Annotated in this window: 48 protein-coding genes and 1 tRNA gene (1 of these 49 running past the window's edge); 18 read left to right on the top strand and 31 right to left on the bottom strand. The window is 67.7% G+C overall.

Annotated features, from left to right (window positions below):
• Positions 1-884, bottom strand: partial view of a tryptophan--tRNA ligase gene (locus AC6CH2_RS20560; protein WP_498270838.1) — the 5' portion only. It extends 448 nt beyond the left edge of the window; 884 of the gene's 1,332 nt are visible here — the first part of the coding sequence; the start codon lies at positions 882-884; its stop codon lies off the left edge, out of view.
• A gap of 211 nt (positions 885-1,095) precedes the next feature.
• Between AC6CH2_RS20560 and AC6CH2_RS20555 the strand changes: the two genes are divergently transcribed.
• The gene (locus tag AC6CH2_RS20555; RefSeq protein WP_498270837.1) at positions 1,096-1,938 is read left to right on the top strand and encodes a hypothetical protein; all 843 of its coding nucleotides are present in this window, start codon (positions 1,096-1,098) and stop codon (positions 1,936-1,938) included.
• Positions 1,939-2,189: 251 nt separating this feature from the next.
• Here AC6CH2_RS20555 and AC6CH2_RS20550 read toward each other — a convergent pair whose 3' ends face one another.
• The 9 genes from AC6CH2_RS20550 to AC6CH2_RS20510 form a co-directional block, all read right to left on the bottom strand.
• Entirely contained in the window at positions 2,190-2,390 is a 201-nt protein-coding gene (locus AC6CH2_RS20550; RefSeq protein WP_435396962.1) for a CsbD family protein, read from the bottom strand.
• Positions 2,391-2,775: 385 nt separating this feature from the next.
• Positions 2,776-2,925 carry an entericidin A/B family lipoprotein gene (locus AC6CH2_RS20545; protein WP_498270836.1) on the bottom strand — a complete coding sequence of 50 codons (150 nt, stop codon included), beginning with the start codon at positions 2,923-2,925 and terminating at the stop codon, positions 2,776-2,778.
• 190 nt (positions 2,926-3,115) lie between these two features.
• Positions 3,116-4,039 (bottom strand): arginase, encoded by a 924-nt coding sequence (gene rocF / locus AC6CH2_RS20540; protein WP_435396964.1) that lies wholly within the window; start codon positions 4,037-4,039, stop codon positions 3,116-3,118.
• A gap of 493 nt (positions 4,040-4,532) precedes the next feature.
• Positions 4,533-4,608, bottom strand: a tRNA-Thr gene (locus AC6CH2_RS20535).
• A gap of 92 nt (positions 4,609-4,700) precedes the next feature.
• Positions 4,701-5,540 (bottom strand): SPOR domain-containing protein, encoded by an 840-nt coding sequence (locus AC6CH2_RS20530; RefSeq protein WP_498270835.1) that lies wholly within the window; start codon positions 5,538-5,540, stop codon positions 4,701-4,703.
• A gap of 22 nt (positions 5,541-5,562) precedes the next feature.
• On the bottom strand, positions 5,563-6,339 hold the full coding sequence (locus AC6CH2_RS20525) for a type III pantothenate kinase (protein WP_498270834.1): 777 nt from the start codon (positions 6,337-6,339) through the stop codon (positions 5,563-5,565).
• Positions 6,336-7,346, bottom strand: a complete 1,011-nt coding sequence (birA, locus tag AC6CH2_RS20520; RefSeq protein ID WP_498270833.1) for a bifunctional biotin--[acetyl-CoA-carboxylase] ligase/biotin operon repressor BirA — start codon at positions 7,344-7,346, stop codon at positions 6,336-6,338. Before birA ends, AC6CH2_RS20525 begins: the two co-directional genes overlap by 4 nt.
• The gene (gene plsY / locus AC6CH2_RS20515; RefSeq protein WP_498270832.1) at positions 7,346-8,026 is read right to left on the bottom strand and encodes a glycerol-3-phosphate 1-O-acyltransferase PlsY; all 681 of its coding nucleotides are present in this window, start codon (positions 8,024-8,026) and stop codon (positions 7,346-7,348) included. Before plsY ends, birA begins: the two co-directional genes overlap by 1 nt.
• Positions 8,027-8,207: 181 nt before the next feature.
• Positions 8,208-10,022 (bottom strand): DegV family protein, encoded by a 1,815-nt coding sequence (locus tag AC6CH2_RS20510; RefSeq protein ID WP_498270831.1) that lies wholly within the window; start codon positions 10,020-10,022, stop codon positions 8,208-8,210.
• Positions 10,023-10,172: 150 nt separating this feature from the next.
• On the opposite strand from AC6CH2_RS20510, the gene AC6CH2_RS20505 reads away from it, so the two are divergent.
• On the top strand, positions 10,173-10,454 hold the full coding sequence (locus AC6CH2_RS20505) for a hypothetical protein (protein WP_435394475.1): 282 nt from the start codon (positions 10,173-10,175) through the stop codon (positions 10,452-10,454).
• Between the two features lie 70 nt (positions 10,455-10,524).
• Positions 10,525-11,220, top strand: a complete 696-nt coding sequence (locus AC6CH2_RS20500) for a M90 family metallopeptidase (protein ID WP_498270830.1) — start codon at positions 10,525-10,527, stop codon at positions 11,218-11,220.
• A 1,772-nt stretch (positions 11,221-12,992) separates the two neighbouring features.
• Here the strand turns inward: AC6CH2_RS20500 and AC6CH2_RS20495 are convergent.
• The 5 genes from AC6CH2_RS20495 to dusA form a co-directional block, all read right to left on the bottom strand.
• A complete protein-coding gene (locus AC6CH2_RS20495; RefSeq protein WP_435394477.1) occupies positions 12,993-14,405 on the bottom strand; it encodes an ATP-binding protein in 1,413 nt (470 codons plus the stop codon).
• A gap of 73 nt (positions 14,406-14,478) precedes the next feature.
• Entirely contained in the window at positions 14,479-15,162 is a 684-nt protein-coding gene (locus tag AC6CH2_RS20490) for a response regulator transcription factor (protein ID WP_031372686.1), read from the bottom strand.
• 59 nt (positions 15,163-15,221) lie between these two features.
• Positions 15,222-15,566 (bottom strand): hypothetical protein, encoded by a 345-nt coding sequence (locus AC6CH2_RS20485; protein WP_435394536.1) that lies wholly within the window; start codon positions 15,564-15,566, stop codon positions 15,222-15,224.
• A 183-nt stretch (positions 15,567-15,749) separates the two neighbouring features.
• Entirely contained in the window at positions 15,750-16,691 is a 942-nt protein-coding gene (locus AC6CH2_RS20480; protein WP_498270829.1) for an arginine deiminase-related protein, read from the bottom strand.
• 55 nt (positions 16,692-16,746) lie between these two features.
• Positions 16,747-17,733, bottom strand: a complete 987-nt coding sequence (gene dusA, locus AC6CH2_RS20475; protein ID WP_498270828.1) for a tRNA dihydrouridine(20/20a) synthase DusA — start codon at positions 17,731-17,733, stop codon at positions 16,747-16,749.
• A 268-nt stretch (positions 17,734-18,001) separates the two neighbouring features.
• Here dusA and AC6CH2_RS20470 point away from each other — a divergent pair, with 268 nt between their 5' ends.
• The 12 genes from AC6CH2_RS20470 (at position 18,002) to AC6CH2_RS20415 (ending at position 31,036) form a co-directional block, all read left to right on the top strand.
• Positions 18,002-18,487, top strand: a complete 486-nt coding sequence (locus AC6CH2_RS20470; RefSeq protein WP_498270827.1) for a hypothetical protein — start codon at positions 18,002-18,004, stop codon at positions 18,485-18,487.
• Positions 18,488-18,542: 55 nt separating this feature from the next.
• Positions 18,543-18,896 (top strand): hypothetical protein, encoded by a 354-nt coding sequence (locus tag AC6CH2_RS20465; RefSeq protein WP_498270826.1) that lies wholly within the window; start codon positions 18,543-18,545, stop codon positions 18,894-18,896.
• A gap of 88 nt (positions 18,897-18,984) precedes the next feature.
• Positions 18,985-19,380 carry a hypothetical protein gene (locus tag AC6CH2_RS20460; protein ID WP_498270825.1) on the top strand — a complete coding sequence of 132 codons (396 nt, stop codon included), beginning with the start codon at positions 18,985-18,987 and terminating at the stop codon, positions 19,378-19,380.
• Positions 19,381-19,447: 67 nt separating this feature from the next.
• Complete coding sequence (locus tag AC6CH2_RS20455) at positions 19,448-19,783, top strand: hypothetical protein (protein WP_498270824.1); 336 nt, start codon at positions 19,448-19,450, stop codon at positions 19,781-19,783.
• An 85-nt stretch (positions 19,784-19,868) separates the two neighbouring features.
• Complete coding sequence (locus AC6CH2_RS20450) at positions 19,869-20,204, top strand: hypothetical protein (protein ID WP_498270823.1); 336 nt, start codon at positions 19,869-19,871, stop codon at positions 20,202-20,204.
• Positions 20,205-20,216: 12 nt separating this feature from the next.
• Entirely contained in the window at positions 20,217-24,191 is a 3,975-nt protein-coding gene (locus tag AC6CH2_RS20445) for a zeta toxin family protein (protein ID WP_498270822.1), read from the top strand.
• Positions 24,192-24,406: 215 nt separating this feature from the next.
• On the top strand, positions 24,407-25,180 hold the full coding sequence (locus AC6CH2_RS20440; protein ID WP_498270821.1) for a sterol desaturase family protein: 774 nt from the start codon (positions 24,407-24,409) through the stop codon (positions 25,178-25,180).
• Positions 25,177-26,142, top strand: a complete 966-nt coding sequence (locus AC6CH2_RS20435) for a fatty acid desaturase (RefSeq protein WP_498270820.1) — start codon at positions 25,177-25,179, stop codon at positions 26,140-26,142. The genes AC6CH2_RS20440 and AC6CH2_RS20435 overlap by 4 nt, the downstream gene beginning before the upstream one ends.
• Complete coding sequence (locus AC6CH2_RS20430; protein WP_498270819.1) at positions 26,142-28,040, top strand: iron-containing redox enzyme family protein; 1,899 nt, start codon at positions 26,142-26,144, stop codon at positions 28,038-28,040. Before AC6CH2_RS20435 ends, AC6CH2_RS20430 begins: the two co-directional genes overlap by 1 nt.
• Entirely contained in the window at positions 28,037-28,936 is a 900-nt protein-coding gene (locus AC6CH2_RS20425) for a DUF6999 family protein (protein ID WP_498270818.1), read from the top strand. Before AC6CH2_RS20430 ends, AC6CH2_RS20425 begins: the two co-directional genes overlap by 4 nt.
• A 299-nt stretch (positions 28,937-29,235) precedes the next feature.
• On the top strand, positions 29,236-30,441 hold the full coding sequence (locus tag AC6CH2_RS20420; RefSeq protein WP_498270817.1) for a polymorphic toxin type 44 domain-containing protein: 1,206 nt from the start codon (positions 29,236-29,238) through the stop codon (positions 30,439-30,441).
• Positions 30,442-30,577: 136 nt separating this feature from the next.
• On the top strand, positions 30,578-31,036 hold the full coding sequence (locus tag AC6CH2_RS20415) for a hypothetical protein (RefSeq protein WP_498270816.1): 459 nt from the start codon (positions 30,578-30,580) through the stop codon (positions 31,034-31,036).
• Positions 31,037-31,067: 31 nt separating this feature from the next.
• Here AC6CH2_RS20415 and rtcA read toward each other — a convergent pair whose 3' ends face one another.
• From rtcA to AC6CH2_RS20400, 3 genes are all read right to left on the bottom strand, one after another.
• The gene (rtcA, locus tag AC6CH2_RS20410) at positions 31,068-32,087 is read right to left on the bottom strand and encodes an RNA 3'-terminal phosphate cyclase (RefSeq protein WP_498270815.1); all 1,020 of its coding nucleotides are present in this window, start codon (positions 32,085-32,087) and stop codon (positions 31,068-31,070) included.
• A 115-nt stretch (positions 32,088-32,202) separates the two neighbouring features.
• Positions 32,203-33,429: an RtcB family protein gene (locus AC6CH2_RS20405; RefSeq protein ID WP_498270814.1), complete on the bottom strand. Its 1,227-nt coding sequence runs from the start codon at positions 33,427-33,429 to the stop codon at positions 32,203-32,205.
• Between the two features lie 839 nt (positions 33,430-34,268).
• A complete protein-coding gene (locus AC6CH2_RS20400; protein ID WP_498270813.1) occupies positions 34,269-35,819 on the bottom strand; it encodes a TROVE domain-containing protein in 1,551 nt (516 codons plus the stop codon).
• A 177-nt stretch (positions 35,820-35,996) separates the two neighbouring features.
• Between AC6CH2_RS20400 and rtcR the strand changes: the two genes are divergently transcribed.
• Positions 35,997-37,589: an RNA repair transcriptional activator RtcR gene (rtcR, locus tag AC6CH2_RS20395; RefSeq protein WP_498270812.1), complete on the top strand. Its 1,593-nt coding sequence runs from the start codon at positions 35,997-35,999 to the stop codon at positions 37,587-37,589.
• A 22-nt stretch (positions 37,590-37,611) separates the two neighbouring features.
• On the opposite strand, the gene AC6CH2_RS20390 is transcribed toward rtcR, so the two are convergent.
• The 3 genes from AC6CH2_RS20390 to AC6CH2_RS20380 all read right to left on the bottom strand — a co-directional run bounded on the left by AC6CH2_RS20390 (position 37,612) and on the right by AC6CH2_RS20380 (position 40,278).
• Positions 37,612-38,910 (bottom strand): YcaO-like family protein, encoded by a 1,299-nt coding sequence (locus AC6CH2_RS20390; RefSeq protein ID WP_498270811.1) that lies wholly within the window; start codon positions 38,908-38,910, stop codon positions 37,612-37,614.
• An 81-nt stretch (positions 38,911-38,991) separates the two neighbouring features.
• Complete coding sequence (locus AC6CH2_RS20385; RefSeq protein ID WP_435394495.1) at positions 38,992-39,171, bottom strand: hypothetical protein; 180 nt, start codon at positions 39,169-39,171, stop codon at positions 38,992-38,994.
• A 297-nt stretch (positions 39,172-39,468) separates the two neighbouring features.
• The gene (locus AC6CH2_RS20380) at positions 39,469-40,278 is read right to left on the bottom strand and encodes a penicillin-binding transpeptidase domain-containing protein (protein WP_435394496.1); all 810 of its coding nucleotides are present in this window, start codon (positions 40,276-40,278) and stop codon (positions 39,469-39,471) included.
• 222 nt (positions 40,279-40,500) lie between these two features.
• On the opposite strand from AC6CH2_RS20380, the gene AC6CH2_RS20375 reads away from it, so the two are divergent.
• Positions 40,501-42,330: an ABCB family ABC transporter ATP-binding protein/permease gene (locus tag AC6CH2_RS20375; RefSeq protein WP_498270810.1), complete on the top strand. Its 1,830-nt coding sequence runs from the start codon at positions 40,501-40,503 to the stop codon at positions 42,328-42,330.
• Between the two features lie 28 nt (positions 42,331-42,358).
• On the opposite strand, the gene AC6CH2_RS20370 is transcribed toward AC6CH2_RS20375, so the two are convergent.
• The 7 genes from AC6CH2_RS20370 to AC6CH2_RS20340 all read right to left on the bottom strand — a co-directional run bounded on the left by AC6CH2_RS20370 (position 42,359) and on the right by AC6CH2_RS20340 (position 47,526).
• Positions 42,359-42,889, bottom strand: coding sequence for a GNAT family N-acetyltransferase (locus AC6CH2_RS20370; RefSeq protein WP_498270809.1), 531 nt, complete (start codon positions 42,887-42,889; stop codon positions 42,359-42,361).
• A gap of 90 nt (positions 42,890-42,979) precedes the next feature.
• Positions 42,980-43,666, bottom strand: coding sequence for a hypothetical protein (locus AC6CH2_RS20365; RefSeq protein ID WP_498270808.1), 687 nt, complete (start codon positions 43,664-43,666; stop codon positions 42,980-42,982).
• 86 nt (positions 43,667-43,752) lie between these two features.
• The gene (locus AC6CH2_RS20360) at positions 43,753-44,256 is read right to left on the bottom strand and encodes a hypothetical protein (RefSeq protein WP_498270807.1); all 504 of its coding nucleotides are present in this window, start codon (positions 44,254-44,256) and stop codon (positions 43,753-43,755) included.
• Between the two features lie 160 nt (positions 44,257-44,416).
• Positions 44,417-44,866 (bottom strand): hypothetical protein, encoded by a 450-nt coding sequence (locus AC6CH2_RS20355; RefSeq protein ID WP_498270806.1) that lies wholly within the window; start codon positions 44,864-44,866, stop codon positions 44,417-44,419.
• A gap of 383 nt (positions 44,867-45,249) precedes the next feature.
• Positions 45,250-45,966, bottom strand: coding sequence for an HAD family hydrolase (locus tag AC6CH2_RS20350; RefSeq protein WP_498270805.1), 717 nt, complete (start codon positions 45,964-45,966; stop codon positions 45,250-45,252).
• Positions 45,967-46,443: 477 nt separating this feature from the next.
• The gene (locus AC6CH2_RS20345) at positions 46,444-46,905 is read right to left on the bottom strand and encodes a transposase (protein ID WP_498270804.1); all 462 of its coding nucleotides are present in this window, start codon (positions 46,903-46,905) and stop codon (positions 46,444-46,446) included.
• 384 nt (positions 46,906-47,289) lie between these two features.
• Positions 47,290-47,526, bottom strand: coding sequence for a hypothetical protein (locus AC6CH2_RS20340; protein ID WP_498270803.1), 237 nt, complete (start codon positions 47,524-47,526; stop codon positions 47,290-47,292).
• Between the two features lie 83 nt (positions 47,527-47,609).
• On the opposite strand from AC6CH2_RS20340, the gene AC6CH2_RS20335 reads away from it, so the two are divergent.
• Positions 47,610-47,921, top strand: coding sequence for a hypothetical protein (locus AC6CH2_RS20335; protein ID WP_498270802.1), 312 nt, complete (start codon positions 47,610-47,612; stop codon positions 47,919-47,921).
• 246 nt (positions 47,922-48,167) lie between these two features.
• Here the strand turns inward: AC6CH2_RS20335 and AC6CH2_RS20330 are convergent, their stop codons facing one another.
• From AC6CH2_RS20330 to AC6CH2_RS20320, 3 genes are all read right to left on the bottom strand, one after another.
• Positions 48,168-50,771, bottom strand: a complete 2,604-nt coding sequence (locus AC6CH2_RS20330) for a prealbumin-like fold domain-containing protein (RefSeq protein WP_498270801.1) — start codon at positions 50,769-50,771, stop codon at positions 48,168-48,170.
• 27 nt (positions 50,772-50,798) lie between these two features.
• Entirely contained in the window at positions 50,799-54,488 is a 3,690-nt protein-coding gene (locus AC6CH2_RS20325; protein WP_498270800.1) for a TonB-dependent receptor, read from the bottom strand.
• A 17-nt stretch (positions 54,489-54,505) separates the two neighbouring features.
• Positions 54,506-57,671, bottom strand: a 3,166-nt coding sequence (locus AC6CH2_RS20320; RefSeq protein WP_498270799.1) for a CLIPPER-2 domain-containing protein, incomplete at its 5' end; no start/stop codon positions are given.

Genomic DNA, 57,671 nt, shown 5'->3' with positions numbered 1-57,671 from the left:
GTCTCGTACTTCTCGCGCAACGGCGCGACCTCGCCGTCGATGCGTTCGAACAGGGCTTGCTTGGCCTCGCCCCAGCCGATGCCCTCGGCGAAGGCGCGGCGCATCGCCTGCGTTTCCTCGACGCTGGCGAAAGCCTGGTAGATCTGGAACAGGGCCGAGCCCTCGGTGTCCTTCGGTTCGCCCGGCGCGCGCGAGTCGGTGACGATCGAATAGATCAGTTTCTTCAGCGTGTCGCGCGGCGCGAACAAGGGAATGGTGTTGTCGTAGCTCTTGCTCATCTTGCGGCCGTCCAGGCCCGGCAAGGTCGCCACGCTTTCCTCGATCAATGCCTCGGGCAGGACGAAATGCTCGCCGTAGAGATGGTTGAAACGCTGGCCGACGTCGCGCGCCATCTCGATGTGCTGGATCTGGTCGCGGCCGACCGGCACCTGGTTGGCGTTGAACGCCAGGATGTCGGCCGACATCAGCACCGGGTACATGAAAAGGCCGGCGGTGATCGCGGCATCGTCGTCCTCGCCTTCGGCGCGGTTCTTGTCGACCGCGGCCTTGTAGGCGTGGGCGCGGTTGAGCATGCCCTTGCCGGCGACGCAGGTCAGAAACCAGGACAGTTCCGGAATCTCGACGATCTCGCTCTGGCGATAAAACCAGACCTTGGACGGATCGAGCCCGCAGGCCAGCCATGCCGCCGCGATCTCCAGGGTCGAGCGCTGCACGCGCTCGGGCTCCTGCACCTTGATCAAGGCGTGCAGGTCGGCGAGGAAATAGAAGCTTTCCACGTCCGGGGCCAGGCTCGCGGCGATCGCCGGGCGGATCGCGCCGACGTAGTTGCCGAGATGCGGGGTGCCGGAGGTGGTGATGCCGGTCAGGATGCGGGTCTGGGTCATTGCGGATCGTGGGTGGAACGTGGCCGGCCAGTGTACCCGCTGCCCGGCGGCCTCCGCCTCGTCCGCGGGGCCTCAAGCGCGCAGCAGGGGCGGGCATCCCGGGCCGGCGGCTGAGCGCCGGCTGAGCGCCGCGGCCGACCAGACCGGGCCGCCGCAACCCCGTTCCGGGAACAGGTGCGTTTGCATGCTCGACCACCCAGGAGACACCGCCATGTTCCGCACCTTCGCCCTGCTCGCCGGTGCCGTGTTGACCGCCACCGCCTGCACCCCGGCCTTCGGCCGCCCGTTGGTCGACCTCGCGGTGATCGACCGCGACAGCGGCGATTGGCTGCCGACCTATCCGCACCGCGGCCAGCAGTGGATCGCCGGCACGCCCGGACACCGCTATTCGGTGCGCCTGACCAATACCACCGGCCAACGAGTGCTGGTCGTATTGTCGGTCGACGGCGTCAATGCGGTCAGCGGCCAGACCGCCAGCCCCTCGCAGGCCGGCTACGTGCTCGATGCCTGGCAATCGACCGAGATCAACGGCTGGCGCAAATCGCTCGACGATGTCGCCCAGTTCGTCTTCACCGATCTGCCCGACAGTTACGCCGCGCGCACCGGACGCCCCGACAACGTCGGCGTGATCGGCGTGGCGGTGTTCGAGGAACGTCCGGTGTATCGCGAACCGCCGCGTCCGTATCCCTATCCCTACCCGGCGTCGCCGCCGTACGGCCGCGGCCAGGGCATGGCCGAGGCCGAGCGCCGCGCCTCCAACGGCGCGGCCGCGCCGGCCGCCAGTGCAGGCAAAGCGCGCGAAGCCGCCGCCGACAGTACCGCGGCGCAGTCCATCGGCACCGGTCATGGCGCGCGGGAGTGGTCGCCGGTCTCGCAGACCGACTTCGTCCGCGCGTCGCGTTCGCCGGCCCAGGTCATCCAGTTCCGCTACGACGATTACCGCAATCTGGTCGCACGCGGCATCGTGCCGCGCTATCGCGCGCCGTATCGCGATAACGAGCCGCGCGCGTTCCCGAACGGCTTCGTCGCCGACCCGCCGCCGCGCGGTTGGTGACGCGCGAGCCGTAAAAGACCCAGCGCCGCGATGCTGCGACCGCTCGGCCAGGCGATACGTGGCGCAACGAAAAACGGGCCGGACGAATCCGGCCCGCTTCCCCTTCTGTCCCCGAGCGCGTCTTGCGCGTTTTCTCGCGCGACGGCGGCACCCGGTTCAAGCTCGCTTCGTTCTAGCCTGTTTCGTTCACGCCTGCCTGGATCGTTGGAGAGCCGATCCGCGAGCGCATCAGGACAGCATCAGGGCTTCGCTCAGTTCAGCGTCTTGCCGAACTCCCTCACTTCCTTCTCGGCGCGGTCGCGTTCCCAACCGTAGCGTTCCTGCAACTTGCCTGCGAGGTATTCCGAATTGCCTTCGGCGACATCGAATACGTCGTCGGTCAGATCGCCCCACTTGGCCTGGGCCTTGCCCTTGATCTGGGTCCACTTGCCGGCAATGATGTCTTTGTTCATCGATGACACTCCTTCGTTGGGGGAAGTCGGATCCGGCGCGACGCGCATGCGGTGCAGTCATTCGGAAGTAGTCGTTCGAGATGACTGTCCAGCGCGTCGTTGGCTTGCCGTATCGCCGAGACAGTTTCGCAACGACGACGTTCCGGCCGGGTCACGATTGCGTTAGCTGCGGCTTGATTTCGGTGAACGCGCATGAATGCTTCATTGCGTTTTTGTGCGCGGGTTCGCGCTTCGGCCACAACTGTGCAGAACGGCGATCCAGCGCGATGATCGGCGCGCCGCGGGGATGCATGCGCCGCTCTGCCTTCGTAGGACAGCCAACGCCCAGACGCAGAAAAGGCCGGATCGCTCCGGCCTTTTCGCAGATTCGGCGGACCGTAACGGCTTAGTTGCCGTCGCGGACGTCTTCGGCCGTCTGCTCGACCTTTTCGCCGGCCTTCTGAACGTCCTTGCCGGCACCGGCCACGGTGTTGCAAGCGGTCAGGGTGCCCATCGAGAACAGGGCCAGCAGCAACAGGGCAGTCAAACGCTTCATAAGAACTCCTTGGTCGGTTACGGATACCAGATCGGGCCGCGCACGCTGTCGCGTCCTGTCCGCATGAAACGCGAGCCAATGTGAAGCCGGTGTGCAGCGCCGGCCCGGAGCCCACGGGGAACCGGCCATCGCGAGGCGAGTCCGCCGAGCCGCCGTCAGCGGCGATTCATCGCCGCGGCGGCGACCGCGCTCATTCGCGCATCAGGGTCGATTTTCCGAACAGGCTTTCGACCAGGTCGACCGCGAGCTTGGCGGTGCGATTGCGCTTGTCGAGGATCGGATTGAGTTCGACGATGTCGAGCGAGGCCAGCCGCCCGCTGTCGGCGATCATCTCCATGACCAATTGCGCTTCGCGATAATTGGGGCCGCCCGGCACGGTGGTGCCGACTCCCGGCGCGATGCTCGGGTCGAGGAAGTCGACGTCGAAACTGACGTGCAGATGGGTGTTCTCGTCGACGCCTTCGAGCGCCTCCTCCATGACCCGCCGCATGCCGATCTCGTCGATGTAGCGCATGTCGTAGACGTCGAGCCCGTGCTGCTGGATCAACTGCTTCTCGCCGCGGTCGACCGAACGGATGCCGATCTGGCGGATCTCGTCGGCGCGCATCGCCGGGGCCGAACCGCCGAGATGGGTCAAGGCTTCCGGGCCGAGCCCGCACAGGCACGACACCGGCATGCCGTGTATGTTGCCCGACGGGGTGACCTGGCTGGTGTTGAAGTCGGCATGCGCATCGAGCCACAGCACGCGCAGTTGCTTGCCGGTTTCGCGGCAATGCCGCGCGACCGCGGTGATCGAGCCCAGGCCGAGGCAGTGATCGCCGCCGAGCAGGATCGGCATGCGGCCTTCGCGCAATTCCGCGCCGACCGCGTCCATCACCAGGCGGTTCCAGGCCACCACTTCGGGCAGGTGGCGATAGCCCTCGACCGGCTTCTGCCAGGGATTGCGCGGGCCGTCGAGGTTGCCGCGATCGACCACGTCGACGCCGCGCGCGCTCAAGGCTTCGCCGAGACCGGCGATGCGCAGCGCTTCCGGTCCGAGGCGCGCGCCGCGATGACCGGCGCCGACGTCGGTCGGCGCGCCGAGCAAGGACACGGGAGGATAAGTACGACTCATGAGACTTCCTCTTCCCTGCGCCGGCATCGCGACGCACGAGGGATATCGATAGTGAACGCAGACGATGCCCGCGGCATCGCGCGATCGCCGCAACAGGGCCGCGCGTTGCGCTGCGGCCGCCGACGATGCCGGCATTCTAGCGCAGGGCGGACGCGGGGCCGTCGGCTCGGCGTATCGGTCGAGGGCTACTGCGCTGCAGCAGGGCTCGGGTGGGATGGAAGCAACTGCGGCTCGGCCTGCCTTGGCGTCGCAAGGTCATGGCGGGGATCGGCGGTTTGCCGCCGGCGTTCGCGCTTGACCTAGCGCCGGGACGGTTCTGGCGTTGGATGAGCTGAACCGACTGCGGTTCACCTGCCCTGGCAGCGCAAGATCAGGGCGGTGGATCGGTGATTCGCCGCGAGGCGTTCGTGGTTTGGACAAGCGCCGGAGTGGTTCGGGCCGTTGGATGGATTGGCCGGGCGGTTGCCTCGCCAACGCTTTACGTGGATTCACGTGGTGCCGCTTGTCCGAATCGAACGGACGACCGCTCGCTTACAAGGCGAGTGCTCTACCAACTGAGCTAAAGCGGCAAGGCGTGACGGCGTGCGGACCGGGATTGGAGCACCGATGCGGGCGACGGCAGGCGCATTCTACGCGCCCGCGCCGCCCACGGACAGCGCGCTCAGCCGAGGGCGCCGCAGGACACGCTGCGCCAGCGCTGGGCGCCGGCGGCGCGGCGCAGGGCATCGCCGTTCGAGGTGGTGGTGGCCGCGTCGATCCAGGTCGCCGACGCCGTCTCGCCGAGCGCTTCGACTCGCACCGGGAAACCCGCCTCGCTGAGCGAGGACGCACGCTTGCGCGCCGATTCCTCGCTGCGGAAACGGCCGAGGGCGATGCCGTTGGCGTCGGCGCCGGCGCCCATCACGAACAGATCGCTGAAACCGGCGGCGCGAATGCGCTGCGCGGTCGCCTGCGCCGCCTCCGCGCTCGCGGCCGGCGGCAGATACACGCGCCAACCGCGCGAAGGGTTCGAGCTGCCGGCCTGGGCGCGCGTCGCCAGCTTCTGCGCGAGCGGCTGCAACTTCGCCCGAGCCGCATCGGCGGCCGCGGCATCGGCGAACGGGCCGACGCTGAAGCACTGCGCTTTCGCCGCTTTCGCCGCTTCGGGCGCCGCCGTCGTGGCCGCGACCGCCTGGGGCGGCGCGGCCAGCGGGGTGCCGCTCGCGGCATCGAGCTTCGCCGCCGCGGCCGCGGTCTTGGCCGCTTCGCCCTGCTCGGCCTCGGCCTGGACTGTGTTCGCCGCCGCCGGCAACTTGCCGGCGCTGTCGACCAGGGCCGCGGTCGGCGCCGACGGCGCGGGCGCGACGGCGGCCGCCGTGGATTCGCCGGCCAACTGCAGGCGCGCGACGCCGAGCGGAAGTTTCTCCTCGGCTGCGGCGGGCGCGGCAGGGCGCGCGACCCACCAGGCGGCGACGCCGATGTTGAGCGCGATCAGCAGAACGATGAGGGCACGGACGAGCATGCGCGGATTCTATCGCCTGGGTTCAGCGGGATGTTTCGATGCCGGCCCAGATCGCGAGTCCTTGCAGGACCAGCGTCGGGGCCAGGGTCGGCGACGGCAGCGCGGCGGCCAGCGCATCGGCGCCGCCGCCATGCAGCAGCAACCGCGGCCGCTGACCGAGCGTGGCCGTCGCCGAGGCCAGGCTGCGTTCGATCAGGGCCAGGGCGGCGCCGTCGCAGCCGGAGGCCAGCGCGTCTTCGGTGTCGGCGGCGAAGTCCAGGGTCGCGCCGCCGTGCTCGGGCAATTGCGGCGCGCGCGCATGCAGCGCTTCGCGCATCAGCGTCGGCGACGGCGCGATCAGGCCGCCGCGATGCAGGCCGCCGGCGTCGAGCAGATCGATGGTCAGCGCGGTGCCGATCCCGCAGATCAGGGCCGCGCCCTCGCCTTGGGCGTGCGCGCCGAGCAGGGCCAGGAAACGGTCGGCGCCGAGCTTGCGCGGTTCGGCGTAGGCGATGCGCACGCGATCGGACGCGGCCGCGGCGAAGCCCTGCGGCGAACGGAAGCTCGCCTGGGTGCGCGCGATCGAGATCCGCCGGCAACGCGCGGCCAGGGCATCGAGCACGGCCAGGCGCAGGGCCGGATGCGCCACGCTGGCCAGGTAGGCCACCTCGATCCGCTCGGCCGGCAAGGCCTCGGCGAGTGCGGCGGCCACGTCTTCCTCGCGATGCGGCAAGGCTACGGCGGCACCGGGACGGCCGTCGGCGCCGAGCGGCGCGCACTTGAGCCGGGTGTTGCCGAGGTCGAACAGCCAGGCGCTCAACGCGAAGCTCCCTGCACGCGCCGCACGCTGACTTCGCCGGCGTGGAAACGGCGCTCCTCGCCGTCGTCCAGGCGCACCCGCAGGGCGCCGTCGTCGGCCAGGCCGAGGGCGATGCCCTGGTGGGTCGCGTCGGCGCCGTGCACGCTGATCGCCTGCCCGGCCAAGGCGTCGAATGCGGCGTAACGGTCGAGGAACGGCGCCAGCCCGGCTAGGTCGAATTCGTCCAGCGCCGGCAGCAGCCGTTCCAGCAGGGCCGCGGCGACCGCGTCCCGGGCCAGGCTGTGCGTGCCGCCGTGCGTGCCGGACAGCCCGGACAGGTCGATCCAGGGCTGGTCGATCGACCCCGCGGCCGCGGCCGGCATGCGCACGTTGAGCCCGAGCCCGATCACCGCGCGCGCCGGCCCGGCGTATTCGCCGCCGCCTTCGATCAGCAGGCCGCCGAGTTTGCGCAGGCCGTCGCCGTCCGGCACGACCAGGTCGTTCGGCCATTTCAGCCGCACCGCGGTGTAACCGAGGCCTTGCAGGGCCTCGACCGCGGCGATGCCGGCGACCAGGCTGAGCCCGCCGAGACGGGCGAGCCCGCCGCCGAACGAGCGCGACAGCGAGAGGTACAGATGCGCCGCCAGCGGCGAGGCCCAGACCCGGCCGCGGCGCCCGCGTCCGCCGGTCTGGCGTTCGGCCAGCAGCGCCGCGACGCCTTGCGCCGGGGTCGGCCGGCGCAGCAGCTCGCTGTTGGTCGAGTCGATGCTCCAGGCCACCTCGAGCGTGGCCAAGAGCGCACGGGTCGGCGCCGACAGCGCGGCGACGATCGCTTCGGCATCGAGCAGGTCGAGCGGTTGCGAAAGTGCGTATCCGCGCCCGGGCTTGGCTTCGATCGCTACGCCAGCTTCGCGCAAGGCCTCGATGCGCTTCCACACCGCCGCGCGGGTCTGCCCGGCGGCGCTGGCGAGCGCATCGCCGGTGGCGGGGCCTGCGATCAGATGCTGCAACAGCGCGCGGTCGTCCATCAGCTCCGGCGCCAACGGTGCAGCAGACGCGCGCCGGCGAAGCGCGATTCGGTGCCGGCACGCAGGCGCGCCAGATTGCCGCGATGGGTGAACACGATCAGCGCCGCGGCGGCGATCGCGAAGCATTGCCGCGGCAGCCCGGCCTCGCCGAGCCAGGCGAGCACCGGCAGGCATAGCACCGCGATCACCGTGGCCAGGCCGACATAGCCGCTGAGAATCAGCACCGCGGCCCAGGCCAGCAACAGCACCGGCAGCGCGAACGGCCACAGCACGGCCAGGCCGCCGACCAGGGTGGCCGCGCCCTTGCCGCCGCGGAAGCCGTGCCAGATCGGCCAGACATGGCCGAGCACCGCAGCGAACGCGGCGAGGTAACCGTGCGCGGTGACCGATAACTCGTTGCCGACCGGGGCATAGCGCAGCGCCAGCCAAGTCGCGAGCGCGCCCTTGCCGATGTCGAACAGGACCACGGCGAGCGCGAAGCGCAGGCCCTGGGTGCGGAAGGCATTGGTCCCGCCAGCGTTGCCGCTGCCCTGCTCGCGGATGTCGACACCGCGCAGGCGTCCCAGCAGCAGGCTGCCCGACAGCGAACCGATCGCGTACGCCGCCAGCAGTAGCGCCACCGACAGCGGCGCCACCGAGATGACGGCGGACAGGGGTGGCGTGAGGGCGGCGAACGGCATGGGCGAATTATGCGCGAGCCGATACGCGGGCCGATACGGAGCGAACGCGTGAGTCCCGCGATTTCGCCGCCCAAAAGCTGGGAGTGGCGCATGCGGCGACCGCCATTGCCCCTCCCTTGCCCCCTCGCCACGCCCCCTTAGCCACGCCCCCCTCAGCCGCGGCCTCCAGCCCCTGCCCGCTTCACGGCGCCGGCTGCACCGACACCAACAGCGCCCCACGCCCGGCATGCGCGCCCAGCGCCGGCCCGGTCTCCACCAGCCAGACCTGCTCCAGGTCGAGACGGCGGCGCAGCGCCTCGAGCAAGCGCTCGCCGTCGCCGAGCGCGTCGCAATGGCCGACGATCGCGCGCCAGCGCTGCCTTTTCGGCAACCGCCGCGCCAGATGGCGGGCAAAGGCTTCGGGCGCATGTTTCCTGGCGAACAGCCCGCCGCTGACGCCGAGCCGCCCCTCGGGCTTCATCCTGGCAACCGGGGTCAGGCCGGTGTATCGCACCACGGGCTCGGCCCAGGGCGGGATCCGGCCGCCGCGCACCGCGTGCGAGATGTCCCGCGCCATCGCCCAGGTCCGGGTCAGCGGGCGCAGCCGTTCCAGCTCGGCCACGATCGCCGCCAGCTCGGCTCCGTCGCCGGCCAGTTCGGCCGCGCGCCAGGCCAGCAGGGCCTGGCCGCCGGCGGCATTGAAACTGTCGAACACCTGCACCCGGCGCGGGTCGGCGCGCGCCGCGGCCTGCTCGCCCGACTGCAAGATGCCGGAGACCGCGCGCGACAGGCCCACGTACAAGACCTCGGCGCGGTGCCCCAGCAGGAATTCGAAGGCGCGGCGGAAATCGCCCGGCGGCGGTTGGCTGGTGCGCGGCAGCCCGGCGCTGCCCGCCATGCGCCGGTAGAACTCGTCCGTGGCCAGGCCGATTTTGTCGAGGTAGTCGCGTCCGTCGATCGACACCCGCACCGGCACCACCTGCAGGCCGTAACGTTCGGCCAGGAACTCGGGCAGATCGGCGGCGCTGTCGGTCACTACCGCTACTCGCTGCACCCGTTCGACGCTGCGCTGCTGTTGCAGCATGTCGTCGGCCTTCATCGCCTCGACCGCGCCGAACGCCGCGCAGGTATCGAACAATCGTTGCGGCGCGTCGACGTGCGCGTGCACGCGCATGCGCGCTTCGCCGCCGGCCAGGACCACCGAATCGGCGCCGATCGCTTCGAGCGCGGCGAGCAGCCGGGCGCGTTCGATGCCGCCGCCGTTCACCAGGCATTCGCTGCACCAGCGCCGCTGCGGATCGACCGCGTCGTGCACCGGCGCCTGCTCGTGGCCGGCGCAGGCTTCGTTGGCGGCGCTCACGCCCGCATGCACGCGCAAGGCGCGCGGGCCGCCGTCGACGAATTCGGCGATGCCTTCGAGCAGGTCGACGAAACCCTTCGCGCCGGCGTCGACCACCCCGGCCTTGTGCAGCAGCGCCATCTGCTGCGGCGTGCGCGCCAGGGCGCTGCGAGCCCGGACCAGCGCGGCGGCGAAGCCCGGGCGCGGGTCGCCGTCGCGGCTGGCCAGGGCGGCCTCGTCGAGAGCGTCGGCGAAAGCGTTGATGACGCTGAGGATGGTGCCTTCGACCGGATGCGCGAGCGCCGCCCGAGCATGGACCGCGCCGTGGCGGACCGCGGCGGCCAGGGTCGCGGCGTCGAGTTCGGGCCGGCTGCGCGCGTACGCGGCCAGCCCGTACAGGAACTGGGCCAGGATCGCCCCGGAATTGCCGCGCGCGCCGTCGATGGCGTCGTCGCCGATCTGCAGCAGCAGCTCGCCGATGTGGCGGCTGCGTCGGCTCAGCGCCCCGTTCAGCAGGCTGCCGAGGGTGTGGGCCAGGTTATTGCCGGTGTCGCCGTCGGCGACCGGGAACACGTTGATCCGGTTGAGCAGGTCGCGCCCGGCGATGACCCGGCGCGCGCCCGCGATCAAGGCCCGGCGCAGGGCCGGCGCAGTCAGCGGAGGACGGGCGGTCGCCATGGCGGCAGTCTGGGGCAAGCCGGCCCGGCCGCCTGCTGCGACGCAGCATCGATCTTGCGCGGCCGGAGCCGGCTCCGGGTCTCGGTTTCGCGCTATAGTCGGGAAATCGCTCGACGCCGGATTCCGGCCGGGCCGATCAAGGATTCCGCCATGCTACGGATCTGTCTGTGCCTGCTGTTCGCCCTCGCCAGTGCGACCTTGGCCGTCGCGGACGTTGGTGCGCGCGAGGTCAACAAGCTCAGCCCGAACGACGCCTGCCCCGAAAGCGGCGCCTCGCGCAAAGAAACGGCGGCCCGCCCGAGCGGCCGCGGCGCCGCGCCGGCGACCGCGCGCGACACCAAGGCCAAGCCGAGCGTGCACAGCGACGCCGAAGCCAACAACCGCCTGCAGTCGCCGCGCTGGCACAACTTCCTGCCGGGCATGTTCCGCTGATCCGCTGACGGCACCGCCTTTGTTCGACCTGTTGCGCCGCCTGCGGCGCCCGCCCCCGATCGATGACGCCTTGTGGCGCGACGCCGTCGCCGCCTTGCCGTGGGCGCGCGCGCTCGATCAGCAACGGCAGCAGCGCCTGCGCGAGCTGGCCGCTCGCTTCCTGCACGAAAAAACCATCAGCCCGATCGGCGAGCTCGAACTCGACCCGCACCAGCGCTGCCTGCTCGCCGCCCTGTGCTGCCTGCCGCTGCTCGAGTTCGGCCAGGAAGGCCTGCGCGGCTGGTCGCAGTTGATCGTCTATCCCGATGCGTTCCGGGTGAACCGCAGCCACACCGATGCGGCCGGCGTGCTGCACGAATGGCAGGACGAACTGATCGGCGAGTCCTGGGAAGCCGGCCCTCTGATCCTGTCCTGGGCCGACGTGCTGGCCGACTGCGAAGCGCCGCGCGCCGGCTTCTGCGTGGCCGCGCACGAAATGGCGCACAAACTCGACGTGCTCGACGACCTGCTCGACGGCACCCCGCCCCTGCCGCGCCCGTGGCAGCGCGAATGGGCGCGCGATTTCCAGCAGGCCTACGACGCCTTCGTCGCCGAAGTCGACGCCGGCCGCGACACCGCGATCGACTCCTACGCCGCCGAAGCCCCCGAAGAGTTCTTCGCGGTCGTCACCGAATACCACTTCAGCGACCCCGCCCTGCTGCGCCAGCAGATGCCCGCGGTGGCGGCGCATTTGCAGCGGTTCTACGGCGTGTCGCCGTTCGCTTGAGTAGCGCGGCGCGCGCTGTCCCAGGCCGCACGCAGTCGTGGCCGCACGCTGTCGTGGGCGCGGCAGCAGCGACCGATGCGGCGCGCTCGCCTGCAGGAGAGACGTGAGTCGCGACCACGGGACGCGCACAGACAACCAGGCCGTCGCCATTCGTCGAAGCAGCGAGTTTTCGCCAGAGTAGGAGCGGCGCAAGCCGCGACCGCCATGTCCCAATGTCGCATCGTCTTCGGGTGTGCCTCTGTAGGAGCGACGTGAGTCGCGACCGCGAACGCGCAGAGATGACGGGGCCGTCGACGTTCGGCGAGGCGGTGTGCTTGCGCCAGGGTAGGAGCGGCGCAAGCCGCGACCGTCATGTTTTCACCTCGCCTCGCCTGGGTATCTCTCCCTGTAGGAGCGACGTGAGTCGCGACCAAGGGACGCGCCGAGATAACAAGCCGTCGCCATTCGTCGAAGCGGCGTGCTCTCGCCAGGGTAGGAGCGGCGCAAGCCGCGACATCGCTGTGGCGGTCTTGCGGCGCACGCTTCAAAAGAGATCCGGATCAAGATCAAGATCAAGCCCAAAGCTTCCGCCACTAAAGCGGCGGGTTACTTTCTTTTGTCTAAAGCAACAAAAGAAAGGTAACCAAAGAAAAATGCTTTGTTTTGAATCACAAGCCCGCACGAGCGATGCCTCCGCGGTGATTTTTCATACGGGACATCCCTGTCCCGATGAAAAACGGCCCACATCCCTGCGGGCCGCCCTCCGGGTCTTCTGTTGTCTTCGCTAGTGCGATGCGGCGCACAGCGACGGCAAAATCTCAACAGCAACAGCAACAGCAGCGGGATAGCTCGGCGCTGCTCTTGGGTAGGAGCGGCGCAAGCCGCGACCACGGGACACGCAGTGCCAATGAGGCCGATGCCGGTTGTCGGGGCGATACATTTCGCGGGCAGGAGCGACGCAAGTCGCGACCGCGTTGCGATGGTCTCGCGGCATTGACTGTCTGCCTGGCTTTTCCGCTCTTCCGCTTTGCCGCTCAAAAGCAGACCCGAAGGGCGGCCCGCAGGGAGGCGGGCCGTGCGCAGGCAGGCCATGGATGGCCTGTCTGGAGCATCCCTGCGTCGGCATCGCTCGTGCGGGCCTTTGATCCAAAGAAAAGCACTTTTCTTTGGCTACCTTTCTTTTGTTGCTTTAGACAAAAGAAAGTAACCCGCCGCGTAGTGGCGGAAGTTATGGTTGATCTTGATCTGATCCAGATCACATCCGAATCTTTCTTGGATCGTGCGCCGCAAGTCCGTCGCAGCGATGTCGCGGCTTGCGCCGCTCCTACCCTAGCGAGAACACGCCGCTTCAACGAATGGCGACGGCCTTGTTATCTCGGCGCGTCCCTTGGTCGCGACTCACGTCGCTCCTACAGCCTCCCCAAAGACGACGCGAGGTTGCTGCATGGCGATCGCGGCTTGCGCCGCTCCTACCCTGGCGAGAACACGCCGCTTCAACGAATGGCGACGGCCTTGTTATCTCGGCGCGTCCCTTGGTCGCGACTCACGTCGCTCCTACAGCCCCCCAAAGACGACGCGAGATTGCTGCATGGCGATTGCGGCTTGCGCCGCTCCTACCCTGACGAAAGCACGCCGCTTCGCTCCATGACATCAGCCTTGCGGATGCTGCACGTCCAGCGGTCGCGACTTGCGTCGCTCCTACAGAGAGACCATTCAAGAAGACGCGGGACGCGGTACGCAGGACGCCGCTCGCGAGCGCAAGTGCAGCCGCGCCCCGAACCATCGCTACTACCTCACAACCCCGGCGGCAACTTCACCTCGAACCGCGTCCCGCCGAGCTCCTCGGACGGAATCACGTCGAGCGTGCCGCGATAACCGCGTACCAGGTCCTGCACGATCGCCAGGCCGATGCCGTGGCCGTGCACGCGTTCGTCGCCGCGCACGCCGCGCTGCAGGATCGAGGCGATCTTCTCCGGCGGAATGCCGGGGCCGTCGTCGTCCACCGCCAACAGCAAGCCAGGGCGGCGGTTGCCCGCGGTCTCGCCCGACTGCACGGTCAGCAGCACGCGCGAGTTCGCCCACTTGAAGGCGTTCTCGAGCAGGTTGCCGAGCAATTCCTGCAGGTCGCCCGGCTCGCCGTGGAATTGCGCGCCCTCGGCCACGTCGAACTCGCACAGGATGCCCTTGGACGAGTACACCTTCTCCAGGCCGCGCACGATCTCTTCGGCATGCGGCTCGATCGCGATCGGCGCGGCGAACAGTGCATGGCCGCCGGATGCGGCGCGCGACAGCTGGTAGGACACCAGGTCGTTCATGCGCCGCAGTTGCACGTCGACATCCTCGCGCAGGCCGGCGTCGATCGGCGCGCCGCCGTTCTGGTTGTCGTCCAGGCGCGCGCGCAGCACCGCGAGCGGCGTCTTCAGGCTGTGCGCCAGGTCGGCCAGGGTGTTGCGCTGGCGGTCGAGGTTTTCGCGTTCGCTCTCGATGAAGGCGTTGATGCTTTCGGTCAGCGGTTCCAGCTCGCGCGGGTGCCGCTCGCTCATGCGCGAGGCAAGGCCGCGCTGCACCCGCTTGAGTTCCTCGATCACCCGCTTCAGCGGGCGCAGGCTCCATTGCATGATCAGCGCCTGCAACAGCAGCAGGATCACGCCGGCGCCGCCGAGGTTGCGCCACAGCGACAACCGGAACACCGCGACCTGCTGGCGCAGCGCGCTGGTGTCTTCGAGGATGTAGATCGTGTACTGGAACTCGGACTTGGAGTCGCCGTCGACGCTCCAGATCAGGCCGCGCCCATAGCGATAGGCCTCGCCGGCCCGGCCGTTGATCTCGGTGATCGGCAACGGGCCTTCGAAGGTTTCCTCGGCGGGCTTGAGCATGCCGCCGTCGGGCAGCACCGGCCCCTGCGCCGACATCGAGTCCCAGTGCCCGTTGGGCAGGATCACTTCCGCGTACAGGCCGCTGCCGGGCCGGTCGAAGCGCGGGTCCGGCGGGTCGTAGGGCGGGATGATTTCGCCGCCGCGGCCGAAATCGGTGTCGGCGGCGTAGGCCAGCGCGTAGCTGGTCAGGCGCTGGCGCATGTTGCTTTCGGCGGTTTCCAGGAACGCACGGTCGAGCGCGTAACCGGCCAGGGCCAGGAAGGCCAGCAGGCCGAGGCTCGCGGCCAGCAACTGGCGCGCGCGCAGCGAGCGGGGCTGGCCCCAGCTCATGGCGTCGGACGGGCCGGACGGCCCGCATCAGTAGGAGACGCGGGCCGCATAGGGGTCCGGAAAGGCTCCTGGGTCAGTCGCCGCTGCGCGGAATGGCGAACCGGTAGCCGCGACCGCGCACGGTCTCGATCGGCTTCAGTGCGCCGTCCGGATCGAGCTTCTTGCGCAGGCGGCCGATGAAGACCTCCAGCACGTTCGAGTCGCGGTCGAAATCCTGCTGATAGATGTGCTCGGTCAAATCGGCCTTCGAGACCAGCTCGCCGGCATGCATCATCAGGTATTCCAGAACCTTGTACTCGTAGCTCGTCAGGTCGACGTTGCCGCCGTTGACGCTGACCGTCTGCGCGGCCAGATCGAGCATGACCGGCCCGCATTCCAGGGTCGGCTTGCTCCAGCCCGCAGCTCGGCGCACCAGCGCATTGAGACGCGCCAGCAGCTCCTCGACGTGGAACGGCTTGACCAGGTAGTCGTCGGCGCCCTGCTTCAGGCCCTCGACCTTGTCCTGCCAGCTCGACCGCGCGGTCAGGATCAGCACCGGGAACTTCTTGCCTTCGTCGCGCAGGGCCTTGATCAGCTCCATGCCCGACATCTTCGGCAGGCCCAGGTCGATGATGCCCAGGTCGAACGGCACCTCGCGGCCCATGTACAGGCCTTCCTCGCCGTCTTGCGCGGCATCGACCGCGAAGCCCTCGCGCTTGAGGCGCGCAGCCAGGGTCTCGCGCAGCGGCGCTTCGTCTTCGACCAGCAGAATTCGCATGGGCACTCCCTTGTATAAATGTCGGCCCGCCAGGATCGCCCGGGCCGTCGAAGCGAAGGTTAGTCGTTGTTATTGTCGTCGCGGCGTGTAGGGCGGTCGTCGTCGCGGCGGCCCCTCTGCTGCGGGTCGTCCATGTATATCCGGACTCGGCCGCTGGAATCGACGACCTTGACCCGGTTTACGTCACGGCCGTCGAAAGGGATGCGTTCGGCGCTCAGGACCTGGCCGCCGCCGCTCTCCCGCTCGACCCGGCGGATGGCGTCCGACAGGGAGCGATGGTCGTCGCGGCGGTCGTGCCCGCGGCCGCCGCGGCCGTCGTCGTGCTGCGCCAGGGCGTTGCCGGCCACGGCGCACGAGGCGACGAGCAGCAGCAACGACAGGACGCGGGTGGACCGGATGCTCATGACGATCTTAGGATGCCCCAGCGGAACAATGAATGTGCGAACTTGCGACGTGGGGGCATTTTCGGAACGGGGCAGTGAATCCGATCTGAACTTTTCCATTACATCCGGGCTGCCATTCAGGCCGGTCGGACCGCCATCACACGTGGGGCGGGCAAACCGACACCCCGCAGCTGAGAGTCGTTCCTAATAAATCTCGCCCACGCAGCAGCGCAGCGAGCCGCCCCCGGCCTCGATCGCGTCCAGCTCCACGGTCGCCAGCGCGAAGCCCGCCGCGGCCAGGCCGGCCCGGGTGGCTCCGTCCAGCGCCCGTCCCGCGGCGGCGCTCATCCAGACCCGGTCGGCCGACAGTGCGATCGAATTGGCCACGAAGGCAGCGTGTTCGGCCGCGGCCAGAATCAGCCCGTGCGGGGCATAGAAACCGGCAATGGCCGCCGCCAGCGCCGGCTCGGCGAAACCGGCCGGGCTGACCAGCGCGGCGCGGCCGGCCAGGACCGCCAGCACGACATTGGTGTGGTACTCGCCCGGGGCCAGGTCGAACAGCAGGGTCGCGCGCAGCCCCAGCGCCTCGTGCATGAGCCGTGCGCCGGCCTCGTCGCAGCGCTCGGACAGGCCGGCATAACCCAGGCCCCGGGCGCGATCGATCACCAGCGCCCCGGTAAGCTCGCAGGGATGCCCCTGCAGCGACAGATCGACCGCCTCGTAGCCCAGCACCTGGCCGAAGAAGGCGCGGATGTCGCCGCGGCCGGCCTCGCGCTGGCGCACCGGGTGGCGCATCCGCCCGACCAGATAGCGCGGTGCCCCATCCGGCGCCCGCGCCGCATCCGGGCGGCCGGTCGCGAACACGTTGTTCGGGAACAGCGCGTCCGGGGTGTCCGGATCGCCGGCGAAGCAGACCGTCGGCAGCACCGCCGACAGGGCCCGCTGCAGCTCGCGGTGCTGGGCGCTCGCGCGGCCGGGGTCGAAATCGCCGGCCTGCGCCATGTAGCGGTTGTCCCCGGCCGATTGCTCGGCGCGGGCGAAGCCGTCCGGCGCGACCAGGAAGGCGGCGCGGGCGGTGGCCGGGCCGAAATCCGGCGCCAGCGCACGGGCCTGGGCGAAAAAGGCGTCGGGATGGCGGGTGATCATGCGGCTCGCAGGCTGGCGGCGGTGATTTGGAAGGGTAGAGCCTGAAAACCGGACCTCAGGCGGCGTCGCGCGCGGCGAAGGATTCGGTCACCGCGAGGGCCTGCTCGATCAGCGACCAGTCGGCGCCGGGCTTATGCGCGCCCTCGCTGAGCACCTGGCGGAACGCGCGGCCGCCGCGCTCGCCATGGAACAGTCCGAGCATGTGCCGGGTGATGTGCTTGAGGAACACCCCGCGTTCGAGCTCGGCCTCGACATACGGCCGCAGCGAACGCAGCAACTCGGCGCGGCTGCGCAGCTCGCCGCCGAACCAGGCGGTGTCGATCCGATGCAGCACGTAAGGCTCGTGATAAGCCGCGCGGCCGAGCATCGAGCCGTCGGCGTGCTCGAGGTGCGAGGTCGCCTCCTCGGCCGTGGCGATGCCGCCGTTGACGACGACCTTGAGCTGCGGCCGCTCGCGCTTGAGCCGGTAGGCCCAGTCGTAGCGCAGCGGCGGCACCTCGCGGTTCTCCTTCGGCGACAGGCCCTTGAGCCAGGCGTTGCGCGCGTGCACGACGAACATCGTGCAACCGGCCGCGGCGACCTCGTCGATGAAAGCCAGGAACACCTCGAAACGATGATCGTCGTCGACCCCGAGCCGGCACTTCACCGTCACCGACACGTCGCAGGCCTCGATCATCGCCGCCACCGACGCGGCGACCAGGGTCGGCTCGCGCATCAGGCAAGCACCGAACCGCCCGGCCTGCACCCGGTCGGAGGGGCAACCGCAATTGAGATTGATCTCGTCGAACCCGCGCTCGGCGCCGATCCGCGCCGCCTGCGCCAACAATGCCGGCTCGCTGCCGCCGAGCTGCAAGGCCACCGGATGCTCGACCGGGTCCATCGCCAGCAGCCGCGCGCGGTCGCCGTGGATGACCGCGTTCGCATGCACCATCTCGGTATACAACCGCGCATGCGGCGCCAGGGTGCGGTGAAACACCCGGCAGTGGGAATCGGTCCAGTCCATCATGGGGGCGACGGACAGACGGATGGCCTGCGATTCCAAGATTTTTCCGCTTGCTTCGGTCACTGCTGAAACCCGCCTTGCCCTGTTGAGTCCCCGGATACCTGCCGAACTCAGGCCGAGATAAGGCGTAAGTGTAGCAATGGCGGGGGTTGAGCACCTGAAAGCGATACTCGGGGTTGCGTTAATTTGTTTCTGGCGGCAGTTGGCCCGTCGCGCGCCTTGCGGGAATATCGAAAAGCCGGGTAATTACCCGAGGCCGGTGTAGGAAAAGTCTGATGCCAACGCGGCACGTCCTGAGCGATACTCCATGTGGTATCACGAGCCGAGCGGCACCTGGCAGACCGCGTCGCAGGGATGGGCAATCAGAATGGCAGCGGATGAAGGGACGTTCGACTGGGTGCAGTTTCCGCAGGGGCGGGCGCGCTTTGCTGGTGGCGTCCGTGGGGCCGAACAGTCCGGCCACGACACCTTCGCCGTCGAGCTGGGCGGCATCGAATATTTCGACGAAATAAAAAACATCTGGCCGGACCGCGAGCACTTCAATCTCGAAGTCGTGTCGTTCGGCCACCATATGCCCGAGAACATCGGCATGCCGATGAATGCCACCAGCCCTTTCATCGCAAAGTTTACGTCCGATCAACTACGAGTGGTCCAGGCATTGACCCTGGGGCTTGTGGAAACATTTGCGAAGCGCATGCACAGGCCGGCCATCATGCACATGGAGGACGAAAGTCAGTTCCTGGGCGAGGTCACTTTTGCGAACGGCTGGGCTCTGACGGCTCCTGGGCATTAGGAGGCCGGGCCCGGGATATCCCTCGCCTAGCAGCCTTCTATCCAAGAGCATCGTTATGACCCGTCTTCCACCACCGCCCGTTCCAAAGACGCTGCAGGAAATGCTCAGGGACTATCCCGGGCACATCGCGCGACTGCAGGAAGTCCTGGATGGCGTCGTGTATGACGGGAGAGTGCTGCTTATGCCTTTTGATCAAGCGATTTGGGCACTCGAAGGCAGCTTGGAAAGCTTCATCCGTGAAGCAAAGGCAGACTTGGAAGCGGCACAAACCAATGGAGACGCCCGAGCCATAGAACTCGCAAAGGCCAAGGAGGATCTTATGTTTAGGGCCAGATCGAGCAACGGCGTAATGAAGGGCCCGCATGATCTATGGGACTGCTTCGAAAAGAACAAGGACGCCTTCCAATGAAGCGAAGAACAGCTCTTACAGGCGAAGAGCTCCCCGAGCACGTCGCCTGCGGGCCATCATGCCGCTCTTTGCCAGGAAGTGCACAGTCATGACGGACGACAACGCTTCCGCGCCAAACGGCCGCAACCTCCCGCGCCCACCGGTGCCGCAACGACTGCAGGAGATGCTCCAGGACTATCCGGGGCATATCGATCGATTGCAGGAAGTTCTGGACACTGTTGTTGACAAGCCGTCACCCCTGACACCGCCATTCGAAGTTGCCGTGTGGGTACTGGAAAGTCGACTGGAGGCATATTATCGCGAAGCCGAGACGGAACTCGAGGCTGCGCAGGCCAATGGAAATCCCGAATTGATTGCGCAGGCGAATAAGAAGCAGCTCTTGATGTCAAAGGCGTGCTGGAAGCACGTCTGGCTGACTGACGAAGCACTCCGGGATTATTTTCAACAGCATCAGAACGACATTTTCCGGCGAGGACAATCGTAATCCGACCCATCACCACAAGCCTGCAAACATGAGACACGCTTATCGTAGTTCAAATAAGGAATACCTAGTGGCCGACTTGTCACGCCCTCCCGTACCAAAGAAATTACAGGAGTTGCTTCATGACTATCCTGGTCATATCGAGCGTTTACAAAAACAACTCAATCTCGTGGCAGCGGAAGACAGACCCGCAAGCTCGAAGTTTGAGGTCGCAACCTGGATGCTGGAAGGGCAACTCGAGGAATTTATCCGCGAAGCCCAGAAAGAACTAGAGGCAATTCAAGTCGACGGGGACGCCGAAGCGATTACGCAAGCCGACCAAAAGAAACGATTGATGTCGCAGGCAAGCTGGAAGCATGTCTGGCTCACCGACGAGGCACTTTTAGAGCACTTCCGAGACACATAGAGAACGTGAGACCGCCCCCTGACAGTGCCAGAACTTCATTCATTCTAACTCAACGAATTTTCTCCAATTCGAGAAGGACGCCGCCGTGACCAGCCATCCACTCCCTCCAGTTCCAGTGAAGCTACGAGAAATGCTCAAAGACTACCCCGGGCATATCGAACGCTTACAACAAGCTCTCAATACGGTTGCCAGAGATCCTTCGCCACTGACACCCCCATTTGAAGTAGCCGTATGGGTACTGGAGAGCAGACTCGAGGCCTTCGTTCGCGAAGCCCAAACAGATCTAGAAGAAGCACAAGAACGTGGAGTCACCGAAGAGATTGCGCAAGCCCAGCAGAAAGAACTACTGATGCTAAAGGCAAGCTCGAAGTACGCTTGGTTTACCGATGAGGCGCTTTTGAACTACTTCCAGCAGAATTAAGGATGCATTCTGATGAGTGGTAACGCAGATAAGCTGGATAAAGAATCACACAAGAGTATTTTTCTTGAGAAAGTCGTCCCCTCAAGCAGGCTCGACTCAGCGACTACACAAGAGAAACCTAAGGCAATCATCTTGGCGGGCCAACCAGGTTCTGGCAAAGGCGGTTTGGCGATAACGGCGACAAATGAACTCAAGGGCAACGTCGTTCCAATCGATCCGGACGAACTCCGCCAGTTTCATCCGAGCGCTCGGCAATGGCAGAAAAGCTCTCCTTATGGATGGTCGCAGCAAACCAATGCAGATGCAGGGCAATGGGCGCGGGAACTCCGCGGGGCAGCGATCGATGGCCGCAAGAACATTATCGTCGACACGACACTCGGAAACGCAAAGCCCGCTACTGAGATGATCAAAGAACTCCAGGCTGCGGGCTACGAAGTCGAAATCCGTGCCGTGGCAGCGCATCGACTGGAGAGTGAACACGGCATCGATGCCAGATTCACCAAGAAGATCGATGCAGATGGCGTCGGCCGTGATGTGCCTTTGGCTTTCCACGACGACGTTTATCGCGACCTGCCCGACAACCTGGATAAGGTGCGCGGCGCCACGGATGTACCAGTACGCATCTTCGACCGCAGCGGCGCCGAACTTTATGACAGCCGCCGGGACCCGACACTTCCCAGTGCCGCACTGCGCGAAGCGCGCGAGGCACGTTTGCAAGACCCAGAAGTGACGCAGCAATTGCGGGAGCGCTGGCAGAAACAAGCCGAATGGCACCGTGACCTGCCGAACACCATCGCTCAGAACGACAAGGTTCTTGCCTCGACCGCCGAAGCGCTGCTGCGCGAACAGGCCGATCGCGGCAAGGTGGCTCTCAGTGCGCAACGCGCCGAGGCCGCCGCCACGCTCGACGAACTGGTCCGCCCCGGCGCGCCGTTGGCGCATGCGCCGACGCCCGATGCGACCGGGCCCAATCTGCGCAAGGTGGCTACGCTCGCCGGCGTTTCGGCGTTGGGCGTCGCCGCCAGCGCCTACGACGCCAAACAAACCGGGGACCGCGTCAGCACCCTGCTCGAGCAGGACAATCCGCTCGCGGCGCAGTCGCAGTTCGCTCATTACGCGGCGCGCGGCACCGGCGGTTGGCTCGGCGGCGCGGCGGCCGGTCTTGCGGTGGGTTGGGAAACCGGACCGGGTGCGATCGCGTTCGTGGCGGTCGGCGCGCTCGCCGGCAGCCAGATCGGCGAGAAGGCCGCCCAGTTGTGGGACGAGCACCAGATATACAACCAGACCGACCGCGACGGCGTGGACTGGAAGTACAACGGCCGGCAATGGCTGAGGCAGGAGCCCGGCGATCTGCGCGACGACGGCGTCACCACGCCGGTGAAGCAATCCTTCGCTGCCCTGCCGGACAAGGCGCGGGAGCTGACCTACCTGGCCAGCAATGCGTCCAGCGCGCTGGCGATGGGCAAGTTGGAGCCGCCGCGCGACCCTTACGTGCAGCCTGCCAACGAGCACGACAAGCACAGCCTCGCCCAGGCCGACTGGAAGCGCAACGAAGACAGCGGCGATTGGTACCGCCAGGTCGTGATCGCCCGCACCGACCGCGGCCGACCGCTGAGCGTCCCGGATAAAGCGCTGCCCGAACGCGCCGCGGAGCTGGACCGGATGGCCGAGCAGGTCGTGCGCGCCAACATCGCCAACGGGCCCGCGCCGATCGCCGCGCGCTACGAGCAGGCCTACCGGCGCAACGGTTGGGACGAGTTCGGGCCGATGCCATCGGCGGTGCTCGCCGCCCTCGCCGAACCCAATAGCCTGCAGGCCTCGAACGGCGATCAGTACCGACGCAACGCGCAAGGCGAATGGCAGCGCGACGGCAGCCCGGCGCCGGCCAATCTGCAGCGCGAGTTGGAGGCCACGCGCGCCGAGTTGCAAACCCAACTCGTGCAGCACGACCGTCATCTGGCGACGATCCCGCGCTGGCAGCCGCCGACGCCCGACGAACAGGACCGCGCCAACGTGCTGTCGACCTATGCCGCGCTCGGCATCCACCCGAATCCGGAGCGGCTGGACGCGGTGATGGACGCCTTGCAGCGCACGCGGGAGGCCCACGGCATCGATCCGCACGCCAGTTCCCTGCACGTGGAGCGCAGCCCGCACGGCGGCTACGACATCGACAGCCCGCTCGCGCACCTACGTCGCGACGGCGGCGTGGTGCAGATCGTCGCGGTCACGAGCACCGAGGACATCCAGCAGGCCGTGGCGGCGCGACGCGAACGCGCCGCCCCCTTTCCCGACACCCCGGAGCTGCGGGTCGCCACCCTGTCGCCGCAGCAACGCGAGGCGCACCAGCAAGCCGAGCGCGAAGCCAACCGCCAAGGCCTGTCGCGCGACGAGGTGCAGCAGGCGGCGCAACAGGCCGCGGTGGCGACCGCTTCGCCCGAGCTCGCGCCGTCGGTTCCGGCGCTCGATGAGGCGCAACCCGTGCGCACGACCGGCGCGCCGGTTCCTCCGTCGGACCTGCGCCGAGAGGGCGAGCCAGCGGCGGCGCCGTCGCCCGCACCTGCGGCCGCAGCGCCGGAACCGATCGCCGAAGCCGAGCCCGAGCGTCCCCAAGCGGAAGCCGCAGCCCAAGCCAGGGCGGTTGCAGCCGAGTCGCCCGGACCTGGATCGCACCAGCCCGGATCGCCCCAACCCGGATCGTCTCAAGCCGAAGTCCCGCCGCGCGCACCCGAGCCGGCGGTAGCGCCGACCGCTTTCGTGCCGGCCGCTCCGGTCGAAGCCGCTCGCATCGAAGCCGCTCCTGTCGAAGCCGCTCCCGCCCAGCCCGCTGCCATCCAGCCCGCTCCTGCCCAGCCTGCAGTCGTCCAGACCGATTCCGCGCAGCCGGCCGCCGCCACTCCCTCCGCTGCGGTCAGCGCCGCTGCGGACACGCAGGACGACACGCTGCGCCCCGGCGACCGCGGGCAACAAGTGGAACTGTTGCAGTACCGCTTGGACCGCGTCGGTTACCGCGGGCCGGACGGCGAGCCCCTGGTTCGAAACGGCGAATACGATGCGGCGACCGAACAGACGGTCCGCCAGTTCCAGCGCGACCAGGGCCTCGCCGACACCGGCATGGCTGACCCGGCCACGCAACAGGCGATGTCGGCGGCGCAGCACGCTCGGATCGAATCGGGCAGGGCGACCTCGCAGGAGCCAGCACGCGCGTCCCTGTCGCAGCCGGACATCGCGCCGGAACGCCCGGCCGTGGCCCGACAGGACGACGAAGCGCCCTCGCGGACTGCGCGCGAGTTCGAGCCCCGGGCGCCGTCGAACGAGGAAGCCGTCCGAACCGCACAACCTGCCGAGGCCATGCGGCCGACCGCATTCACCGAGCAAGACGCACCGGCTGCGCCGCGCTCCAGAGGCGATGAGGCGCCACAGCCCCCGGCGCGCGAGCCCGTCGCTCTGGCTGTCGAGCCAGCCTCGCAAGCACCGGCCCGGCCGTACGAGCCGGCGCAGTACGACGATGCGCCGGCGCCCTACTCGCAGCGGACCCTATCGCCTCGCTCGGACGACACCCTGGCCGTCGAACCGTCGCGGCAGTCCGCACGGGAAGCCGTGTCGACAGGCTCGCCCGCCAGCCCCGAGCCGCTCTTCAGCCTGTCGCGGCTGTCGCCGAGCGACCAGGCGATGTTCGCCAAGATTCGCGGCGGCGTGCCGGCGGACGTGACCGACGAAGCCGTGGCCAAGGCGATGCTGGAAGCCAAGCTCGCCGGCATCCCGGACGCGGAACGCATCGACAAGGTCGCCGTGGTCGACGGCAAACTGTGGGTCGCGGGCACCACGCCCGGATTCCACGCCGGCGTGTCGGCGACCGAACCGGCGCCGGCGATGCAGGACACCCTGCGCGAGACGCAAGCCTACAACCAACAGCGGGACGAGCGCTTGGCGCAGGAATCGAACCAGAAAGCCCAGGACGAACCCGGGCGGGCTGCGCGCATGCCGTAATGACGCATGCGGCAACGGATAGCCGCGGCGGCCGCTCGCGCGGCCGCAGTGCGACGGCACGATCGGGCCAAGCCCGGACGATCGTGCAGCCGCCCTGCTCCGCTGCGTGCGCCGCGCGATCGAGTTTCAGACACGGCCGGCCCAGTCGCCTCGCACTGGGTTGGCGCCGCCGGATAGTGCAAGCTATCGGCAGGAGTAATCGGCAGGAGCCGCACGTGGGTCATTGGTTCGTCTCGCTGAGCGCCATCGAAGTGATGGTCGTGGGCGTGTTGTATTTCGCCGCGCTGTATCTGCTGAGCGGCGGCCTGAACTGGTGGCTGACCCACACCCTGCTGCCGGCGCTCGGCTACGGCCGCCGCCTGGACACCCGCCCGTTGCCGCCCGGCCAGTTGCGCCGCGAGTTCGGTGCCTCGGCCGTCTCGATCCTGATCTTCGGCCTCGGCCTGGTCGTGCCCTGGGGCATGCTGCGGCTGGGCTGGGCGCGGTTCGCGGTCGACCCGCCGGTGTGGCGGGTGGCGCTCGAAATCGCCGTGTTGTTCCTGTGGAACGAGCTGCACTTCTATCTCAACCACCGCGCCCTGCACACGAGTTGGCTGCGCCGTTTCCACGGCATGCACCACCGCTCGCACGTCGCCACGCCGTTCTCGACCTACGCCTTCCACCCGGTCGAGGCGGTGATGCTCGGCAGCGTGCCGCTGATCCCGATGCTGCTGCACGACTTCAGCTTCGTCGCCGTGGCCAGCCTGCCGGTACTCAGCATCGCCCTGAACAACCTCGGCCACAGCAACTACGAGGCCAGCCGCCAAGCGCCGGCACGCGGCTGGCGCGGCGCCAGCCGCCGCCATCACCTGCATCACGCGCGCTACAACGGCAACTACGGCTTTCTGCTGGAGGTGTTCGACCGTTGGGCCGGCACCGCGATCGACCCTGCCGCCGAGGACGCCCGCGCGGCAACGAGCACGAGCACGCGCACGGACCGCGCCGCATGAACGACGACCCCGCTCCCGGCGCGGCAGGCTTCGGTAAAGCAGGCGGCACTGCCGCGGCCCGCGGCATCGGCGCGCTGCGGCACGGCCGCGACCTGCAGAGCCTGCTCTATCTGCTGGCGCAACCGCTGTTGGCGCTGTGGCAGTGGCGGCACGGCTTCAGCCTGCCCCTGTGTGCGCTGATGCTGTATCTGGCGATCGCGATCAGCGTGATCCACCACAACCATGCGCACCTGCCGATGTGGCGCGGGCGCTGGCGCAATCGCGCCACCGATCTGCTGATCACCGTGCTGCAGGGGCACCCGACCTTCGTCTTCCATCCGGCGCACAACCGCAACCACCATCGCCACCGCCACGGCCCGGACGACGTCGCCCGCACCTGGCGCTTCGGCGACCACAATCACGCGCTCGGCTGGCTGCTGCATCCGCTGCAGGCGATCGCGGTGATCTATCCCTTCCTGTTCGATTGGCTGCGCGGCGTGCGCCGGCGCGCGCCCGGGGCCTACCGCTGGTATCTGCTGCAGTACGCGGCCTGGCTGGGCTCGTGGACGGCGCTGTTGGCGATCGACCCCGGCAAGGCGCTGGCGCTGGTGATCGGGCCGCAGCTGATCGGCCTGCATTGGCTGCTCTCGGCCAACTACCTGCAGCACGCCCACGCCGACGATGCGGCGCGGTTCGGCTATGCGCGCAATTTCGAGGGCTGGCTCAACCCGCTGCTGTTCAACATCGGTCTGCACACCGCCCACCACGAACACGGCCGCGCCCATTGGTCCGAGCTGCCGCGGCTGCACCGTCGCTATCGCCCTTTGATCGACCCCCGCCTGCTCGAAGCCAGCTTCGCCGGCTACGCCTGGCGCGTATTCGTCCTGGGCCCGTTTCTGCCGCAGTATCGCTCGCGCTCCTTGCGTCCGGCCGATACCCGCGCGGCCATGGACCGGCCCGCCACCACTTCCAAGGATTGTTGATGCCGACCCGTTTCGAACGCACTTTCATCGAGGGCAGCGGCCGCTTCCTGCCCGGCGCGCCCGTCGACAACGCCGCGATGGACGCCTACATCGCGCCGCTGACCAAGCTGTCGGACCGCATCAGGCGCCGGATCCTGGCCGAGAACGGCATCCTGACCCGGCATTACGCGGTCGATGCCGAAGGCCGCACCGTGCACTCCTGCGCCGACATGGCGGCCTCGGCGATCCGCCAGTGCCTGGCCAGCACCGAGACCGCGCTCGACGGCATCGGCCTGCTCGCCTGCGGCACCTCCGGCGGCGATGCGCTGATGCCGGGCTTCGCCTGCATGGTGCAGGGCGAACTGGCGGCGCCGCCGATGCAGACCCTGTCCGCGCACGGCATCTGCGCCTCCGGCGTCGGCGCCTGGGAAAGCGCCGCGTCCGCGGTCGAACTGGGCTCGCACCAGCGCGCCCTGGTCGCGGCGGCGGAGATGCCGTCGCGCCTGTTCAAGCGCTCGCGCTATGCGGCGCGCGACTACAACGCCGATTTCGATGCGCATTTCCTGCGCTGGATGCTGTCCGACGGCGCCGGCGCCCTGCAGCTGAGTTCGGCACCGAAGCCGCGCGACGGCCTGCGCCTGCGTTTGCGCTTCATCCACCAGCGTTCGTTCTCCGGCGATTACCCGGTCTGCATGCAATTGGGCCTGACCCCGGACCGCACCCGCAGCCATCTCGATTACGACTCCTGGCAGGCCGCCGAAGCCGACGGCGCGCTGTTCCTGCGCCAGGACATCCGCCTGCTGCCGCATCTGTTCGACGTCGGCGTGCACGAGTACGCCAAGCTGGCCCACGCCGGTTGGTTCGATCCGGCCAAGATCGATCACTTCCTCTGCCATTACTCGTCCGAGCGCTTCGCCCCGGTGGTCGACGAGCTGATGCGCAAGGCCGGCCTGGAGATTCCGCGCGAGCGCTGGTACAGCAACCTGACCTTGCGCGGCAACACCGGCGCGGCGTCGATCTTCATCATGCTCGACGAGTTCCTGCGCACCCGCACCTTGCAGGCCGGCGAACGTATTCTCTGCTTCATCCCGGAGTCCGGCCGTTTCACCGTCGCCTTCGTATTAATCGAAGTCGAAGCCGCCGATGCGCCGCTGATCTCCTCGGTGTCCGTGCCCACGACGGCCCCGGTCGTCGCCGCGCACGATCCCGACCTGATCGCCCCGCCGCACGACCCGGCCGACGCGCCGGCAGCGCTGCGCCACTTGCTCGGCGAGCTGGCGACGATCTGGCACGACTACCGCTCGCGCGCCTGGCGCACGCCGGTGATCCGAAAGTTGCGCGAGCGCCGCTTCGCCACCGCCGATTACGTGCAGTGGATGCAGCACTGGATCCCGCAGGTCCGCGAAGGCAGCAAGTGGATGCGCGAAGGCGCCGCCGCGGTGCAGGCGCCGTACACCGAGCTCAGCGCCCTGATCGAGACCCATGCCGGCGACGAGCAGGACGACTACATGATCCTGTACGAGGACTACCGCAAGGCCGGAGGCGCCGTCGCCGACCTCGACGCGCTGCGCCGCAACCCGGGTGGCGAAGCGCTCAACAGCTACCTGCACGCCCTGGCGGCCACGCCGAACCCGCTGGGACTGCTCGGCGCGATCTACATCATCGAAGGCACCGGCCAGCGCATCATCCCGGCCCTGCTGCCGTTGATGAAGGCCAGCCTGTCGCTGCCCGCCGACGCCTTCCGCTTTCTCGAATACCATGGCAGCAACGACGAGCACCATCTGGCGCGCTGGCTGCGGGCGATCGAGATCGTGCTCGAACACGACGCCGACGGCGAAGGCGCGCGCGCCATCGTCGCCACGGCGCGACGCACCGCGGAGCTCTATCTCATGCAGTTCGATCACGTGATGCAGGCATGAAATACCAACCCGAGTTCCTCGAGCAGGCCTACGACCCGCGCGACCCCAGTCCGTGGCTGGCCCTGTACCTGGACCGCAGCACGCCGCTCGACGACGAGGTCAAGCGCGCCTGGCTGGCCGATTCCAGCTCGCGCTCGCGCCAGTTCGTGTTGCCGTTCATGCGGCCGCTGGCGCGCACTTTGATCGTGCTGATCCAGGTGGCCAAGGTGTTCGCGCCGCGCCGGCTGGCGTTCTCGCGCACCCTGCACCGCCTGCTGGCCTGGGGCATGGAGAACTTCCTGAGCCCGGAGGCCAACTGGCTGATCCTGCGCCATTTCCATCTCGGCTCGCAGGTGCTGGAGTTCATCGGCAAGAACTCCGGGGTCGAGGTGCAGGGCAACCCGCTGCGTCCGGCCGCGGTGGCCGACGTGCGCGAGGACATGTTCCTGGTGCACGACCTCAACCTGTTCAACTTCGTCATCCGCCTCAACCAGAACCTGCAGGCGGCCGGGCGCGAACTGCAGTTCGTCGCCGACCCCGACCTGTCGATGGTCAAGCAACCCGAGCTGCGGCTGGAGGACATGCCGCGGCGCCGGCGCAATTTCCTCGACCTGCAAAGTTCGATCGAACTGTTCACGCCGATCTATCAGTTGCTGCTCACCGACAGCGATTTCTGGCGCGCGACCAATTCGCTGCAGCTCGACGAGACCATCGGCTTGTACGTGGCGACCATCCTCGATGCGCGCTCGCACCTGGTCCTGCTCAACAACCGCCATCCGCTGGTGCCCTTGTCGACCCTGCGCGCCGGCTTCCGCCTGACCCTGCACGGCCTGTCGACCGAGATGCTGCACGCCTTCCTGATGAGCAAGCGCGAGCAGCAGCAGGCGGCCGCGACCACGGCCACGACCGCCGCCTGAGCCGGCGTCCCGGACTGCGCGGGCGCCTCCGCAGGCGGCGCCCTGGCTCCTCGCGAAGAGAGGCCGGGCCGAAGCGGCGGCTGAGGTATCGCTCCCAGCCGCCCGTCGCGACGGGCCCGATGTGCCGATGTGCACGGATCGCGCATTGGGCCTGCTTGACTAGGGTTTCCCCCGATTTACCGGCGCTTGGCGGCTGTCTAGGCTGCGTCAGCATTGCAGCCTATCCCCTGCGCCGCGGCCGGCCGACGGCAACGCGGGCGCGACCGACCATCGGCCCAGACCGGGCCAGGAGCCGTTCCATGAGCGTCGATTCCGCCGTTTCCGTCACCCAGGACAAACTCAGCCAGGGCCTGCTCGACTGGGACGTCAGCAAGGGCGACCTGGACGCGATCAGCCGCGAGGTCGCCAACCTGACCCCGGCCGAGCGCAACGAGTTCATCGGCAAGCTCAGCAACGACGACATCAAGAACTGGACCCAGGAAATCGACGGCGCGATGGGCTCGTTGAGCGCCGGTGAGCGCGGCGAACTGTTCAACCGCCTGGCCGAAGGCCTGGACGGGACGCAGACCACGCGCTTCGTCGAGGCCTTCGACGGCAGCTCCGGCGGGCTGGAAGCCTTCGCCGACGCGATCGCCAGCCATGGCGGCAGCGACGCCAAGACCGCCTTCATCGACGCGGTCAAGGGCGACATCGACGGCGAGTACAAGGCCACCCAGGGCACCTGGGGCAACAGCGAGACCGAGGCGGCCGGCAAGGTCCTGGCCAGCCTCGCCAACGACCCGCAGGCGTTCCAGCAGGCGGTCGGCTCGCTGAGCAAGGAGCAGTTGCAGGACGTGATGAACGTCGCGATGGGCCGCAAGTACATCGTCGACTTCAGCGGCCGCACCGCCGGCACCACCCAGTACGACCCGAGCGTGCTGACCGGCATCCTCAACGCCTCGCAGGGCGCCGACCTGGCGACCCGCACCGCGGTGTTCGAAGCGGCCATGCCGCAGTTGCAAACCATGCAGGGCGACAACGTCGGCCTGCTCGGCGCCGAACCCTATGTCGACGGCGTCGCCCAGGCGATGGGCAAGGTGCTGAGCCGCGACGAGGCCATCGAGGCCGGCCTGCTGAAGATTCCGCAAGCGCCGCCCGGCGTGTCGATGGACGCCAACATCGCCGACACCCACAAGCACGAGTTCCCGAATCCGGGCGACATGGTCTGGTTCAAGGAGCAGGTCCAGGGCGGCGGCCCGTGGGATTACAAGACCCAGGGCGCGCAGTACGAGAACTACGGCAACTTCCACTTCGGCGTGGTCGCCGCGGCGATGGACATCCCCGAGCAGATCGGCCTGCGCGGCGCCGGCTTCGTGCAGATCCAGTCCGACACCTCGCAGGACGGTTGGGGCAAGCCCTACGACCTGGGCGACAGCAGCTACGGCGACGACCCGCGCGACCAGGCCCAGATCAAGGCCGGTTACGACTACTACAACTCCGGCATGTGGCGGGTCTGGTCGGATTGACCGCCGCGCCCGAGCCGAGCGCGAAGGCGTCGGCCATGCCGGCGCCTTCGTCGTATTGGACGCGTGCGCACTACTCCGACGGGCCGCGCGCCCTTAGGATCGTGCGGGCCGCAGCCGCCTGAGACGATCGCCCGAAATGAAAACCCGCCCGACCTGGATACCGACGATGCTGTTGGCGGCGCTGCTCGCCGTCGGCTGCAGCCACGATGCGATCATGCCCGACGTCGAAGTCGCCCGCGTCGCCTCGCCCGACCTGCAGGCCGACGCGGTGCTGACCGAGGCCAACCCCGGCGCCACCGCGTCCTTCATCTATCGGATCCGGATCGTGCCGCACGGCGCCGACTGGCGCTCCACGCCCTCCGCCGCCGAGCTGTACGGCGCGACCCGCAACGCCCAGGCCTACGGCATCGACCTGCACTGGCAGGACGCGAACACCGTGCGCGCCGATTACCTGCACGGCCGGGTGATGAAGCCGGCCGCCGCCTCGGTCGCGGTCGCCGGGCGTCCGGTCAGCTTGCGGTTGCGCAGCGGCGTCAGCAACCCCGCCGCACCGGCCGGCGGCATGGCGCCGGCGGAGCCCGGGCAAGCGCCTTGAACGGCGCGGCGGCCATCGCCGCCGCGCGCCCTTACGAACGCACCGTCACCCGCCAGCAGCGCTTCGCCTCCTGGACCCAGTCGATCTCGACCGGCAGGAACTTCTCGATCAGGCGCGCGTTGCTGACCAGGTGTTCGCTGAGCGCGGCGGTGGTGAACTCGCCGCCGCCGGCCAAAGCCATCGGCAACAACAACTGATCCGACAGGTGCTCGCCGACCGCCGCCGGCGAGTCCAGATAGGCCGAAGCCTGCTTGACCAGGCCGATCGCGACCTGCTCGGCGCTGAGCCCGCGCTCGCCCAGCGCGCTGAACAGCTCGCTGTGGCGCTCGCCGTGCACACGCAGCATCAGCACGTTGGCCGGGCTTTGCGCGTCGGCGACGCGGCGCAGGTGCTGCTGTTCCTGGGCCAGACCCAGGCGCTCGGCGACGACCGCCAGCTCACGGTAGCCGATCTGGTCCTGCAGGGCCGACAGCAACACCGTCGCGTCGAGGCGCGGCTCGGCATCGCGCTGGTCGATGACGCAGCGGCGCAGTTGCGCGCACGGCTCCACCCGCAGCTGCAGCGCACCGCCGCCGGCCGGGAAGAAGCCATGGCGCAGCAGGGCGAAGCTCGCCTCCACGCCCATGCGCTGCAAAGCCGGCAGATAGGCATCGGCAATGAAGTCCGCGCACGGCGCCAAGGGGTTGTGGGTGCCGCCCTCGATCGACAGCTCCGACGGCTCGGCGCAACGCCACAGCGCCGGCAACACGGTCTGCAGCACCAGGGTCGCCGAACCTGCGCTGCCGATCGAGAAACGATAGCGGCCGGCGTTGATCGCGCCGGGCATGAAGCGCAGCGTGGTCGCGCCCAACTGCGCGCCATGTACGTGGGCGCAGCCGATCTGCGCCGCGGCGCCGACCGCGGTCAAGTGTTGACGCATCAGTCCCGGGCGCGAGCGCTTGGCACGGATGTGCTGCATCTCGAACGCGGTGCCGGTGCACAGGCTCAGGGTCAGTGCGGTACGCAGCAGCTGTCCGCCGCCTTCGTGCCCGCTGATTTCGATCAGTTCCATCTTGCGATCCATCCATCCGGACGGCCTGGCGGCCGTCCGTACTCCTTTGCGTTCCGCGGCGACCGTGGTGGCCGCCGCCATTGATTGCGAGTCCGTGCGAGGTCGAAGCGGGGCCTCAACCCTTGACGCAGACCACCTGCCGCAGCGTATGCACGATCTCGACCAGGTCGCTCTGCGCGGCCATGACCGCATCGATCGACTTGTAGGCGGCCGGCGACTCGTCGACCACCTCGGCGTCTTTGCGGCATTCCACGTGCGCGGTCGCGCGTGCATGCTCTTCCAGGCTGATGCGCTTCTTCGCCTCGGTGCGGCTCATCACGCGGCCCGCGCCGTGGCTGCAGCTGTGGAAGCTGTCGGCATTGCCCAGGCCGCGGACGATGAAACTCTTCGCCCCCATGCTGCCCGGGATGATGCCCAGCTCGCCCTTGCGTGCGCTCACCGCCCCCTTGCGGGTCACCAATACGTCCTTGCCGAAATGATGCTCGCGGTTGACGTAGTTGTGATGGCAGTTGACCGCCTCGGCCTGCGCCTCGAACGGCTTGGCGATGACCTTGCGCACCGCCTCGACCACGTGCTTCATCATGATCTCGCGGTTTTTGCGGGCGAAACGCTGCGCCCAGTCGACCGCGAACACATAATCGTTGTAATGGTCGCTGCCTTCCGGCAGATAGGCCAGGTCCTGGTCCGGCAGGTTGATCATCCAGCGGCGCATGTCCTGCTTCGCCAACTCGATGAAATGGCTGCCGATCGCGTTGCCCACGCCGCGCGAACCCGAGTGCAGCATGAACCACACGCGCTGCTCCTCGTCGAGGCAGACCTCGACGAAGTGGTTGCCGGTGCCGAGCGTACCGAGGTGGCTGAGGTGGTTGCTGCGCTCGAGCTTCGGGTGCTTGGCGACGATGCGCTCGAAGCCCTCGTGCAGCTGCGACCAGCTCTGCAACGACGCCTCCGGCGGGTTCGCCCAGGCGCCCTTGTCGCGCAGCCCGCGGCCGACAGTGCGGCCGTGCGGCACCGCCTTCTCGATGGCCGCGCGTACCTCGCCCAGATGGTCCGGCAGGTCCTGCGCGGTCAGGCTGGTACGCACCGCGATCATGCCGCAGCCGATGTCGACGCCGACTGCCGCCGGCACGATCGCACCGACGGTCGGCACCACCGAACCCACGGTGGCGCCCTTGCCGAGATGCACGTCCGGCATCACCGCGATCCAGCGATGAATGAAGGGCAGCTTGGCGATGTTCTGCAGCTGGCGCCGCGCCTCGTCCTCGAGCGGCACGCCGCGGGTCCAATGCTTGATCGGCACCCCGCCCGGCTCGTTGATCACATCGTACTGATTCGTGTTCATGGTCTTGCTCTCTGTTGCGCACACAATGAAGGGGGATGGCCCGAAGAGCCAGCGCCTTGCGCCGGGCTCCCGCGGCGGCCGCATGGGCGGCACGGGATAAAAGTCGATGCACGACGACGAAGGACGCGAAACAGTTCCCGGCTCTGCCCGGCTGAGCTACCGTCTCGCGACGGGCGGGATTCGAACCCGCGTCTTGGGAGTCATGTAGTTCCGCAGGCATTCGCCATGCATCGATGAAACGATTCTTGTTGCGGATGTTTCCGGTGGTTCGGGTGATTCGCGATCGGGGGGACTCTCCTGCACCGGAGCCGGCCTGCACCGGAGCCGGCCTGCGCCGGCCCGATGCCGATGCCCTGCGACCAGGACTGACGAAACTTGCTCTACCGACTGAGCTATCGCCTCGCAGCGAGCGGGAGTCGAACCCACGACCTAGTAGTTTCGTACGCATTCGCAGCGCATCGACAAACTCGGTTACGACAATCTCTATTCTGTGAAAGCCATCTATCGGCCCCTATGGACCGATGGATGCCGTTGCCCTGCGACAAGTAACGGCGAAACGCTCCTGCTCTAACCGACTGAGCTACCGCCTCGCGGCGGGCGGGACTCGAACCCGCGTCCTGGACATTCAAAGTGTAGTTTCGCCAAGCATTCGCAAGGCACCGACAAACCCGAAACCTTTCGAGCCGGCCGGCGGACCCCATTGTCCGCCGGCCTTCCTGCGACCGCATCGCACCTCCCTGGCGCGTGCGGCCGACGGGTCGCCCCGTCCACGCGACGCAATCCCTGCGTTCGCGTCGCGGCGCTTCCTGCGCCGGTGCGGCTCCATCCCTGGTCCGCCCTCAGAGCGGGATCGAATCGATCCGCTCCACCCAACGCGCCGCATCGCCGCCCTGCGCCGCGTACACGGCGAACAGTTCGAACACGGCGTCGCTGAAACCGCCGATGTGCAGCACGTCCTGCGATTCGACCGTCTGGCTGGTCGCGGTCGGCTGCAGGTCGATGCACACCAGCCGGGCCTGCGGGCAACGCGCCTTGATCCGCGCCCACTGGCGCATGGTCTCGGTCGCACCGCCCGAACGGGTGTCGCGCCAACTCTCGTTGTCCGACACCAGCACCAGCAGGTCCACCCGGGCCTGCTCGCGATTCAACTGCGCCAAGGGCGCGCTGACCGCGGTGCCGCCGCCGCACAAGGCCGCGAGCTGCTGCGCCTGCGTCACCACGCTGTCGCGCGGATTCAGCCGCAGCCCGCGCACCTGGGTGTCGAACGGCAACACCCGCGCCGCCGGCTGCGTGCGCTGGATGCAGGCGGCGATGAGTGCCGCGACATCGACGCAACGCACCTTGGTCGTCGCCCCGGGGCGGTAGCCGGTGACCGGCGAAGCCATCGACCGCGACACGTCCACCGCCACCACCACCTCGCCCGCCAACACCGGCACCTGCCGGGTCGCGATTTCCATCGCGTCCTGCAGCGCCTCGACGATCGCGGCCGGCAGGCCGGCGGCAGCGTGGTAGGCGCTTAGCAACTGATACGGAAACACCCGCGCCTTGCGGATCGCTTCGGCATCGGCCAGGCGCGCCGCCACCTCGGCCACCACCGCCGGGTCCTCGAACACCCCGTGACGCTGGAAGGTGTTGAGGTTCATGCGCAGGGTCTGCCACGACACCGAACGCGCCAACTCGGTCCAGTGCGTCACCGTCAACGGCAACGCGGTGAAGTACTGAAACGGCAAGCTCGGCATCGAAGCGTCCTGCGAGCGCTTGAACGCTTCGTAGGACTGCAGCTGCGCCGGCAAGGCCGCGACGTCGTAAGGCTTGCCGATCAACCAGGCGTACAGGGCCGCGCGCTCGGCATCGGCCGGCTTGGGGTGGACCATCTTGATCACGTCGGCCAGCGAGGGCTGCTGGCCGATCGCGGCGGCCAGCAACTGCTCGACCGACGCCGCCTCCAGCCACTGCCGCACCAGGCGCTTGGGTTGCGAGCCCAGCGACTTGCGGCCGATCCGCCCGCTGCGAACGATCTGGACGAAGTTGCGCAGCATGCGGCCGTTGTCGACCACCCGGGCGAAGGCGCGTTCGAACGCCCGGCCGTCGCGCACCGTCAGGCTGGCCAGCAACAACGCCGGCATGTCCTTCATGTGGCCGCGCTGGCGGGTGTAGATCGCGGTCTTGGCGACGAACTCCGGCGACACCTGCGCGCACAGTCGCAGCACGTGCTCCAACTGCTCCTCGGCGCTCGCATAGAAGGTGCCGTTCAAGCAGCCGGTCGCGGCGTACAGAGCCAGTGCCGACTCCGCGCGGCGGGCATAGGCCAGGCCGCCGGCCTCGTTGTGCGAGGCGGCTGCCGGCACCAAGGCGCCGCGGGAGCTTGCGAAGAGATTGAGGTTGGCCATCGGGGCATTCCGGTTCGGACTTGCCGAGTACTAGCGCAAGCGCCGTGCCAACCCTTCCGGCACCAATCTATCTATTTGAATTTATAGGAATTTATCGGCCGCTAAGCCCAGCGCACTGGTTCCGTTACCGGTTCTTTATTTATACTTTGTAATCGTCTTATATATGAATGTATAAACATGAAACGTCAGGTCGTCGTCGGCATGCTCGGCACTCAGCTCGACGCGGCGCTCGGCCCGGGCCGTTGGGAGAAGTGGCGGCCGACGGTGTCGCTCGGCATGCATGAGGACCTGCTGCTGGACCGGATCGAGCTGCTGGTCGACGAGCGCCGCTATGGCAAGCTCGCCGCCGTGGTCGCCCAGGACCTCGGCCAGGTCTCGCCGGAAACCCGGGTGCGTTGCCACGACACCTTCCTCGCCGACCCCTGGGATTTCGAGAGCGTGTACGGCGCGCTGCACGAATTCGTGCGCGGTTACGACTTCCAGCCAGAGGAAGAGGACTACTACGTCCACATCACCACCGGCACCCACGTCAGCCAGATCTGCTGGTTCCTGCTGACCGAAAGCCGCCTGTTTCCGGGCCGCCTGTTGCAGACCGCGCCGCCGCGCAAGCAGAACGGCGAAGCGCCGGGCAGCTACGCGGTGATCGACCTGGACCTGTCGCGCTACGACCGCATCGCGCAACGCTTCGCCGAGGAGCGGCTGCACGACCGCGACCTGCTCAAGAGCGGCATCGCCACGCGCAATCCGGCCTTCAACCGGATGATCGAGCAGATCGAGACGGTGGCGACGCGCTCGAAGTCGCCGATGCTATTGATGGGGCCGACCGGCGCCGGCAAGAGCCAGCTCGCGCGCCGGGTGTTCGAGTTGAAGAAACAGAAGCATCAGTTGCCGGGCCGCTTCGTCGAGGTCAACTGCGCGACTCTGCGCGGCGACGGCGCGATGAGCACCTTGTTCGGCCACATCAAGGGCGCCTACACCGGCGCCTCGGCCGACCGCGCCGGGCTATTGCGCTCGGCTCACCAGGGACTGCTGTTCCTCGACGAAATCGGCGAACTCGGCCTCGACGAACAGGCGATGCTGCTGCGGGCGCTGGAAGAAAAGCGCTTCCTGCCGGTCGGCGGCGACAAGGAAGTCGAAAGCGATTTCCAGTTGATCGCCGGCACCAATCGCGACCTGCAGGAGGCGGTGCTCGAGGGCCGCTTCCGCGACGACTTGCTGGCGCGGCTGAACCTGTGGACTTATCGCCTGCCCGGCCTGGCCGAACGCGCCGAGGACATCGAGCCGAACCTGGATTTCGAACTCGAACGCCATTCGCGCGAAAACCGGCAACGGGTCACCTTCAACCGCGAAGCGCGCGAGCGCTATCTGGCTTTCGCGCTCAGCCCCGAGGCGACCTGGGCCGGCAATTTCCGCGACCTCGGCGCCTCGGTGATGCGCCTGGCGACCCTGGCCGACGGCGGACGCATCCGCACCGATCTGGTCGAAGAGGAGATCGGCCGGCTGCGCCGGCAGTGGCACGGCGCCGGCGCCCGCCACGGCCTGCTCGACGAGGTGCTCGGGAAGCGTGCGGCCGGGCTCGACCGCTTCGACCGCGCCCAGCTCGAAGACGTGCTGCGGATCTGCCGACAGGCGAAGTCGCTGTCGCAGGCCGGGCGCGAGCTGTTCGCGGTTTCGCGCGCGGCCCGCACCAGCACCAACGATGCCGACCGGCTGCGCAAATACCTGATGCGGTTCGAACTGGACTGGGAACAGGTGCGCGGGCGCAATTAGCATCGCGGCCGCCCGGCGCGCCTCAACCGGCCTGCTCCACCGCCTCGGCCGGCCTGGATGCGTTCGCGGGCGACAACCGGGCCAGGAACTCGCGACCGCGCCGCCCCGGCGCCATCAGGATGCCGGAGGTCGCCAGGAAGAACCGCTCCAGCTCGAACGACACGCAGCTGGCCACGCAGTAATCGTCGCCCTCGCTGTGGTTGACCGCGTAGTACAGCTCGATGCCGCGCGCTTCCAGGTCGGCCACGACTTCGGGCAGCAGCAGGGCCGGCGCCAGCCGCGGCTTGTCCGGATGCGGCCAGTCGACGCACTCGAGCCGGTCGCGGTCGATCTCGAAATAAGCGCAGGCCTGCAGCCGCGGATAGGCGGCGAGCGCGTCCAGCGCGAGCCGGTCGAGTTCGGCCAGATGCGCGGAGTGCTGCTTGATGTCCACGCATTGCACCAACTCGCTCAAGGCGCGCATCGCCGCGTAGTGCGCATACGAGGACGCGCCGCAGCCGTGCGGATGGACGATCTCCTCGGGCTTGCGCTCGGCGACGGTGGCGATGAAGGTCGGATAGCCGAGATCGGAGGTCGCATCGATCAGCAACACCTCGCGGCCGATGCGATGCTCGGCCAGGCGCAGCACCCGCGCCACTTCGTCGGGCAGGCAGGCGCGATCGATCAAGGCGCCATAGCGGCCCGGCCCGCCGAGATAGTGCGCGAGCAGGAACAGCGACCAGGCGTCGCGCTCGACGATCTCGCCGATCCCGTGCAGGGCGGCCTCCTCGAGACTGGCGCCGATCGCGGTACCGCTGTTGGAGCTGTAGCGAATCACGCTGCGGTAGTCGAAGTCGTCGCCCTCGCCCAACCGCGCGCCCGACGGCATGTCCGCCTGGGCGCCGACCGGGTAGTCGGGAAAGCTCAGGAACAGCGGCACCTGGATGTCGCGGCGGCCGGCGAAGAAGGAACGGTAGCGCCGGCAGGCCAGGCGGCGGCCGCGATTGTCGGCGAACGCCGACAGGAACGGCAGGCCGGCGTAGCGCGGATCGTCGATGAAGTGTTCGGCGGCGACGTATTCGACCGGGGTCGAGACGCGGGACGCCTTGCAGTAATAGTGCTCGACCGCCTCGTGCAGGGCGCCGGCCATCGAGGTCGCGGCATCGCCCTTGCCGAAACCGCGGCTGATCAACTCGCCCTCGGCGTCGCGCAGGCTGCATTTGACCGTCGTCAGCGTGCCGCCGAAATCCTCGGTTTCCACGGTCCAGCCGCGCCGGGCGATGCAGTCGCGGATGACGCGGTTGGCATCGTCCAGACTGCGCTCTCGTTCGTACGGAATCATTCCCTGCTCCTGCGCTGCGGCTCGGCGAGCCGCAGGACGCGCCGATGCGGCGCGCCGTGCGGGATCGCCGGTCCGGTGCGCTTACTTGGCGAACTCGTCGAGAAACGCCTGTTCCTGCACGGTCGGCGTGTTGAGTTCGGCCATCGCGCTTTTCAGCTCTTCGCCGGACGCCAAGCCATTGGCGCGGACGGATTCGGTGACGGGAATGTACTTGGGCTTGATCAACGACGTTTTATCGAAATCGATGCGCGTGGTACCCATGACGAAACCTCCTGTTTGGTCGAAAGGAAACCGCGAAGCCCGGTCGCGCGCCCCCGGTCCGGCGAACCGGCACGGCGATGCCCCCGCGGGCGGCCGAGGCCGCATGCGAGGGTTACCGGGTGGGGCGGCTTCGCGTCCATGACTCCCGTCACCGAAACGGACGCCGTCGAATCCAAACTGAGACCGACGATTCTGCGAATGCGTACCGCCCTGACGGTCGGGCAGGGCGGCGGTTCGATGCGGCCCGGCGCAGGGGCGGCGGGCGCCGCTGGCGGGAGCCCGAAGTTCAAAACCGGATCAGAACACGTTGGCGCGGCGCAGTTCGCGCTCGGCCAGGGACACCGCGGCGTTCTGCGGCAGGTTCCTCGGCCCGGTGACGCAGCTGACGAACACGTACTGGCGGGTGCCGCGCTTGACCTGGCCGACCAGCCAGCGCACGCCTTCCCTGCCGTCCATCACCGTCGAGGCGCTCTTGGCCGCGACCGAGACATCGTCGCGCGGCGGCGAAGGCCCGAACGGCGCCGCGCCGAAGCTGCCGACGACGACGCCCGGCGGCTGGCGCAAGGCCGAACGCACGTCGGCGATGTGTTGCCGGTCGACACTCAACTCGTCGCGGAAGAAACGGCGCAGGAACAGCATCTGCTCGTCCGGCGACACTTTCAGCGAGCCGCCGTCCCAGAAGTCGGTCGCACCGCTGCTGGTGTCGGCGTTGCCGTAGTTGAAACGGACCATGTACTCGCGCTCGCGCTGGGCGCCGAGGCGCTGGGCGATGCGCTGGAAGTACCAGGGTGCGGAGAACTGCAGCGCCGAATCCAGGTCCTGGTCGCTGCCGCTGGCGCCGTCGGCGCCGACCCGTTCCGTGGCGCGGACGATGCCGCCATCGAGCCCGGCGAGCGCATGCGGGATATCGAAGGACGCGCCCGGGCTGACCCGGCGGCTGCAGGCCTCCGACGGCGTGCGGCCGATCTCGCCGCCGCTGAGGTCGTAGAGCAGGAAACAGGATTGGATCCGGGGCTCGCCGGGAGGACCCATCGACTGGGCGAGGGCCTGGGTGGCCGCGCCGCAAAGCGAAACGGCGAACAATGCCGCGGTGAGGACAGCTTTCATGCCTGCGGTGCTCCTTGCGAAGGCGTAACGACGGGGACGGGCCGGGCGGGAGGCAAGCCCGAGGGCATGCCGACGCATCCGCACCGCTCGCCCCAGGATGCCATGCCTTATACGCGTATTTCGAGCGAACCGCGCGGCCGCGCCGGCCGGAACGGCAGCCGCTTGACCTGAAGCGCACTCGAGGTCCTATGCTCGGCTTCCCTTTCCACCGCACAGGACGGCATGGCCGCCACTCCCCCCAGCGAACCCGCCAGCGAGACCGACGGCGCCGCACCGGTCGACCGCAGTGCCGGCCGGCGCGGCGAATGGTCGGTGATCGCTTCGCTGCTGCCGTACCTGCGGCCTTACCTGGGCCGGATCGCGATCGCGTTGGCGATGGTGGTGGCGGCCAAACTGTTGAACCTGTACGTGCCGATGGCGCTCAAGCAGCTCATCGACCGGCTCAATGTCGAAGTCACGCCGCTGATGCTGCCGGTCGCGCTGCTGCTGTCGTACGGCGCTGCGCGCATCGGCGTGACCTTGTTCACCGAATTGCGCCAGGTCGTGTTCGCCCGAGTGATGGCCCGCACCTCGCGCCAGGTGACCCTGCAGGTGTTCCGCCACCTGCACGGGCTGAGCCTGAGGTTCCACCTCGCGCGCCGTACCGGCGGCGTCGCCCGCGACGTCGAACGCGGCGGCAGCTCGATCGCCGACCTGCTCGACTGGACCATCTACACCATCATCCCGGTGATCCTCGAAGTGGCGATGGTCACCACGGTGCTGGTGTGGATCTACGACTGGCGCTATGCCGCGATCACCCTCGGCACCTTGTTCGCCTACGGGCTGTGGACGTTTTCGGTCACCGAGTGGCGCACCCGCTATTACCGGGCTTCGGTCGAGGCCGACACGCGCGCCAACGAGCGCGCGGTGGATTCGCTGCTCAATTACGAGACCGTCAAGTACTTCAACAACGAAGAGCACGAAGCGCGCCGTTACGACGATAACCTGCGCCACCTGGAGAACGCCCAGGTCATGTCCATCAAGACCCTGGCGGTGCTCAACCTCGGCCAGAGCCTGGTGGTCGCGCTCGGCGTCACCGCGATGATGTGGCTGGCCGCCAGCGGCGTGGTCGCCGGCGAGATGACGGTCGGCGACCTGGTGCTGGTCAACGCTTATCTGCTGCAGTTGTCGGCGCCGTTGTTCATGCTCGGCATGATGTACCGCGAGGTCAAGCAGGCCCTGACCAACATGGAGCGCTTGTTCGGCCTGCTCGACGAACGCCAGGACGTGCGCGACTCGGCCGACGCCGAGGTGCTGGCGTCCCCGCGCCCTACGGTCGCCTTCCGCGACGTCCGCTTCGGCTACGACCCGCGCCGCGAGATTCTGCAAGGCATCGATTTCGAGATCGCCGCGGGCGCGACCGTGGCGGTGGTCGGCCATTCCGGCTCGGGCAAATCGACCCTGGCGCGCTTGCTGTATCGCTTCTACGACGTCGACGCCGGCTCGATCGCGATCGACGGCCGCGACCTGCGCGCCCTGACCCAGGCCTCGCTGCGCGGCTCGATCGCGATCGTCCCGCAGGACACGGTGCTGTTCAACGACAGCATCGGCTACAACATCCGTTACGGCCGGCCCGAAGCCGGCGAAGACGAGGTGGTGGCGGCCGCACGCGCCGCGCACATCCACGACTTCATCGTCGGCCTGCCCGACGGTTACGACACGCCGGTCGGCGAGCGCGGGCTGAAACTGTCCGGCGGCGAAAAGCAGCGCGTCGCGATCGCCCGCGCCCTGCTCAAGAACCCCTCGATCCTGATCTTCGACGAGGCCACCTCGGCGCTCGACTCGAAGTCCGAACGCGCGATCCAGTCCGAGCTCGACCGGCTCGCGGTCGGGCGCACCACCTTGGTGATCGCGCACCGGTTGTCGACGGTGATGGACGCCGACCAGATCCTGGTGATGGACGCCGGCCGCATCATCGAACGCGGCACCCATTCGCAACTGCGGGCGCTCGACGGCGTGTATGCGCAGATGTGGGAGCTGCAGCAGCGCCAGGAGGACGCGGCCGTGGCCTGAGCCGGGCCGGCTCGACGCCGTGAACACCTCAGGCCGGAGCGTCGGGTTCCCAGACCATGTAGACGTCGGCTCGCTGGTAGTGCGAGCCCGGCCGCGGCGCCGGACGATGGCGGAAGCCGACGCTTTCGTAGAGCTTGAGCGCGGGTCCGAGACGGGTGCTGGATTCCAGGAACAACTCGCGCCCGCCCATCTGCGCGAAGGCCTCGATCGCGCCGGCCATGAGCTTGCGGCCGATGCCGCCGCCGCGCAGCGAGGGTTCCACCGCCATCTTGGTCAGTTCGACCAGGCCGTCCTCGTGACGCATCAAGGCGACCGTGCCCAGCACCCGATCGGCTTCGTCGACCGCGAACAGGACCCGGCCGCCAGCGGCGAGCAGATGGGTCTGCGGATCGCCGAGCACCTCGCGGTCGACCGGTTCGACCTTGAACCAGCGCTCCAGCCATTCGATGTTGAGACGGGCGAATTCGCCGCGCCAGCGCGGCTCGAAATCGACCACACGGACGCTGCCGACCACCGGTTTGGGGGCCGGCGCGGACTCGTTGGAGGTGTCGTCGCTCATGCTTCGATCATAGACCGGCCGGCGCCGCGGCCGCAGCTCCGGACACGGCGACGGCGGCCGCGGTCGTCGTGCGAGTCGGCCGTCGCGGCCTCAGGGCTTGCCGTTGCCGTTGTCGCCCTTGCCCTGCCCTCGCGCGGCAGGCTTGTCCTTAGCGTTCTTATCCCTGGCGGGCTTGTCCTTGCCGGCCTTGTCCTTGGCTGCCTTGTCCTTGCCGGCCTTGTCCTTGGCTGCCTTGTCCCTGACCGCCTGGGCCTGCTCGCGTTCGTAATCGCGATAAGGGCGGTTCGGATAGTCGCGCCGCAGTTCGGTATCGATGGTGATCGGCCGGCCCCAGCGGTCGTAGGTCGGCACGAAGCCGCGCTTGAGCCGGTGGAACTCGGCCGAACCGGGCTTGATGCCCAGGCGCTGGGCGATCGCGCCCCAGCCTTCGGCATGGTCGCGGTCCCACTCGTCGACCACGTAGCGGCAGGGACGGCCCAGGACTTGCGCGATGGCGCAGGCGTAGTACACGTCGCCCGGCGTCCAGCGGCGCTCGTTCAACAAGTCGCCGACCAGTTCGCGCGGCGCACCGTAATAGCGGACCATTTCATCGACGAACGGCTCGCGATAGCGGGCGCCGTAGCGGTTGATGTCGCCGAGCCAGGTGTCCACCCAGACATCGCCGCTGCGCGGGTTCCAAGCGGCCGCAACGTCCTGCGCCTGGACCGTTCCGCCGCCCAACAGGGCCGCGACGGACGCGGTCAGGGCGAAGAAGTGGGTCTTGAGCTTGTTGGACATGGAGACCTCCTTACGGCCGGGGATGCGATGGCTGCTCCTGGAATCCGGTGCGGCGATTCGAGAACGATGCAGCGACACCCGCGCGGTCAGCGCGAGATGGTGAACTTGCCGAAGGCGACGCCGATGTCCCAGCCCTCGCCGGTGCCGGCCAGGGCCAGCGACACTTCGCCCTTGGTCATGACCTGCGCCTTGCTCGACTTGGCGGCGCCGGCATGGGCCTCGGCGGTAGCGTAACTGCCGAGCGTTTCGCCGATGTTATGCACGCCGGAGAACTCGCCGGTGCCGTTGACGATGCGCGACTTGCCGAAGCTCAGGCCGCCGCCCTTGGCGCTGATCCGCACCGACATGCTCTGGCCGTTGCTGCAGCTGATGGTGCCGTTGCCCGACGAGGTCTTGTAGAACACCGACCAGCCGGACATGTTGAACTTCAGTTTGCAGTCGACCGAGCCGCGGGCGGATGCGGCGCCCGGCACCGCGATCGCCGCCAGCAGCAGCGCGGCGAGCAAGGCGCGTCGCGGACGCAGGCGGGGCCCGGAAGTGCGGGCGGAGACGGCGGAACGGTCGATGGTGTTTTCGCTAACGGTGCGCATGGGCGGGCCTCGGACGATGGCGGAACCGGTCATGGACGACGGCATGTCGTGCCGGTGAGGGAGGCTAACACTGCAGGGCGGCGTCCAGCGGACGCAGCGACCCGGTCAAACGACGACGGCGCCCGAGGCGCCGTCGTGTGGCTGCGGACCGACGCCCGGATCAGTCGTCGTAGCGGTCGCGCCAGCGGCCGTTGTCGTGGCGGCCGTAGCGGCCTCGGTCGTGACGGTCGTAGTAGCGGTTGTCGTAACGATGGTCGTAACGCGGATCGTAGTAGGTGCTCTTGCACTTGCCGCGATGGTTGCAATTGCGGTCGTAGTAGCGCGGGCCGTAGCTGTAGCGCGGCGGCGCCGGGCGATAGCGGTGGGCGACGTAGCGCGGCGCGTTGCGGTAATAGGTCGGCCGGCCGTAACGGTCGTGCACGACGATCAAGCGATCGTTGTAACCGTAGTTGCCGTAACGGTAGTACGGGGTGTTGTTGCGAACGATCACGTCGGCGATATCGACGATCACCCGGGCCAGATCGTCGGCTCGGGCCGGAGCAGGCATCGCGACCGCGCCGATGCCGGCGGCGATGACGATCGGTGCGAGCCAGCGGGACAAGGCGGTCATGTCGGTCTCCTGTAAAGCCTGCTCCTCGGCAGGCACGGTGCGACTGTGAGCCTCCGACGGTGAACCGGTTTTTAATGGTTCGCACACTTGCCCGCGGCGCTCAGTCGCCGTTGGGGCGGCGCAAGCGGAAGGTTCAGCAGGGGGCGGCGAGCGACGACGGCGATGCGGACGGGCGAATGGCGCGACCGCGTGCGCAGGCGCGCCATGCGCGCCGGGCACTGAGCCCACAGCTTGCCCCGATGCCGGAGCATGACCACCGTCACGAACCGCGTATCGCCGAGCCCTGTGGGGCCGGCACGACACCCGGGCGGCGGCGCCGATTCGCGTGGCCGCCTTCCCGTGGCGCCCAACCGGCGGCAGCGACTTGTATCCGGCGAGGCGCCTCAGCCGGCGCTGGAGCCATCGCAGCGCGCCACCGCCTCGGCGATCGCAGCGGCCGAGGCCACGGTCAGCAATCGCGGGTGGTCGGCCTGCAGGCCGTGTTCCATCTCGTGGGCCCAGGTTACGTGATAGGGCATGTGGATGCCCCAGCCGCCGAGCGCGATCACCGGCTCGATATCCGAGCGCAGCGAATTGCCGACCATCGCAAAACCGCCCGGCGTCACACCGAATTCGGACAGCACTCGCGAGTAGCTGGCGTCGTCCTTCTCCGAAACGATCTCGATGCGGTGGAACAGATCGGCCAGGCCGCTGCGGGCGACCTTCTTCTCCTGGTGGAACAGGTCGCCCTTGGTGATCAGAACGATGCGGTGGCGGGCCGCGACCGCTTCGACCGCCTCGCGGATGCCGGGCAGCAGTTCGACCGGGTGATCGAGCATGGCCTTGGCCAGCAGCACGATCCGGTGGATGCCGGCCGCGGAGATCCGCGCTTCGGTGATGTCGATCGCCGCCTCGATCATGGACAGGACCATGCCTTTGACGCCGTAGCCGAACAGCGCGAGGTTGCTGCGCTCCACGGCCAGCAAGCGCTGGCGCACCGAAGCGTCGTCGATATCGACCCAGGCGCTGAGGATCCGGTCGAATTCGACCGCGGCCTCCTGGTAATAGCCCTCGCTATGCCAAAGCGTGTCGTCGCCGTCGAAACCTACCAGTTCCAGCATGGGTCTGCCTTGAATCATCGGCCACGGGCGACTCGCCCTGCCTGGGAATTGGACCGGACCGAGGTGGTCCCGGTCGGCGCGTACGCGGCGCGGAAACCGCGCGGCGATGGGCATTATCCCGCAGCCCGATGGCAGCGCCTATGCGGCGACGGCCGGAATGGGCGGCTGCGGCGGCGCCGGTGTCAGGGGAGGCTCAAGAGGGCGGCCCGGCGGCACGGAGAGAGTGTGCCGGTACGGGCCGCCGGGGAACGCGGTGTCGGACGCCTCGCAATCGGCGGGTCGCGCCCGGTTCGGTCGGGATATTCGGTCTGAATATTCGGTCCGGATTGAATCGGGACGCTCGGGTCAAGCGCACCCCGGACCAAGGCGCGGCAGGTGGAAGAAGGCGTCGCCCCGGGCCCTGCCCGGCAGCCAGCGGCGCCTTCCTCCATGGCCACGGCCCGCGCTCCGGACCGCCGGCCATCCCCAACGCAAACCTCAGCTCTCTGGTTCGCCGCTTTCGTCGCGGAAGTTGTTGCGGCGACCGAATTTCCGGTGGCGCTCGAGTTGCGAGTTCATGTAGTTGGAGATCATCGCCGCCAGTTCGCTGTCCGGGCCGAGCGCATTGATCACCGTCAGCCACATGCCGCGGTAAATCCAGCGGTTGCTGCGGACGTAGTTCTTGCGCCAGGGCCCATAGACCGCCTCGGGCAATTCGGTCCAGAAACGTCCGGTCGCCATGACCCACAACGCGGCCTCGACGAACCGTCGCGCGTCGTCGGCACTGGCATTGCGCGTGTAGACCGTCCGCGGCAATACGGCTTCGATGGCCGCCCACTGCTTCTCATCGAGCCGGGTGAATTTCAATTCCTCGCTTTCGTAGTGGGACATGGACTCGGCTCCCAGCTCGTCTGCGGGATCGTCGATTTGTTCGCTGCTGAACGGATGGATATTGCACACGGCGTGATCTGCTTATGGGTATGTCTAGGGGGTTCCGAAGGGTCGTAGCCGACTGGGGCGAATCCATCGACACGAACCGGGATCGGACGACTGACGCAGTGCATTACCTCCTTGGAATCGGACTGCTTCGATTCGTGTCGCGGGCTACGACGGCTTGTTGATACCGGGCTGGCGCCCTGGCTGCCCAACGCTGGCTTTCGTCCATTACCGCCATCCTCAGCCTTTGTTGCTGGAAACGCGCCGTCGAATCGGGGCGCAAACTAAATGTTCTTCAGTGCACACCATTTGCATGGCACGACTGCTCGAAGCGTGCGTTTAACAGGATGCGAATCGAAATGAAAATTTGATATGTGCAACGACACCCACATTGTTCAACCCCGATTATCAAGCGACCGGATCAACCCGTCCGCCTGCGCCCACCGGGCTGCACCCGGCAACCGCACTGCCATTAATTACATTTGAAACTCCGGCTTCAAGCGTGCGCCGCCGATCGTTATCCGAACCCTTGCGGGTCAAGGCATCCAGGCCGCAGCGAGCGAAATCGCGAATAATTAAATCGCCCGCTCCGCACGCCCTCACCGCCCTCTCAACAAGATAAAAGCCGAGCGCCGGAATCTCCATGAGCAAAATCCACCACGCCTCGGATTTTTGCTGCCGGTTGCATCGCTCTGATCTGCGGCCACCTGCCGCGACCGCTGCTTGTTATGGATAGCAATACAAATTCTGTGCCAACCATCACGTTTTTTGGCCAGATCCAGCAAAGTTTCGCCAACTACGCGATGAAACGGTTTACATCGGGAAAGAAAGCGCTCTTCGTGCCGACTACGTGCCGCCCTCGCCCCACCCTCGCCCTGTCCGGCCCACATATTGGGGCGCTAATTGACGGTAAATGTCAGCCGCGTGACACTGAATCGGGATTTCCGAAAGAAACCGCGAACAAAACTTATTTTTGGCCGGCGGTTATCGAAACCCACCTCGGCCGGATGCATCTGCGCGTTTCGCAAGGTTCAGTTTGAATAAGCACTGCGGCTCATTCCAATCAGCCGAGACGCCGAAAGCTCGAGGCAACGGCGATATCGCCGACGAAGCCGATATCGGTCGCCACCCAGGCAGAAGCAACGAGGTGCGTCGCAGTAAAGGGCGACGCGGCCGGTGACGCGTCGGACGCAGAGGGGAAACCGTCGGCCGGTGTGCCCGTGGCCAAGCGATCGCCCCGGGCCGATGCGCCGCCGGCGATTCGGCGGCGCGCAGATGTCGCGGCCTCAGTCGACCGTGCAAGTCAGGGTCACGACCATGGAGGCTCCGTTGGCCAAAGCGCCCAAGGCGACGCCGCTTTCCAACTGGGCCAGGGACAGGCCCGGCGGACAGGCCGCGCCGCTGCAACTCGGCGGCGCGGTGCAGGTCAGACCGCTGCGATTGGCCGCCGGATCGCTGAGCACTGCGCCGGTAACCGTGTCGGGACCGTTGTTGCTGACCGCAATGCTGTAGACCGTGGTCGCGCCGCGCGCCAGGGTGTCGTTGCCCTGGTCGCTCGGGCCGGAACCCGGTGTGTTGGTCTTGGTGATGATCAGGTCGGCGAGCGGATTGCGGGTATTGGTCAGGGTGCAGGTCAGGTCGTCGCCCGGCACGGCTGCGACAGTGAAACTGGTGCCGCTGCCGGCTGGAGTCTGCCCGCCCGCCAAGGCGTTGGTGCAGGCGTAGCCCGTTACATAGTTGGCGAGATTCGCGCCGCTCGCAGCAGCTTCGCCCAGTACATAGTTACTGCCTGTCGCGGCCGGGCTCAGCATTGCGACTTCGGTCGGAACATTCGTGGCTCCGGTGGTAGTGACGCTGACCGGAGCCCCGGGACCTGCAATGGTCAAGGTGAACTGATCGGCGGCAACGAAGCGCCCTAAAGGTAAAGCCTTCTGCAGCCTCAACGAGGCTTGGCCGTCATTGGTGAAGGTGCAAACGATCGTCGCGCCGGGAGCCGTCGCGGCGGCATCCAGAGTCACCGTTCTACCCGCGAGGTCGGGCGTTGCGGTGCCCCCCGCGCCCAGCCCCGTACACGCGATACCGCTTACCGCATAGCCGACGACGGCGGTTTCGGTCACTGTCGTCGCTACCCCAGTCGCAGTCAGCAGTTGCACCGTGCCGTTGACCGGGGTTCCAGCCACGGTCGTCGTCAGGGTTTGCGCAGCCACACCGTTGGTACCGGTGAAGGCGAACGAGCCGACCCCGCCATTGCTGATCTTCGACAGCGCGAACGTGGTGCCGACAGGAGTGGCATGCACCGCGCAGTAGCCGGTCAAGGCCACCGCACAGTTCGGCGCCGGGCTGGAGATCGGTCCGGTGAATGCCGTTGTCGCAGTATTCGTCACCGTTGGGGCAGACACCGAGTCGATCGACACGCGAAAGGTCAGCGTGGCCACGTTGTTCGGCGCCAGGAAGCCCATGGTGCCCGGAGGTCTGCCCTCGGAATTGATCGGGTAATTGGAGGCGAACGGATACGCCGCCTGATTGAGGTTGGTTCCGTTCAGAGTAGCCGTGTTCGCCACGTAACTGGTGCCGGCCGGCAGCGCATCCGACCAGCTTGCGCCCGTCGCCGGCGTGCTGCCTACGTTGGTGATCGTCACCGTGTAGTCGATGGTGCTGCCGACGACGACCACGCTGGCCGGATTGCCTTGCGCGTCGCGGGCTTGTCCAGCTTTGGTGATCTGGAACTTCGGCGCGCCGCAGGCTGCCATATCGGCCGCCCCAGGCTGTCCGCTATTCGGCACCGGCGCCCCCGTGATGGTAACGATCGCCGGATTGCTCTGGATGTCGGTCGGCAACTGTGCGTAGTTTCCCGAACCGCTGCCGATATAGAAGTTACCTGCATAGTAGGCAAACGACCCCCACTGCATGCCTGCCACGGGATTGGTGATTCCGCCATTCGCCAGCGAGGTGATGAGCGGCGTCAACAGACCGGTCGTGGTGTTGACCTCGTAGAAATACAGAAAATCATTGCCGGTACGGTTGAGCATCATGAACAGACGACCGGTATTGTCGTCCTGGGCAAGATCGCCGCCGGTGTAGTCGAGCGTGTTCGCCTTGTTCAAGGTGATGGTGAGATCGCTGATGGGCGTCAGACTGCCATCGGTGTTAACCGTAAAACGCTTGGTCGTCCAGGTATGCGTCGTCGTCCCGCCGCCCGTGGTCGGCACACTCGTGTTGGCATAGAGCACGCCGTTGCGGATGGTCGCTCGCGCCCACTTATTGGTCGCCGGACCGATACCGGGGCCGTCGATGTCGGTGGCCACCTGGGTCATGCTCCCGGCGGCGCCGCTGGTGCGGTAGATGTTGTCGTCGTTACCGACGATATAGAGGTAGCCGGTGCGTGCGTCGATCGCCAAGCCAGCCGAGCCGGTCAGGTTATTCGTCACCGACACCGGCTGTGCGGTCAGCGTAACCGGATCGACCCGAAACAAACCGACGCTGGTCGGACTCGTGTTGGTCTCGGCCCAGATGACGTTGCAATTCTGGTCGGTGAACTGAGCGGATGCGGGCACGGCCACGGCGCTCAAGGCAGTCGCGGCGGCCACATAGAACGCGGTACGCATGAAATGGGAAACGGCCTTCAAGTTATCTGCTCCTGTTTGGCGAACGACCCGCCGGATCTGTACGCGGCAGACGATCGCCCGAACTTCGCGCGCAAGGCTGCAGCCCACGCGTACGCGCGTCGCCGCATCGTCGCCACCCGTGCCGTCGTCCGTGCTCCATCGATGAGTGATCGGCCGCCCGACTCGCGCAGGCAGGCACAACGCCAACGCGGACTGCAGCGCCACCGCATCGGGCACCACCTTGGTCGCCGACTTTTCGGCAAGCCCACGCCGCCAGTTCGCCACGGCAGTCCCGACTGCCGTGTCTCGTCGTCAGTAAGTACCGACCAGATTCAAGAACCAACCCTTGTGGTCGTAGTCGAAGTTGGTCAGGTCGTCGCTGAACTCGGTGAAGTTGTAACCCACGCCGACGCGGAAGTTGCGGCCGATGTCGCGGTCCACGCCGACCAGGAAGCCCTGGCGGTCGCCGCCGTCGCGCACGCCCAGCCAGCGGTATTCGGCCAGCGCATGCCAGGTTTCGGCGAACTCGTAACGGGCCTGCGCGGCGGCGAAGGTCGTCGCCGAATCGGCCCATTGGCCTTCGAGGCGGCCGTAACGCACTTCGCCTTCGCGACGCGCCAGCTTGCCTGCGAACTCCCAATGGTGGTTCGGGTTGTAGATGCCTTCCAACGACAGGATCTGACTGCGCTGATCGTAGAACGCCACGTTGTCGCCGATCTGCGGCAGCGCCGAGACGTCGTACAGATAGGTGTACTTGCCGAGCAGCGCGTACTTGGTGCTGTTCCAGGGCCGCCAGGCGAACCCGATGTTGCCTTCGATGAACTTGGCGCCGGCCTCGGCGTTGATCTGGTCGGTGGTCTCGGAGTAGTTGAAGCGGGCGGCGATGCGGAAGCTTTCGTTGATCTTGTGGGTCAGGTTATTGGTCGTGACCCACTGCTCGCGACGTTCCGCGCCAGTGTCCTCGCGCCACTCCAGCTTGCTTTGCCACTGCGTCGCCGCCGAGGTGTGGCCGCCGCTGAGGCTGACCGCGCGGCGATCGACTTCGCCGATCTCCTTGTCCAGGCGTGCGCTTTGCAGGGTGAAGCCGAGGTTCCAGCCCTGGCTCGGATAGAAATCCATGCCATAGGTATGGGCCAGGCCGGATTCGTTCGGCGCCTTCAGGAACTGGCTCTCGTTGTACATGCTGACCTGGTTCGACAGGCGCCAGCGCTGGCCGAGCGTCCAACCCGAGTTGAGGCGGTTGTTGAACAGCGGGTCGTAGTCGGTGCGGTCGGTCGAATAGGTATAGCTGCCGTAGACCGTGTGGTCGGGCTGGATGCGGTATTCGGCGTTAATCTGCGCCGCGTCGCCACGGTCGCCGGTGGTCAGCTCGGCGCCGACGCTCGACAGATTTCCGAACACGTACTTGCCGCCCAGGGTGAAGGCGTCGTTGTCGGCGTAGCGGCCGTCGTCGTCGTCCAGGGTCACCTGGGCGGTGCCGTACAGGTCGAAGCTGCTGCCGAAGCGGCGCTTGTACTGCAAAGCGCCGAGCACGCCGGCGGCGTCGAGGGTGGCGCGGTTCTCCTCCACCCGGCGGATTTCGGCGGCCCAGGTGGTCGAGTCGCTGATCCGCCATTCGCCGGTCAGCTGCGCCTGGGTCAGCGATTCGGCGCCGCGTTCGGCCCGGCTGTAGCGGCCGTAGATGTTGAACGAGGGATTGAACTGGCCCAGCACTTCGAAACCGCGTTCCTCGACTTCCTGGCCCAGGTCGTAGCGCGAAATCGAGAAGCCCGGATCGACGCGGCGCCACCAGGCGCCGGCCGACCAGTCCAGATCGGTCCAACCCAGTTCCTTGAAGTTGGCCCGCGCTTCCACCGAGCGCGCTTCGCCCTTGCGGTTGTCGAGACCGGAATTGATCTCGTTGAAGCTCAGGCCGCCGTTGTCGGAGAAGAAGATCGGCGAGCTGGTCGCTTCGGTCCGGCTCTGCTCCAGCTTGAGGTAGGTGCCGCGGCCGGCCTGCAGGGTCAGGTCGGCGCCCTTCAGGGTGTAGTCGTCGCCGGCGCGGTTCTCGTCGACATAGGTCGCGCCGAGTGCGACGTGGTTGCCGAACCAGTGCTTGCCGCGGAAACCGGCGGTGACCGAGTCGGCGTCGAAGCCGTTCGGGATGAACTCGTAGTCGACCAGCAGCACCTGGGTGAAGCCGTCCAGCGGCGTGTCGCGGGTCAGGGTCGGGATGTTCTCGCGGGTGACCTGCGCCAGCGGACGCGTCAGCAGGATGCGGCCCTGCATTTCGTCGATCTCGTAGTCGGCGCCGCGCACCAGGTCGACCCGGTTCTCGACCCGGCCGGTGGTGGCGTCGCGGACTTCCAGCACGATCTTGTCCGAGCCCGGCAGCACGTCGGTGTGCTTGAGGTAGTACAGGCTGCCGCCGGTGCCGATGAACTCGTTATGGCCCGGCGCGGTCTGCGCCTCGGACCCGAACACGCGCAGTTCGCTGCCGGGCTCGCCCAGCACGGTGCTGCGGCGGCTGCGCCAGTTCAGCGCGCCGCCGTACAGCGAACGGCTGTACTGGCCGTACTCGGTGCCGGTGATGCCGGTCTCGAAGTTGCCCCACAGCGCCTGGCTCTTGTCCCAATCGACCCGGACGTACAGCCGGCCCATGGTGTCGACGTCGCGGTAGGTGGTCGAGTCGTCGCCGTAGACCGGGTAATACAGGTCCGGATCGAGGCGGCGGAAGATGTCCTGCGGATCGGCTTTCCAGAAGCCGTTGAACAACTGGCTGACCTCGCGCTCGCGCGTGTCGGCCTGGGCGGTGACCAGGTACTTGCCCTTGATCTTGCCCTTCAGATAGAAGCCCAGGCGGCCTTCGAGCAGGAAGCTCTTGTCGAAATGCTCGTCGCCGGCCAGCGGCTCGATCGAGCCCGAGGCGCTGCCTTTCGATGCGGTCACATCGGCGATCGCGACGGCGAACATGTAGCGCCCGCTGACGTCGATGTCGAGCTTGTGATTGATCTCGCCGCCCTCGCCCTTCAGGCGCAGGTCGTACTCGTGGCGGCCGATCGGCTCGAGGTATTCGGCGACCAGCTTGCGTTCCAGGTCGACCGGGAAGTTGCGCCCGTTGATCGTGACCGAATAGTTCTCGGGGATGTTGCGGCCCTGGATGCGGATGCGCGAGCCGTAGATGCCGATGTTCTGCTGGCGCAGCGTGCTGCTGCCGAACACCGCTTCGGTCAGGCTGTTGCGCTGCGCCTCTTCGACGCCGAGCGAGGTGCCCTGCTTGCGTTCCATGGCGTTGCGCATGGTCTGCAGGCCGCGTTCGGCCTCTTCCGGCCGGACCAGTTGCATGCGTTGCGGATAGGTTTCGTCGACGCTGCCGTCGGCGCCGTAGGCACGCACGAGGTACAGCAGTTCGTCGCCGGCACGCGCTTCATAGCCGGCCGGCAGGGTGCCGTCCCATTCGGCCTCGCTGATCGCACCGACCGGCAGCTCGACCTTGGCCAGCGGATCGACCAGGTCGGTGTCGCTGGCGCGGTAGATCAACACTTCGGCGCGCTGGATGAACGAGGAATAGTTGTTGTACGCGTAGAAGCGCACCGGCTTGAGCACCTTGGTCCCGTCGAACGACACCAGGCTGCTGCTGCTGATGTTCATCTCCGGCCGGCCGAGGGTGGGATCCTCGGTCGCCCAGATCACGCCGCCGTTGGGCAGGCTGACCGACCACTTGCCGATCGCCACCGCCTTGCCCGGCTGCTCCAGCGCCACCGTCACGCGGCGGTCCGGCTGCAGGGCTTCCGACGAGGACTTCGCCGTCGTGCCCTGGGTGACCGGCTTGCTGTAGCTGCGCGTGCGCAGCTTGAACAGCAAGCCGTCTTCGCCGCTGCACGCGTCTTCGGTGCACTTCACGGCTTCGGCGGCCCCTTCGGTCTGGGCGGCGGCCTCCTTGGTGGACTCCTGCGCAGTCGCCAGCGGGGCTGCGCCCGCCAACAGGCTGATCAGGGTGTAGTCCAGCAATTTCATTTTCATCTTCATGATCCGCCCCCTCAATTCCGCTTCACGTCGACAGGGGCTGTCGGATCGTTACTCGACTCGACTCGCACCTTGGCGCGCACTTCGGGGCTCAGTCGTTGGGCCAACGCGTCGTAGACGGCCTTGGCGCGTCGCATGCCGAGCGCAGTGTTGTATTGGTACGAAGCGCGTACATCGGTGTGACCGACGATCGCGATGACGCCGCCGTGCATGCGCTCCAGCGCAGCAGCGACCTTGTCGAGCAGCGGCTCGAACTCCGGCTTGATGGTCTCCTTGTCGGTATCGAACAGCACCGTGCCCAGCAGGGCACCGCCCTCGCCCAGGCCGACGATCAGCGAACCCGGATCGTCGGCGTTGCCGCGCACGCTGACCTTCAGCGCCTGCAGCACGTCGGCCGGCAATTGCTTGACCAGCTCGGCCTTGACCGCGGAAGCCCGTTCGAACGCCAGCGACTCGCTATCGCCGTTGGCGCTGATCACCACTTCGCCGCCGCGATGCTGCTTGATCTTCTCGGCCATCTTCGCGACCGCCGGCAGATACTGCGCACGCACCTCGGCGCTGCCCGCGGCGAAGAAGACTTCGCCCAGTTCCATCTCGACCTGCTCCTCGCCGCCTTCGATCAGCCCGGCCGGCAGCTTGACGCCCCAGTCGAAGCGGACCGGCAGGCCCGGGGTGACGCGACGCGTCAGCGGGTTGTCGGTGGTGAACACGCTGCCCGGAGGCAGGGTCGACGGATCGACCTTGAGGATGAAGTTGCGGCCGCGTTCCAGGGTGCCCACGTCCACGCCCTCGAGGTGATAGCGGCCGAACTGGTCGGTCTCCATCAACAAGCCCTCGATCGAGGCGATGCGCACGCCCGGAATACCGCGTTCGTCGACACCGGTGTTGCGGACGATGTAGTCGACCACGTAACCGCCTTCGGTCGGGCTGACCCGACGTTCCACCGTCGGTGCCGCCGCGCTCAGGTTCTTGGCCGCGTCGCCGCTGCGCTCGATCCGGGTGGTACCGGCCGCATCCATCCGCACCGTCACGCCCTGCCTGGTGGTCAAGGCGAAGTCGTCGGTGAAGCTCAGCTCCTTCAGGCGCTGGCTGATCACCACGCGATGGGCATCGGCCGGATCGGCATCGGACTGGCGGGCCGAGATGCTGCCCAGGACGATGCCGTGCAGCATCGGCGAGCTCGCATCGGGTTCCGCCTGCGGACCGTTGCCGCGGTCGACCGTGGTCGAGTTCGGCAGGTAGGCCTGCGGAGCGAAGCCGCCCTGGACCCGCGCATCGTCGATCGCCGCGCTGTCCTGCCAGCCGTCGCCGTCGCGGTCGTCGAACACGGTGCCCAGGACCAGGGCATGGTCGAGCAACGGATCGGCGATCAGCTGCACTTCGGCCGTGGCCACGTTCGAGACGATCTTGCCGTTGTCGCGCATCAACGCACTGTTGGAGTGGATGCCCGCACGCACGCCGGCGCCGACCCGCAACAGGTAGCTGAACGTCGCGCGCTCGCCGGCGGCGATGTCGACCTGGTCGACCTGGATCGGATAGGTACCGACCAGGCGACCGACGCCGTCGCGATCTGCGACCGACAGCGAACCGTCGACGAAGGTGAAGCCCGCGGGCGGCGTGTCGACCAGGGTCGCGTCGATCGCGTCGACGGTACCGGTGTTCTCCACCGTCACCGTGTAGCGGACCAGGTCGCCGATCTTCACGTCGCGCGGCGAGGCCTGCTTGATCACCCGCAGGGTCGGCGGCGGCGCCACCGTGGTGCTGGTGGTGCACGCGCCCACGCAGGACGGGTTGTCCGTACCGGTGCCGACCACGGTGTTGTTCACCGTCTCCGACGCCTGTGCGTTGACCTTCGCGGTGTAGCTCACCGTGTAGGTGCCCGGCACCGTACCGGCCGGCAAGGTGCACACCAGCGGGTTGGCCGCGTTGCAGCTGTAGCCGGCGGCGTTGGTCACCGCGGTGAAGTCCAGACCCGTGCCGAGCGTGTCGGTCAGGGTCAGGGCGTTGCGCGTCGGCGCATTGGCCACCGTCGTCGTCAGCGTGTAGGTGATCGTGTCGCCTTCGGCCACCGGGCCGGCCGTACTGGCCGACTTGGTGTAGCTGACCACCGGCGGCGCGACTTCCGTCGTCACCGAGCACCCCACGTTGCTGCAGTTCGGAGCGTCGGTACCGGTACCGATCACCGCGTTGTTGACGCTGCCGCCGGCCTGGCCGTTGACCCGCGCGGTGTAAGTCACCGCGTAGCTGCCCGGCACCGTACCGGCCGGCAGGCTGCACACCAGCGGATTGGCCGCATTGCAGGTGAAGGCACCGGCGCTGGTCACCGCGACGAAGTCCAGGCCGGCCCCCATCGTGTCGGTCAGCGTGGTCACGCCCGTCGTCTGCGCGTTGGTCACCGTGGCCGTCAAGGTGTAGGTGATCACATCGCCGACCACGACCGGACCGGCGGTGCTAGCCGTCTTCTCGTAGCTCACCGCCGACGCCGTCACCGGAGTCGTGGTGGTGCAGGTGCCGGTGCAGGTCGGGTTGTCCGTGCCCGTGCCGACGACCGCGTTGGTCACGCCGACCGTCGCCTGCGTATTGACCTGCGCGGTGTAGGTCACCGTGTAGACGCCCGGCACCGTACCGGCCGGCAGCGTGCACACCAGCGGGTTGGCGGCATTGCAGGCATAGCTGCCGGCACTGGTCACCGCCACGAAGTCCAGGCCAGCGCCCAGCGTGTCGGTCAGGGTCAGCGCGCCGATGGTCTGCGCGTTGGCCACCGTCGTGGTCAACGTGTAGGTGATCACGTCGCCGACCACGACCGGACCGGCCGTGCTGGCGGACTTGGTGTAGCTGACCGTCGACGGCACCACCGGGGTGTTGATGGTCGTGGTGCACGTCGGATCGGTGCTGCCCACCGGGCAGACCGGGCTGCTCGAGGTCGCGGTGTTGCTGATGCTGCCCGCGGTCACGTCCGCCGCGGTCACCACGTAGGTGCCGGTCAGCACACAGGTCGCACCCGGCGCAACGCTCGCGCAGGTGATCGTGCTCGGGGTGATCTTGCTGTCGTTCACCACTACGTTGGTCAGGTTGCCGCTCGGGCTGGTGTTGGTCACGGTGACCGTGTAGGTCAGCACGTCGCCCACCGTCACCGTGCCGCTGCCGTCGTTGTCGGCATTGGCCATGGTCTTGGCGATC

This window comes from Lysobacter sp. GQ73 (assembly GCF_059758755.1).
This window is presented reverse-complemented; position numbering and strand designations above follow the sequence as displayed.

Coding starts and splice junctions, on each gene's coding strand:
- AC6CH2_RS20555 (WP_498270837.1), top strand. CDS start 1,096: ATGTTCCGCACCTTCGCCCTGCTCGCCGGTGCCGTGTTGACCGCCACC.
- AC6CH2_RS20550 (WP_435396962.1), bottom strand. CDS start 2,390: ATGAACAAAGACATCATTGCCGGCAAGTGGACCCAGATCAAGGGCAAG.
- AC6CH2_RS20545 (WP_498270836.1), bottom strand. CDS start 2,925: ATGAAGCGTTTGACTGCCCTGTTGCTGCTGGCCCTGTTCTCGATGGGC.
- rocF (WP_435396964.1), bottom strand. CDS start 4,039: ATGAGTCGTACTTATCCTCCCGTGTCCTTGCTCGGCGCGCCGACCGAC.
- AC6CH2_RS20530 (WP_498270835.1), bottom strand. CDS start 5,540: ATGCTCGTCCGTGCCCTCATCGTTCTGCTGATCGCGCTCAACATCGGC.
- birA (WP_498270833.1), bottom strand. CDS start 7,346: ATGGACGACCGCGCGCTGTTGCAGCATCTGATCGCAGGCCCCGCCACC.
- plsY (WP_498270832.1), bottom strand. CDS start 8,026: ATGCCGTTCGCCGCCCTCACGCCACCCCTGTCCGCCGTCATCTCGGTG.
- AC6CH2_RS20510 (WP_498270831.1), bottom strand. CDS start 10,022: ATGGCGACCGCCCGTCCTCCGCTGACTGCGCCGGCCCTGCGCCGGGCC.
- AC6CH2_RS20505 (WP_435394475.1), top strand. CDS start 10,173: ATGCTACGGATCTGTCTGTGCCTGCTGTTCGCCCTCGCCAGTGCGACC.
- AC6CH2_RS20495 (WP_435394477.1), bottom strand. CDS start 14,405: ATGAGCTGGGGCCAGCCCCGCTCGCTGCGCGCGCGCCAGTTGCTGGCC.
- AC6CH2_RS20490 (WP_031372686.1), bottom strand. CDS start 15,162: ATGCGAATTCTGCTGGTCGAAGACGAAGCGCCGCTGCGCGAGACCCTG.
- AC6CH2_RS20485 (WP_435394536.1), bottom strand. CDS start 15,566: ATGAGCATCCGGTCCACCCGCGTCCTGTCGTTGCTGCTGCTCGTCGCC.
- AC6CH2_RS20480 (WP_498270829.1), bottom strand. CDS start 16,691: ATGATCACCCGCCATCCCGACGCCTTTTTCGCCCAGGCCCGTGCGCTG.
- AC6CH2_RS20470 (WP_498270827.1), top strand. CDS start 18,002: ATGTGGTATCACGAGCCGAGCGGCACCTGGCAGACCGCGTCGCAGGGA.
- AC6CH2_RS20465 (WP_498270826.1), top strand. CDS start 18,543: ATGACCCGTCTTCCACCACCGCCCGTTCCAAAGACGCTGCAGGAAATG.
- AC6CH2_RS20460 (WP_498270825.1), top strand. CDS start 18,985: ATGACGGACGACAACGCTTCCGCGCCAAACGGCCGCAACCTCCCGCGC.
- AC6CH2_RS20445 (WP_498270822.1), top strand. CDS start 20,217: ATGAGTGGTAACGCAGATAAGCTGGATAAAGAATCACACAAGAGTATT.
- AC6CH2_RS20435 (WP_498270820.1), top strand. CDS start 25,177: ATGAACGACGACCCCGCTCCCGGCGCGGCAGGCTTCGGTAAAGCAGGC.
- AC6CH2_RS20430 (WP_498270819.1), top strand. CDS start 26,142: ATGCCGACCCGTTTCGAACGCACTTTCATCGAGGGCAGCGGCCGCTTC.
- AC6CH2_RS20425 (WP_498270818.1), top strand. CDS start 28,037: ATGAAATACCAACCCGAGTTCCTCGAGCAGGCCTACGACCCGCGCGAC.
- AC6CH2_RS20420 (WP_498270817.1), top strand. CDS start 29,236: ATGAGCGTCGATTCCGCCGTTTCCGTCACCCAGGACAAACTCAGCCAG.
- AC6CH2_RS20415 (WP_498270816.1), top strand. CDS start 30,578: ATGAAAACCCGCCCGACCTGGATACCGACGATGCTGTTGGCGGCGCTG.
- rtcA (WP_498270815.1), bottom strand. CDS start 32,087: ATGGAACTGATCGAAATCAGCGGGCACGAAGGCGGCGGACAGCTGCTG.
- AC6CH2_RS20405 (WP_498270814.1), bottom strand. CDS start 33,429: ATGAACACGAATCAGTACGATGTGATCAACGAGCCGGGCGGGGTGCCG.
- AC6CH2_RS20400 (WP_498270813.1), bottom strand. CDS start 35,819: ATGGCCAACCTCAATCTCTTCGCAAGCTCCCGCGGCGCCTTGGTGCCG.
- rtcR (WP_498270812.1), top strand. CDS start 35,997: ATGAAACGTCAGGTCGTCGTCGGCATGCTCGGCACTCAGCTCGACGCG.
- AC6CH2_RS20390 (WP_498270811.1), bottom strand. CDS start 38,910: ATGATTCCGTACGAACGAGAGCGCAGTCTGGACGATGCCAACCGCGTC.
- AC6CH2_RS20385 (WP_435394495.1), bottom strand. CDS start 39,171: ATGGGTACCACGCGCATCGATTTCGATAAAACGTCGTTGATCAAGCCC.
- AC6CH2_RS20380 (WP_435394496.1), bottom strand. CDS start 40,278: ATGAAAGCTGTCCTCACCGCGGCATTGTTCGCCGTTTCGCTTTGCGGC.
- AC6CH2_RS20375 (WP_498270810.1), top strand. CDS start 40,501: ATGGCCGCCACTCCCCCCAGCGAACCCGCCAGCGAGACCGACGGCGCC.
- AC6CH2_RS20370 (WP_498270809.1), bottom strand. CDS start 42,889: ATGAGCGACGACACCTCCAACGAGTCCGCGCCGGCCCCCAAACCGGTG.
- AC6CH2_RS20365 (WP_498270808.1), bottom strand. CDS start 43,666: ATGTCCAACAAGCTCAAGACCCACTTCTTCGCCCTGACCGCGTCCGTC.
- AC6CH2_RS20360 (WP_498270807.1), bottom strand. CDS start 44,256: ATGCGCACCGTTAGCGAAAACACCATCGACCGTTCCGCCGTCTCCGCC.
- AC6CH2_RS20355 (WP_498270806.1), bottom strand. CDS start 44,866: ATGACCGCCTTGTCCCGCTGGCTCGCACCGATCGTCATCGCCGCCGGC.
- AC6CH2_RS20350 (WP_498270805.1), bottom strand. CDS start 45,966: ATGCTGGAACTGGTAGGTTTCGACGGCGACGACACGCTTTGGCATAGC.
- AC6CH2_RS20340 (WP_498270803.1), bottom strand. CDS start 47,526: ATGGAGATTCCGGCGCTCGGCTTTTATCTTGTTGAGAGGGCGGTGAGG.
- AC6CH2_RS20335 (WP_498270802.1), top strand. CDS start 47,610: ATGGATAGCAATACAAATTCTGTGCCAACCATCACGTTTTTTGGCCAG.
- AC6CH2_RS20325 (WP_498270800.1), bottom strand. CDS start 54,488: ATGAAAATGAAATTGCTGGACTACACCCTGATCAGCCTGTTGGCGGGC.